This window comes from Pseudoxanthomonas suwonensis (assembly GCF_010093235.1).
Classification (GTDB): Bacteria; Pseudomonadota; Gammaproteobacteria; order Xanthomonadales; family Xanthomonadaceae; genus Pseudoxanthomonas; species Pseudoxanthomonas suwonensis.
Genome location: NZ_PDWP01000009.1, coordinates 57,445 through 112,099, shown reverse-complemented (window position 1 = coordinate 112,099; position 54,655 = coordinate 57,445). Strand labels below are relative to the sequence as shown.

Genomic DNA, 54,655 nt, shown 5'->3' with positions numbered 1-54,655 from the left:
CCGTTGCCACCAGCGACAGAGCACAGCTCATAGGTCATCAGTTCACGCATAGATCCTCCTTGATCAGATCGGGGCAGATCCATTCCACCCCGCGAAAAGACTTGCCTATGAAGGTCGCAAAATCAACGCCAGCATCCTGAAAGAAGGATGAGACTTTCCTGACAAACGCAACCGCCCAACTCACCTTGGCGGCTCTCGCGCCTCAGGCAAAGAATCCGTAGCCGCGTGTTACGTACCAGAGCGATATCAACAGATTCACCAGTCCATGCACGACTGCCCTCTGCATGGTGCTGAAGTTCCACTTCAGTGCCAGGAAGCAGAGCACCATCGAGAAGATGAATGCCCAGAGGAAACCGTCGTGGACTAGTGCGAACGCTACCGACACGAATACGGATGCCAGCACCGGATTGAGCGTCTTGGACAGACCACGCAGAAGCAGCTCACGTACGACCTTCTCTTCGTAAATCGGCGCAGTAACCAACACGGTCGACAGAGTGACGACGATGGCTGCACGGTCAACTTTCGCCAGATCGAGGAAGCGGGTATTGCCCCAGGCAAAGACACCAACCCAGATGGCCACCAGACCCGCTGCGCAGAGGACGAGAACCACTCCCAGGACCGGTGTCCATGGACGGCCATATCGGTCGGGATAGAACCAGAGAAGCATGGCCGCGACGAGCGCCTCTGCGATGGGCTTGGCCCCCACGACGCCGAGCCGCTCTCCTGCCCACCACAGCCCTCCCCCGGCGAGAGTGGCGAGAACACCTGCCACCAGATAGTCCTGGGCGGAATTGCGATATCCGGCCACGCGTCGCTCCCAGGAGTGCGGTGAAGAGCATGGGGCCCTTCACCGCGAAGATCGGCCTAGAACTGGAAGTAGGCCCTGGCCCGCTCGATGATGCCGGGCACAGTGAACGGACTGGCCGCAAGGAACGCATACGTCGCCCTCGCCGCCGTTCCCCACGTCGAGGTGTAGCCACCGCAGGTAACCGAGGCGCCATTCGTTCCTACCGTGGCAGAGCAATACAGCTCTTTCGGCTCACCTCCTGAAACGCGGAAGCAGTCCTGCATCGATAGCGTGTGCATTGGTGTCACTCCTTTGACTGGTGGGATGGAGCTGCCTGCCCCATCCGCCGGCGACGCCGGCAAGTGGGATATCGCACCTTACTGGCAGATACGCAATCAGCACACATCCTTCGTGCTCCTCAGAAACGACTGACATCGCCACTGAGTGGCAGCCGATACAACAGCATCAGAGAAGCCCCTAAGTCGCCAACTGGGCTTGCCTTCAGCTGGGAAGACAATGCGGCTCTATTGCAGGTCACGAACTGCCGCGCAGAGAAAGAGCAGACGCCCGTTGACCACCACCTCGCACTTACTGCCCACATGCCCTGGAAAGCTCGGCATTGGTCTCGTAAGCCGTCTTGGCAATCGCGATGAAGCTTGCTCGGTTGTGCCAGGAGTAGAGGAATGCGCCAACCAGGATCAGTGCCCACCAGTGGCTGTTCTTCATTTTCATGCTTCTGCTCCATCCGGATGGTCCGGCCCCTGGTGGGGGCCGGACCGGTTACTTCAGTGAAGCTGGCGACGGTAATGGTAGAACGCGCCATAGATCGCCCCGGGCGGTCCAAAGATCACCCTGCCGATACGGGACTCGGCAGAGGTCAGGCCGTGGTAGATCCGGGCCAATGCCTTGCCGACATCCTCGTCCGCTTCGGCATCCGCCGAACCACCCGAGACCAGGGTCAGCTCCTGGAGGGACAAGGTCCGAAGACTCATGACTGCCGCCTCCTAGTGTTGCTGGTGTGCGGCATTGAGCCGCGCGTTCTCGGCCCTGGCGGCCTTCCAGATCGTGTGCAGCGAGCCCCTGTTGGCATGCGCCCACGCGAGTACCGCGCCGACGGCGGCAAGCGCCCGCACACCACCCTGCACCTCACGCAGCTCGGATGGATTGAGTTCCCTCATGACATTCCTCCTTGAAGTCAGATGCGCCCTCATGGCGCATCCGGGAAGATGCCTCAACGCCTGGAGAGTTCTATATCCAAAAGGCGCCCGTGGGTGTCGGAAATTTCCGACACCCGTGCGACGTTTTCCGTGGGGATCCGTACCCGCCCGTCGGGGCAGGAGGAGAGGATCAGCTCCTCCCCTCCTCCAGCTGCTGGCGGATCTGCGCATCGACAGCGGCGATGGCGGTCATGTTGAGGATGCGGCGCGGGGTAGCGCTGGTGGTGAGGATGTGCACCGGCTTGCTGATGCCCATCAGGATCGGGCCGATGGCGACGCCGTCGGTGAACACGCGCACCAGGTTGTAGGCGATGTTCGCCGCTTCCAGGTTCGGCATCACGAACAGGTTGGCGCGGCCCTTGAGGGTGCTGTTGGGCATGATCTTGCCGCGCAGCACCTCGTCCCAGGCGGTGTCGCCCTGCATCTCGCCGTCCATGTTCAGGCGCGGGCTGCGCCTGCGCAGCAGTTCGCGCACCTGGCGCATCTTCTGCGCGTCCTTGGACTCGTGGCTGCCGAAGTTGGAGTGCGACAGCAGGGCCACGTTCGGCTCGATGCCGAACAGGCGCATGCGGAACGCGGCCTGCAGGGTGGCCTCGGCGATCTGCTCGGCGGTCGGGTCGTCCTGGACGTGGGTGTCGACGAAGAAGAACACGCCCTGCTGGTTGATCACGCCGGTCATGGCCGAGGTGGACTGCACCTTCGGCTCCAGCGGGATCACGCTGCGCACGTAGCCGAGCTTCTTGTGGAAGCGGCCGACGATGCCGGTCAGCAGCGCATCGGCCTCGCCACGGGCGACCATTACCGCGCCGATCAGGGTGGTGCGCGAACGCATCAGGGTCTTGGCCGCGGCCACGGTCACGCCGCGACGCTCGGTCAGGGCGTGGTAGTGCTGCCAGTACTCGTTGAAGCGCGGGTCGTCGTCCTGGTTGGTGATCTCGAAGTCCACGCCGGCCTGCATGCGCAGGCCCAGGCGCTTGATCCGGGTCTCGATCACCTCGGGGCGGCCGATCAGGATCGGGAACGCCACCTTCTCGTCGATGACGGTCTGCACGGCGCGCAGCACCACTTCCTCCTCGCCCTCGGCGTAGGCCACGCGCTTGAGGTCGGAGCGGGCGCGGTCGTAGACCGGCTTCATCATCAGGCTGGAGCGGTAGACGAACTGGCCGAGCTTCTCGCGGTAGGCGGCCATGTCCTCGATCGGACGCTGGGCGATGCCCGAATCCATCGCCGCCTGGGCCACCGCCGAGGACAGCTCGACCAGCAGGCGCGGGTCGAACGGGCGCGGGATCAGGTAGTCCGGGCCGAAGCTGGGGATCTCGTCGCCGTAGGCGCTGCCGAGGTCGGAGGCCTCCTTGCGCGCCAGCGCCGCAATGGCGTGCACGCAGGCGATCTTCATCTCCTCGTTGATGCCGGTGGCGCCCACGTCCAGCGCGCCGCGGAAGAGGTACGGGAAGCACAGCGCGTTGTTGACCTGGTTCGGGTAGTCCGAACGGCCGGTGGCGATGATCGCGTCCGGGCGCACGCGGCGCGCGTCCTCGGGCAGGATCTCCGGATACGGGTTGGCCAGCGCCAGGATGACCGGGCGGTCGGCCATGGTGGCGACCATCTCCGGCTTGAGGATGCCGCCGGCCGACAGGCCCAGGAAGATGTCCGCGCCCTTGATGATGTCCTCGAGCGTGCGCGCGTCGGTGTCGCGCGCGTAGCGCAGCTTGTCCGGGTCCAGGTCGGTGCGGCCGGTGTGGATCACGCCGCCGCGGTCGAAGGCCAGGATGTTCTCCGGGCGCAGGCCCAGCTTGACCAGCATGTCCACGCAGGAGACGCCGGCGGCGCCCATGCCGGTGGTCGCCAGCTTCACGTCCCCGATCTTCTTGCCGACCACGTGCAGGGCGTTGACCACCGCCGCGCCGACGATGATCGCCGTGCCGTGCTGGTCGTCGTGGAACACCGGGATGTTCATCCGCTCGCGCAGCTTGCGCTCGACGATGAAGCACTCCGGCGCCTTGATGTCCTCGAGGTTGATGCCGCCGAAGGTCGGCTCCAGCGAGGCGATGATGTCGACCAGCTTGTCCGGGTCGTTCTCGTCGATCTCGATGTCGAACACGTCGATGCCGGCGAACTTCTTGAACAGGACGCCCTTGCCTTCCATCACCGGCTTGCCGGCCAGCGGGCCGATGTTGCCCAGGCCCAGCACCGCGGTGCCGTTGGAGACCACCGCCACCAGGTTGCCGCGCGCGGTCAGCTCGCTGGCCTGCTTCGGGTCGGCGACGATCGCCTCGCAGGCGTGGGCCACGCCCGGCGAATAGGCCAGGGCCAGGTCGCGCTGCGTGAGCATGGCCTTGGTCGGCGAGACCTTGATCTTTCCGGGCCGCGGGAAGCGGTGGTAGTCGAGGGCAGCCTGCTTGAAATCTTCCTGTTCGGACATCGATCGGGTTCGGCGCGGCGCAAGGGGGCTCGATTCTAAGCGTTCCGGCGCGCGCGCGGCCCCTTGCATTCAGCGCGGAGGTGGCAACCGGCCGACCGGCGGGGCTTCGATGCAGTGCAGCAAAAGCCGGCATGCATGCGCCACGGGGCCTGACAGCGCTCGCCAGCGGTCGTCGCGCCCTCGCCGGCCCGCTCAGCGCGCCGCGCCGTCGCCGATGCGGTCCATCCGGATGCGGTTTGCGAACAGCGAGAAGGCCAGCAGCCCGGCCAGGCCGCCGGCGCGCTCGATCCAAGGGGGCAGCCAACGCGGCGGGACCAGGGTGCCGTCGGCGAACAGCGGTTCGAAGCGGGCCACGTCGTCCAGGGTCATCTTGCCGGCCAGCAGCCAGCGGCACAGGTGCAGGCGGTCGCGCTGCAGCGCGCCGCGGAAGAAGGTGTGCACGCCCAGCAGGCCGCGCAGGTACACCGTGTCCTTGGTGAAGGCGCAGCCGCCGGACAGCGGAACGCCGCGGAACACGCGCTGGGCCGAGGCAAAGCTCTCCTCCTCGCCCTGGCCGGCGCCGAGGAAGTAGCCGAACACCTGCAGGAAGTCGGCGCCGTCCAGCGCCATCGCCACGGCCTCGGTGCGCAGGCTGATGCGCTTCATGCGGCCGATGTCGATGCTGCCGGTGATCTGCTCGGCGAAGGTGGCCAGGCCCTCCTGGGTGGCGGTGACGCGCGGCGAAGCCAGGGCCAGGCTGGGCAGCACCTGCTGGTTGCGGCCGTTGAGCGCGGTCAGGGAATGGACCAGCGCCTCGTGGTGGAACAGCTGGCGCCGGTCGTAGTCGCGGAAGGCGGCGCCGGCGCGCAGGCGGATACGGGTCGCTCCGGCGGCGGCCTTGGCGATCAGGTCCGGGTCCAGCTCGACCTGGACCACCCGGCCGCCGAAGAACTCGTCGAGGTCGCCCTGCAGCTGCAGGGCCAGGGCGGTCGCCGAGACCGGCACCTGTTCGGCCGGAGAGAACAGCTCGTGGTCCAGCTCGCTGGCGATCTGGATGAAGTGGTGGGCCGCTTCGCGGGTGGTCGGGCCGTCGCCGGGCAGCGGATCGTCGGGCCGGCCGAACAGGGCGATGGCCTCGGCGCCGGCCTGGGCCGTGCCGAGGTTCTCCAGCAGGCGGGCGGCGCGGTCCCAGCTGGCGGCCGAATCCCGCAGGTAGGCGCCCAGCGGATGACCGGGGTCGGCGGCGTCGGCCACGGCCTGCAGTTCGGCGCGGGCCTCGGCGAAGTCCAGCTTCGGGTACGCGACCTGCGGCAGGGTCGCCCTGCCCTGGCGCCAGTTGGCCAGGAACCCGTGCTGCACGCTGGCCGGCCAGCTGGCCAGGCCCAGCAGACGGATGCCGCGCGCGGCCCGGACCAGGCGCTTGTCCAGGGCGGCGTGGCGGGCGATGGCGTCGGTCATCGGCGGTTCCGCGGTGCGGCGACACCGCCGCACCGTACCGCAATGGTCAGCGTCGCGGACGCGGGGCCGGGCGGCGGCCGCGCCCGGGCCCCCGGGTGTCGGCCTTCTGCGCCAGGCGCTGGGCCAGGCGTTCGGCGGCGCCGGCCACTTCCTCGCGCAGCTTGAGGTAGTTGGCGACCCGGCCCGGATCGAGGCAGCCGTCCTCGACCGCCGCGCGCACCGCGCAGCCGGGCTCACTGTGGTGGGCGCAGTCGTTGAAACGGCACTGCGTGGCCAGTTCCTCGATGTCGCCGAAGCCGCCGTCGGCCAGCTCCTCCTCGCCGGTGGGCTTGAGCTCGCGCATGCCGGGGGTGTCGACCAGGCAGGCGCCGGAGGGCAGCGGGACCAGGGCGCGATGGGTGGTGGTATGGCGGCCACGCGAGTCGCTGGCGCGGACCTCGCCGGTCTTCATCCGCTCCCGGCCCAGCAGGCTGTTGGTGAGGGTGGACTTGCCGGCACCGGAGGAACCGACCAGGACCGCGGTGCAGCCGGGTGCCAGCCACGGCGACAGCGCGGCGGCCGCCTGCGGGTCCTTCGCGTTCAGTGCCAGCACCGGCACGCCCAGGGCACGCAGGTCTTCCAGCGCCTCCAGCGCAAGCCCGGGGGCCTCGCCGTTGAGGTCGGCCTTGGTCAGCACCACCACCGGCTGCACCCCGCCACCGCCGACCAGCAGCAGGTAGCGCTCGATGCGGCGCGGATTGAAGTCGGCGTCCAGGCCGCAGACCACGAAGGCGGTATCGACGTTGGCCGCGATCACCTGCTGCTGGTAATGCTCGCCGGCGGCGGCGCGCTTGATCGCGGTGCGCCGCGGCAGCATGGCGAGGATGCGACGGCCGTCGTGCAGCACCCAGTCGCCGACCGCGGCGCGCTCGTGCAGGGGCACGCCATCGGCGGTGAACACCGGGCGGCGCTGCCATTCGGGGGGCGATTCGACCCGGAACCCGGTGTCCGGCGCGTCGGCCAGCACGTAGCCGGTGCGGTGCTGCTCGCTGACCCGGGCCGGACGGCCTTCGGGGTGGCGTTCGAACAGGGCCTGCCAGGCCGGGTCCTCGGGCGGGCCGGCCCAGGGCCAGCCGATCCTTTGCAGCGCGGTGTAGTCGGGTGCGGGGAGATCCATCGCGCGCATTGTAGTGCCCGCCCTGGCCGCGACAGCGTGGGCCCGGTGTGCATCCGGTCACGGGTAACCGTTTGCACCCGGCAGGCCCCGTCCCGCTTGGTTTCCGGGGAAACGGCAGGCCCCGTGCCGCTGGCGCCGCAGGCGGATATTTCCGATACCATGCAAGACCCTGACCCGCCCCCTTGGGCCCTGCCATGCCGTCCACCGAAAAAACGCTTGCCGTGCGCGAGCGCCTGTCGGAAGTCCGCTACGAGATCCGCGGCGAGCTCAACCGGCGAGCCCATGCGCTCGAGGCGGCGGGACGCAAGCTGATCAAGCTCAACATCGGCAACCCGGGCGCGTTCGGTTTCCGGGCGCCGGCGCACCTGCAGCAGGCGATCATCCGGGACATCGACAACACCGATCCGTACACCCACCAGCTCGGCCTGCCGGCCGCGCGCGAGGCGCTGGCTTCGGCCTACCGCAAGCGCGGCGCACCGCACGTGGATACCGACCGGGTGTTCGTGGGCAACGGCGTGTCCGAGCTGATCGACATGACCCTGCGCGCCCTGCTCAACCCGGGCGACGAGGTGCTGGTGCCGTCGCCGGACTACCCGCTGTGGTCGGCGGCGACCATCCTCAACGACGGCCGCCCGGTGTACTACCGCTGCCCGCCGGAGAACGGCTTCATGCCGGACCCGGTGGAAGTGGAGGCCCTGGTTTCCGCGCGCACCCGCGCGATCGTGCTGATCAACCCGAACAACCCCACCGGCGCGGTCTACCCGAAGGAACTGCTGGAGCGCCTGGTGGCGGTCGCGCAGCGCCACAACCTGTTGCTGCTGGTGGACGAGATCTACGACCAGGTGCTGTACGACAGCGCCGCGTTCGAGCCGACCGCGCCGATCGCCGGCGACCACCCGTGCATCACCTTCTCCGGCCTGAGCAAGGTGCACCGCGCCTGCGGCTGGCGCGTGGGCTGGGCGATCCTCACCGGCTCCCCGGCGCGCACCGCCGACTACCGCAACGCCCTGGACCTGCTGTCCGGCCTGCGCCTGTGCGCCAACGTCGGCGGCCAGTACGCGATCGAGGCGGCGGTCAACGGCCCGGACACCATCAGCGCGCTGTGCGCGCCGGGCGGTCGCCTCTACGAGACCCGCCGCGCCGTGGTCGAGGCCTGCGCCGCCAGCGAGCACCTGCACCTGATCGAGCCGCGCGGGGCGCTGTATGCGTTCCCGTCGGTGGTCGGCGCCGCCGCGCGCGGCTTCGACGACCACCAGTTCGCCCTGGAGCTGCTGGAGACCGAGGACGTGCTGATCGTTCCGGGCAGCAGCTTCAACGTGCCCTACCGCGACCACTTCCGCGTGACCCTGCTGCCGGAGACCGGACTGATGCGCGAGGTGTTCGCGCGCATCGACCGCGCCCTTACCCGTCGCGCGGAGCTGAACACCAAGGTCGTGCCGATCAAGGCGCGGAACGCGGCGGCATAAGGTGGCGCAAGGTTTCCTTGCCCTCGGCGACTCCTACACGATCGGAGAGGGCATCGCGGAGGACGGGCGCTGGCCGGTGCAACTGGCCGCCGCATTGCGCGACGAAGGCCTGGACGTGGCCGCGCCGCGGATCATCGCCACCACCGGCTGGACCACGGCCGAGCTGGACGCGGGCATCGATGCCGCGCACGCGCAATCACCGATCCGCACGGACCACGCCCTGGTCAGCCTGCTGGCCGGCGTGAACGACCAGTACCGCGGCCTGGACACGGACGGCTTCCGCAACCGCTTCGCCGCCCTGCTGCGCCGCGCGGCCGGTTTCGCCGGCGGCGACATGGCGCGGGTGGTGGTGCTGGCGATCCCGGACTGGGGCGTGACCCCGTTCGCCTTCGCCCAGGGCCGCGACCGCGCCCTGGTGGGCGCGCAGATCGACGCCTTCAACGCGGTCTGCCGCGACGAAGCCGCACGCGCCGGCGCACACTGGGTCGATATCGGCCCGATCAGCCGCCAGCGTGGCGGCGAAACGGACATGCTGGCCGACGACGGACTGCATCCGTCGGCGGCCATGTACGCACTTTGGACCGCGCTTGCCCTGCCGGCGGCGCGGTTGGCCCTGGAAGGCAGGAGAACCCCTTGAACGCGATGCCCCGACCCCAGCCGCGACCGCTGTCGCGGGACACCGCTGCGCGCATTGCCAGCGCGTTCCTGCCCGGCACGCTGCTGGGCAACCGTTACCACTACTTCTACGCGCGGGCCAAGCTGCGCAGCGACCCGCTGTACCCGGGCGTGTGCGAGGCACTGCGCGATGCGGCCGGCCCGCTGCTGGACCTGGGCTGCGGCCTGGGCCTGCTGGCCCACGCGCTGAAGCACGAAGGCATCGCCCTGCGCTACTTCGGCGTGGACAATGACCACCGCAAGATCGCCTCGGCGCGTCGCGCCGCCGCGCGCGCCGGGCTGGTGGACACCGGCTTCGAGACCACCGACCTGTCCACGACCCTGCCGCCGCACCGCGGCAGCGTGGCGATCCTGGACGTGATGCAGTTCCTGCAACCGCAGCGCCAGGTCGAGGTCGTCGACACCATGATCGGCATGCTCGAGCCGGGCTCGAAGCTGGTGATCCGCACGGGCCTGGACGACGGCAGCCGCAGCGCCCGCATCACCCGCACCACCGACGTGTTCGCGCGCCTGGTGGGCTGGATGAACGCCGCGCCGATCCACTACCCGGAAGCGGACATGCTGAAGGCGCGCTTCGACGCCGCCGGCCTGCGCAGCGAATTCTCGCCGCTGGCGGGCGATACGCCGTTCAACAACTGGCTGGTGGTCGCCACGAAGGACTGACCTGGGGCGAAAGGGGAGCGTTTGCGGTCCGCTGGCCCGCGCTCCTGGGCGTGCCACGCGCAGGAGCCCCGACGCGTTGCCATCTGCGTCGGCATCGGTACCCGACCCTCTCCCCCAGGGAGAGGCGGGCAAACGCTCCTCAGTCCGGAATGACCGCGGCGTAGCCCTGCTCGCGCAGCAGGCATAGCGCGGCCTCGACGATCTCCACGCTGCGGCCATGCGGCGCGCCCTCGTGCAGCAGCACGATCGCACCCGGTGCCAGGCCGCGCTGGATCCGCTGCAACACCCGCACCACGTCGCCATCGACCGCGTCGTAGCCGCGCACGCTCCACGCCGCCCGCGCCAGGCCCAGGCGCTGCAGCGGCGCAGCGAGGAACGGATTGGTGTGGCCGGCCACGGCGCGGAACCAGCGCGGCGGCTGGCCGGCCAAGGCGGTGAGCGCGGCCTGCGCCTGCCCGACCTCGGCGGCCATGGCGCGCGGGCCGAGCGCCCAGAACCGGGCCTGGGGATGGCTCCAGGTGTGGTTGGCGACCTCGTGGCCGCGGCGCACGATCTCACGCACCAGTTCCGGCCGCGCCCGGGCGCGTTCGCCCACCAGGAAGAAGGTGGCGCGGATGCCGTGCCGGTCCAGCGCCTCGAGGACGGCCGGGGTGTCGTCGGATGGACCGTCGTCGATGGTGACCCAGACCGCGCGCTCGTCGCCCGGCAGGCGCGACAGCGCCGGCGCGTACAGCGTGGCCCGCGGCAGGAACACCGGCACGATGAAGGCCGCATGCGACAGCAGCAGCGCCGGCAGGCCCCAGCGCCACCCGGCGGCGATCCACAGCACGGCCACCGCCAGCTGCGAGGCGGCCAGCCACGCCAGCCAGGCGTGCGTACGGCGGGGGATGCGATGCAGTGTTGCCGGTCGGGTCATCGCCGCATCATGCCATGGGGCGTAGAATGCGAGCCCCTGAAAAACCAGCCGTGAGCCCCGCATGTCCCTGGATCCCGCCCTGCGTTCGCGCATCGAATCGCTGCTGCAAGCCAACCGCGTCGTGCTGTTCATGAAGGGCCAGCCCGGCATGCCGCAGTGCGGCTTCTCGGCCAAGGCCAGCGGCGTGCTGGAGGACCTGGGCGTCGAATACGCCCACGTCAACGTGCTGGCCGACCAGGAGATCCGCGAGGGCATCAAGGTCTACGGCAACTGGCCGACCATCCCGCAGCTGTACATCGACGGCGAGCTGGTCGGCGGTTCCGACATCATCGAGCAGCTGGCCTCCAGCGGCGAGCTGTCGCAGATGCTGGGCCTGCCCGCGCCGGACCGCACCCCGCCGCAGGTCACCGTGACCGAGGCCGCCGCCGAGCAGCTGCGCGGCGCCCTGGCCAGCGCGCCGGGCGCGGCGCTGGCGCTGTCGATCGACGCGCGCTTCCAGCCGCGCTTCCAGATCGTGCCGCGCAACGACAGCGCCATCGCGGTGGAGACCGGCGGCCTGCGCATCCAGTTCGACCTGGCCAGCGCCCGCCGCGCCAACGGCATCACCATCGACTGGGTGGACGATTTCCGCGGCCAGGGCCTGGCGATCGACAACCCCAACGCGCCCAAGCCGGTGCAGGGGATCACCCCGGCCGAGGCCGAGCGCCAGGTCGGCACCGGCGAGCTGGTGCTGGTCGACGTGCGCCCGCCGGAAGAGCGCGCGATTGCCTCGCTCTCCATTCCCCACCGCACCTTCGACGGCAACGGCCGCGCCGAGCTGGAAGCGCTGCCCAAGGACACCCGCCTGGCCTTCATGTGCCACCACGGCGGCCGCAGCGCACAGGCCGCCGAGGAATTCCGCGGCAAGGGCTTTGCCGCGGTGTTCAACGTCGAGGGCGGCATCGACCGCTGGGCGCAGGACGTGGACGGCAGCATCCCGCGCTACTGAGCAGCGATGCGTCGCCCGGCCCGCCGGGTCTTGCAGGAGAGGGCGGCGAAAGCCGCCCTTTTCCGTTTGGCGCACAGCGAATTCCCACTGCGTCCCGGTCGACTCAGAACCCGCCGCCGGCGTCGAGCCAGGCCTGCTCCTCCGCCGTACTCACCCGCCCGAGCGCCTGGTTGCGGTGCGGGAAGCGGCCGAAGCGCGCGATCACGTCGCGGTGGGCGATGGCGTAGTCCAGGTAGGTCCTGTCGCCCAGCGCGGTGAACAGCTCGACCGCATACTCCTGGTCGGCCATGTCCTCGGCGTGTTCCAGCGGCAGGTAGAAGAACGCGCGCAGGGCCGGCTCGACCGCCTGGTCGTGCCCGGCCTCGATCGCCCGCAGCGCGTAGCGGCGCGCCAGGCCATCGGTGGCGAAGGCATGGCCGGTGCCGCGGTAGATGTTCCGCGGGATCTGGTCCAGCAGGACCATCAGCGCCAGCGCGCCTTCGCTGGACTGCAGCCAGTCCTCGTGCCCGCCGCGCGCCGCTTCCATGTGCGCCTGCTCCAGGCGCGCGCACTCGCGGTCGAAGGCGGCATCGCCGGCGAACCACGCGTCCGCGCCGGCCTGGCGCCAGAAACCCACCACTTCACGTGCCGTCGCCATCGCATCCTCCGTCCTGGTCGATGCCACAAGCATGGACCATCGCGCATGACCGCGGCGCCATGACCGGCGGCCGGATGGCAACGATGCGTGCATCCGCGCATGATCAGGGGCCGGCACAACGACGGAGGAGGACTGGATGAAGCCGCGCTGGTACTTCGATTTCGTCTCGCCGTTCTCGTACCTGCACTGGCAGAAGATGCGCCCGCTGGTCGAGGCCGGGCGGGTGGAAGCGGTGCCGATCCTGCTCGGCGCGGTGCTCGACGCGCTCGGCACGCTGGGGCCGGCGGAGATCCCGGCCAAGCGCGAATTCATCTATCGCCAGGCCCTGTGGCAGGCCCGTCGCGAGGGCGTGCCGCTGGTGTTCCCGCCGGCGCATCCGTTCAATCCCTTGCCCGCATTGCGCTTGTGCATCGCAGCAGGAATTGGCGTCCAGGCCATCGACGCGATCTTCAATGCGATCTGGCGCGACGGCCTGGATGGCAGCACGGCGACCCTCGCGCCGGTCGCCCGCGGGCTCGGCATCGAGGGCGACCTGGACGCGGCCATCGCCGCCCCGGAGGTGAAGCAGCGGCTGCGAGGGATGACCGAATCCGCGCTTTCCGCAGGGGTTTTTGGCGTTCCCACCCTGCAGGTGGAGGGAGGGCTGTTCTGGGGCAACGACAGCCACGACCTGATGATGGCGGTGCTGGAGGATCCCGGGCTGCTGCGCGAGGGCCCCCTGGCCACGGTCGGAAGCCTGCCGGTCGGCATACGCCGCAAGGGGTGACCCCTCCCAATTGACAGTCGCGGCACGGCCTGAACTGCGCTACGTTTCGCGCGCTCCACGTGGGCAGCCTAGGGAGGGCATATGCGCATAGGGATCGTCGTCGACTCGGCCTGCGACCTGCCGGCCTCGTTCATCCAGGAACACGGGATCGTGGTCATGCCGATCACCGTCCGCATCGGCAATGCAGTACTGGACGACCACCGCGACGAGGAAGCCACCCTGGCCTTCCTGCACGCGCACGTGGCCGAACGCGGCCACGAGGCCGAGACCACGCCGCTGGGCGTGGAGCAGATCCGCGACCTGTTCCTGCAGCGGCTGGTGATCGACTACGACCACGTCTTCTGCCTGACCATCTCGCGCCAGCGCAGCCAGATCCACGAAAACGCGATGCAGGCCAGCTTCGCGATCCTCAACGACTACAAGCCGGTGCGCCAGGCAGCCGGGCACAACTCGCCGTTCGCGCTGCGGGTGATCGACACCCTCAACCTGTTCTGCGGGCAGGCGATCACCGCGGTGGACGCGGTGCGCATGCGCGCGGCCGGCGTCGGCGTGGCGCAGATGCGCGCGCGTCTGGAGGAGCTGGCCGTGAACACCTGCGGCTTCATGATCCCGCGCGACCTGTACTACCTGCGCAACCGCGCCCGCACCAAGGGCGACCGCAGCGTCGGCCTGCTCAGCGCGGCGCTGGGCAGCGCCCTGGACATCAAGCCGGTGATCCGCGCCTGGAACGGCGGTACCGAACCGGTGGCGCGGGTAAGGGGCTTCGAGGCCGCCACCGAGAAGATGTTCGAGGTGGCCTGCGACCGCGTACGCGCCGGGCTGATGACGCCCACGATGGCCGTCTGCTATGGCGGCGACCTGGCCGAACTGCAGGGCCTTCCGGGCTATGCGCGCCTGCTCGACACCTGCCTCGCCCATGGGGTGGAAGTGTTCGAGAGCGTGATGAGCCTGACCGGCATGGTGAACGTCGGCAAGGGCGCGGTGGCGGTGGGCTTCGCCTCGACCGAGCACGGCTTCGGCTGACCAGGGCCCACAGCCGCTTCGCGCGGGCGCTGCTAGATTTGCGTTCCCGCCACGCAGGAGCCCGTCGATGTCCGTCCGCTACGTGATCCGCCTGCCCGATCCGGCCGCCGCGCGCGGCAGCGAGCCGTCGCTGTCGTTCACCGCCAATGGCTACGAGGCCTTCGCCGAACAGCTGCAGGACGCATTGCGCTCGCCGGCGCTGTTCGAGCGCTGGCGGCAGATGCAGCCGGACCCGGACGAGGTGGATCCGGACCTTGGCGCGACCGATCCGCAGGCCACGGTCGAAGGCCGGCGCGAGGACATGTCGGTCTACCTCACCGCCACCACCTCCCTGCCCGGCGAGATCGTGCGCCACCGCCTGCGCCTGCTGGCCGGATCGCGCTGGGAACTGCGCGACGTGCGCTGAGCCGGGCCACGCGCCGATGGCATCACGCATTCCGGTCCTGCTGGCCTGGAGCGGCGGCAAGGACGCAGCCTGGACGCTGCACATGCTGCGGCAGTCGGCCACCCATGCGGTGGTCGGCCTGCTGACCACGGTCAGCGACGGCCGGGCCTCGCTGCAGGGCGTGCGCGTGGAGGTGCTGCGCGCCCAGGCCAGCGCCGCCGGACTGCCCCTGATGGAAGTACCGATCCCGCCGAAGTGCGACAACGCCACCTACGGGGCGGCGATGGCCTCTGCGCTGGACGAGGCCGGGCAGCGCTGGCCGGAGCTGCGCACCATGGCCTTCGGCGACCTGTTCCTGGAAGACATCCGCGCCTGGCGCCAGCAGCAGCTGGAAAGCTACGGCTGGAACCTGGTCACGCCGCTGTTCCGGTTCGACACCGCCCTGCTGGCGCGGCGCATGCTCGACTCCGGCCTGCGCGCGCACGTGTGCTGCGTGGACACGCAGCAGCTGGATGCGCGCTTCGCCGGCCGGCCGTTCAACCTAGCCTTGCTGGAGGAACTGCCCCCCGGGGTGGATCCCTGCGGCGAGAACGGCGAATACCACACCTGCGTGTGGGACGGACCCATGTTCGCCGCGCCGATCAGGCTGGCCCATGCCGGCGACAGCCTCGAAGCCGGGCGCTTCGCGCGCACCGATTTCGCGTTGGGGGAGTGAAGGCAAGAAAGAAAAACCGGGGTCAGAGTGCAATTTCTCTTCCTGTGCACCGGTAGCCGCGAGCGGCGTCGGGGAGGAATTGCACTCTGCCCCCGGTTTTCTGTCAGAAGCCGGTCGCCGCCGCCGGATCGCACTGCCTGCGCAGGAAATCCAGCGCCGCGTACACCCGGGATGCGATCTCGCTGCCTTCCAGGTGCAGCTCCGCGTCGTGCTGCTCGCCGGCAAAGCGCAGGTAGACACGCGAGCCGTCCTGGCGCAGGGCGCGGATGGAGCCGAAGTGCATGCCATCCCGGCTGCCGACATGGTCGTCGCCGGCCATCGCCGCGAACTCCGCCTCGGTGACCTCGCCGGTGGCCGGGTCGCGTACCGTCAGCCAGGTGTTGGCGATTTCGCCGATCAGGTAGGAGCGGCAGGGCGCGATCGGGTCGGCATCGACGATCGGCGGCAGCGGATCGAACTGCGCACGCAGGCCGTCGCGGCGGGCCTTGGCCAGGACCTCGACCATCATGGTCGACAGATAGCGGTTGCCCGGCAGTACCTGGCGCAGGAACTCCTGCGCCCCTTCCACCGTGCGTTGCGGCGTGGTCGCGCCCTCTGCGGCGACCGCGCCCGGGGCCATGGCCATCAGCGCCACGGCCAGTGCATATCCGTACTTGCCCCTGCCACGCATGCATTCCCCCTGGTCGGCATCCACGTGGCGCCAAACATGCCACAGCCCCGCAGCGGGGGTCATGCTGCGCCGCTCAGTGGCCGCCGCAGCAGCCGCCGGCGGCGTCCGTTCCGCACTGCCCGCCCGCACAGCCCTGCAGCGCCGCGGCATGGTGCGCCACGTGCTCGCCGATGAAGCTGGCGATGAAGTAGTAGCTGTGGTCATAGCCGGGCTGCATGCGCAGGGTCAGCGGATGGCCCGCCGCGTCGGCCGCGGCCTGCAGCAGCTGCGGGCGCAACTGGCCCTCGAGGAACTCGTCGTCGCTGCCCTGGTCCACCAGCAGCGGCAGCTTCTCGCCGGCCTCGCGCAGCAGCTCGCAGGCGTCCCACTGGCGCCACGCCGCGCGGTCCTCGCCCAGGTAGGCGGAAAAGGCCTTCTCGCCCCACGGCACCTGGCTGGGCGCGACGATCGGCGAGAACGCCGAGACGCTGCGGTAGCGGCCGGGGTTGCGCAGGGCGCAGACCAGGGCGCCGTGGCCGCCCATCGAGTGGCCGCTGATGGCGCGCTCGGCGGTGACCGGGAAGTTCGCCTCGACCAGCGCCGGCAGCTCGTGCACCACGTAGTCGTGCATGTGGTAGTGCCGCGCCCAGGGCTCGCGGGTGGCGTTGAGGTAGAAGCCGGCGCCCTTGCCCAGGTCGTAGCCCTCGGCGTCGGCCACGTCCTCGCCGCGCGGACTGGTGTCCGGGCAGACGATGGCGATGCCGTGCTCGGCCGCGTAGCGCTGTGCGCCGGCCTTGGTGATGAAGTTCTGCTCGGTGCAGGTCAGGCCGGAGAGCCAGTACAGCACCGGCACGCTGCGCCCGGCCGCCTGCGGCGGCAGGTAGATGGCGAAGGTCATCGTGCAGCCCAGCACCTTCGATGCGTGGCGGTAGACATCCTGCCAGCCGCCGAAGCAGGCGCGGTGTTCGATGCGTTCCATGGTTGCTTCTCCTTATGCGTTCCGGTGCGGCGCGGCGGATGCGCCCTGCATGCGCGCCGATTCGAGGATGGTGGGACCGCTCGCGCGCGGCACTTCCCAGGCCAGCGCGGCGGCGACGTCGTCGGCGGCGATGGCACGCAGCCGCGCAGGCAGCAGCGGCCGCAGCCAGCGGTCCAGGCGCGCGGCCAGGTGCTCGCCGCGGCGGTGCGGCTGGCCAAGGGCGCCGCGGTCGCCCAGCAGCAGCGCCGGCCGCGCGACCACCAGTGCATCCAGCGGCAGGGTCGACAGCGCCTGCTCCAGCTCGCCCTTGGTGCGGCTGTAGAACACCCGCGAGCGCGGGTCGGCGCCCATCGCGCTGACCAGGCCGATCCGGCGCACCCCGGCCGCGAGGGCCGCACGCGCCACCGCGAGGCTGGCGTCGAAGTCCACCGCGCGGAAGGCCTCGCGCGAACCGGCCACGGCTATCGTGGTGCCCAGCGCCAGGTAGGCCTCACCGGCCGCCGGCAGGGCCGGCAGCGCGGCGAAGTCGACCACGTGCAGCTGCAGCTTCGGATGCCGCAGCTCCAGCGGTCGCCGCACCAGCGCGTGCACCGCGGCCACGCCGGGGTCGGCGCACAAGCGCGCGACCAGCGCGCGCCCGACCAGGCCGCTGGCCCCGGCCACCAGCGCGATCCGCGCGCCGGTGGTCGTGTTGCTGCTGCTGGCGTCGGCCGCGTGCATCGCTCAGTAGTGGATGACGGTGCGGATCGACTTGCCTTCGTGCATCAGGTCGAAGGCCTCGTTGATGCGCTCCAGCGGCAAGGTGTGGGTCACGAACGGCGCCAGCTCGATCCTGCCGGCCATCGCGTCCTCGACCATGCCCGGCAGCTGGGTGCGGCCCTTCACGCCACCGAAGGCGGTGCCCATCCACTTGCGGCCGGTCACCAGCTGGAACGGACGGGTGCTGATCTCCTTGCCCGCGCCGGCCACGCCGATGATCACGCTCTGGCCCCAGCCGCGGTGCGCGCATTCCAGGGCCGCGCGCATCACGTCCACGTTGCCGATGCACTCGAAGCTGTGGTCCACGCCCCAGCCGGTCATCTCGACGATCACCTGTTGGATCGGCTTGTCGTGGTCCTTCGGATTGACGCAGTCGGTGGCGCCCATCTGCCGCGCCAGCTCGAACTTGGCCGGGTTGGTGTCGATGGCGATGATGCGGCCGGCCTTGGCCTGCTTCGCGCCCTGGATCACCGCCAGGCCGATCGCGCCGAGGCCGAACACGGCCACCGAGTCGCCTTCCTGCACCTTCGCGGTGTTGTGCACCGCTCCAATACCGGTGGTCACGCCGCAGCCCAGCAGGCAGGTGTGTTCCGGGTTGGCCTCCGGATTGACCTTGGCCAGCGAGACCTCGGCGACCACGGTGTACTCGGAGAAGGTCGAGCAGCCCATGTAGTGGTAGATCGGCTGGCCGTTGTAGGAGAAGCGGGTGGTGCCGTCGGGCATCACGCCCTTGCCCTGGGTCGCGCGCACGGCCACGCACAGGTTGGTCTTGCCGCTCTTGCAGAACAGGCACTGGCCGCACTCGGCGGTGTACAGCGGGATGACGTGGTCACCCGGCTTGACCGAGGTCACGCCCTCGCCCACCTCGACCACGATGCCGGCGCCCTCGTGGCCCAGCACCGCCGGGAACACGCCTTCCGGATCCTCGCCGGAGAGGGTGAAGGCGTCGGTATGGCACAGCGCGGTGTGGGTGATCTTCACCAGAACCTCGCCGGCCTTGGGCGGGGCGACATCGATCTCGACGATCTGCAGCGGCTGGCCAGCGGCGAAGGCGACGGCGGCACGGGACTTCATGGGAGCACTCCTGGGACGACTACGAACGGGGACGCCGGCAAGGCCGGCGGGGAATCACTTCAGATAGGAACGCAGCAGCGCGGTCACCTCCGCGACCCGCGCCTGGCGCTGGTCGGCGGAGGCCGCGGCCTGGCCGAAGGTCTCGCGGATATGCGCTTCCATGACCTCGGACATCAGCCCGTTGACCGCGCCACGGATGGCAGCGATCTGCTGCAGCACCGGCGCGCAGTCGGCACCGGCTTCCAGCGCGCGCTCCAGCGCCTCGGCCTGGCCGCGGATGCGGCGCACCCGGGCCAGCACGCGCCGCTTTTCTTCCGGACTGTGAGGCATGCCACGGACCTCGCCTTGGATACTGGGGGATAGTATCAGGCCGGCCCAGCCAAGGCGAAGCCGCGCCATCCGCTAAAGCCCCGTGACGTATGGCCGATACCCCCCCGGCTCCCTGCCGGTCATCCGCCTTTCCCCGAATATGTACGTCACCATCCCCATCGACGAGCTGCGCCCGGGCATGTACGTGCAGCGGGTCAATGGCGCATGGCTGAAGCATCCGTTCTGGCGGACCTCCTTCCTGGCCACCGAACACCACGTCCAGCGCCTGCGCAACAGCGGGGTGGCGTCGGTGGACATCGATCCGTCGCGCAGCCAGGAAACCGACGAGCCTCCGCCGGCGGCGGAACCGGACGCTGCGGCCGCGACCGCGGCGCAGGCCGCTGCGGCGCTGGAGCCTGCACCGGAGCCAGCGGCCGCGACCGTATCACCGCGCCGCGCCCCGGTGCCGCAGGCGGACCTGGCCGCGGAACTGACCCGCGCCCGCCGCATCTGCCAGGAAGGCCGCGAGGCGGTGGAGGCGATGTTCCAGGAAGTACGCCTGGGCCGGATCGTCGACACGGCCGCGATGGTGCCGCTGGCGCAGGAGATCAACGCCTCGGTCGGCCGCCATCCCGGCGCCCTGATCGGCATCGCCCGGATCAAGACCGTCGACGACTACACCTACCTGCACTCGGTGGCGGTCGGCGCGCTGATGTCCAACCTTGCCCGGCGCATGGGCATGGACGAGCAGGCCTGCCAGGAAGCCACCCTTGGCGGCCTGCTGCATGACCTGGGCAAGGCCTGCGTGCCGCTGGAGATCCTCAACAAGCCCGGCCGGCTGGAGGACGCCGAGATGGAGCTGATGCGCGCCCATCCCGCGCACGGCGCCCGCCTGCTCGGCGAGAGCGGGGTGGAGAACGAGGCCATCCTGCACATGGTCCTGCACCACCACGAGCGCATGGACGGCACCGGCTATCCCGCGCGCCTGGCCGAGGACGAGCTGCCGCTGCTGACGCGCATGAGCTCGGTCTGCGACGTGTACGACGCGGTGACCTCCACCCGCGCCTACAAGGAACCGTGGGACCCGGCCGAGGCCCTGCGGCGCATGGCCTCATGGAAGGGCCACTTCGATCCGGTGGTGCTCAAGGCGCTGATCGCCAGCCTCGGCATCTACCCGGCCGGCAGCCTGGTGAAGCTGTCCAGCGAACGGCTGGCGGTGGTGCTGGAGCAGCGCCCGGACCTGACCCGCCCGCTGGTGCGGGGGTTCTACTCGGCGCGCCTGCGCAGCCACGTGCTGCACGTGGACCTGGACCTGTCGGCTCCCGGCTGCAACGAGCGCATCACCGGCATCGAGTCGCCGCGCGAATGGGGCTTCCGCGACCTGCACAAGCTCTGGGCGCCCTGAGCGCCGGAATGCATCCGCCGCCCCGGGCAAACGCCGCGATGCCTCAGTAGGCGAAGGCGGAGAACACCCGGTCGATGTCGCCCTGCCACGGGCCGTGGAACAGCTCGAGCTTGCGCTCGGCCGGGGACTGCCCGGCCTCGGCGATCTCGACCAGGGTATCGAGGAAGCGCGACTCGTCGATGCCGTCGGCATTGAGCGCGGCCCGCCGGCGCAGGCCGGCCGCGGAGATCTTCAGCGCCTCGATCGCCAGCTCGCGCACGGTCGCGCCGCGGAACGGCAGCTTCAGTGCGTGCCTGGGCACGCCGTCGCGCAGGGCGTGGCGCTCGGCGTTGCTGAAGTCCTTGACCAGGTCCCAGGCCGCGTCCAGCGCCGCGTCGTCGTACAGGAGGCCGACCCAGAACGCCGGCAGCGCGCACAGCCGCGCCCACGGGCCGCTGTCGGCGCCGCGCATCTCCAGGTACTTCTTCAGCCGCACCTCGGGGAAGGCGGTGGTCATGTGGTCGGACCAGTCGCGCAGGGTCGGCAGCTTGCCCGGCAGCGCCGGCAGGCGGCCATCCATGAAGTCGCGGAAGCTCTGCCCGCTGGCGTCGACGTACTGGCCGTCGCGGTAGCTGAAGTACATCGGCACGTCGAGCAGGTAGTCGACGTAGCGCTCGTAGCCGAAGCCGTCCTCGAACACGAAGTCGAGCATGCCGGTGCGGTCCGGATCGGTATCGGTCCAGATGTGCGATCGGTAGCTGAGGAAGCCGTTGGGCCGGCCCTCGGTGAACGGCGAATCGGCGAACAGCGCGGTGGCCACCGGCTGCAGCGCCAGCGACACCCGGAACTTCTTCACCATGTCCGCCTCGGAGGCGAAATCCAGGTTGACCTGCACGGTGCAGGTGCGGGTCATCATGTCCAGGCCGAGGCCGCCGACCTTCGGCATGTAGGCGCGCATGATCCGGTAGCGGCCCTTGGGCATCCACGGCATGTCCTCGCGCCGCCACTTCGGCTGGAAGCCCATGCCGAGGAAACCCAGCTGCAGTTCGTCGGCGACCTGGCGCACCTCGTCCAGGTGGGTGCCGACCTCGACGCAGGTCTGGTGGATGCTCTCCAGCGGCGCACCGGACAGCTCCAGCTGCCCGGCCGGCTCCAGGGTCACCGAGGCGCCATCGCACAGCAGCGCGATCACCCGCTCGGGCTGGCCGTCCACGCTCTCGCGCACCGGGGTCCAGCCGAAGCGGGCCAGCCCGGCCAGCAGCGCCTCGATGCCGCGCTCGCCATCGAACGCCGGCGGCCGCAGGTCGTCCAGGCGGAAGCCGAACTTCTCGTGCTCGGTACCGATGCGCCAGGCCTCACGGGGCTTCTCGCCCGCGGCCAGGTATTCCACCAGCTGGCGGCGTCCGGTGACCGGGGTATCGGCGACGTGGCTGGGACTCGACAAGGGCAGGATCTCGGGCGGCGCTGGAATGGACTCCGGCGCTGGCCGGCAGGGTGCGAACTATAGCCTGACCACCGTCGTCCGGACGTGCCAGGCGGTGGCCTTCAGCATCCCACCGCGCCGTTGCCGCCCTGCCCCGGCCGTACACTGGGCGCACCCACCCGCAGGCCCACACGGACAGTGCCCATGCCCCGACGCCACGTCGAATCCCACCGCAGCGATCGCGCCGGCTGGCTGCGCGCGGCGGTACTGGGCGCCAACGACGGCATCGTGTCGGTCGCCGGCCTGGTGGTCGGCGTCGCCGCCGGCGGCGGCACTCCCGGGGCGATCCTCTCGGCCGGCATCGCCGGCACCGTGGCCGGCGCCATGTCGATGGCCGCCGGCGAATACGTGTCGGTGCGCTCGCAGGCCGACATCGAGGAGGCGGACCTGGAAACCGAGCGCCGCGAACTGCGCGAGCTGCCGGATGCGGAGCTGGCGGAACTGGCGGGCCTGTTCGAGAAGCGGGGCCTGTCGCCGGAGCTGGCCCGCCAGGTCGCGGTGCAGCTGACCGCCCACGATGCGCTGGCCGCGCACGCGCGCGAGGAGCTGGGCATCAACGAGGTGGCCAGGGCCCGTCCGCTGCAGGCGGCGTCCGCCTCCGCGGCGGCGTTCTGTGCCGGCGCGTCCCTGCCCATCGCGGTGACCCTGCGGGCCCCGCCGCAGGGCGTGGCCTGGGCGGTCACCGGCACCACCATCGCCGGCCTGTTCGGCTCCGGCGCGCTGGCCGCCTGGGCCGGCGGCGCCAACCTGTGGCGCGGTGCGCTGCGGGTCGGCGGATGGGGCGCGGCGGCCATGGCGGCCGCCCACCTCATCGGGCGGCTGTTCGACGTCGCCGTCTGACCCGGCTCAGGCCTGGGCCGGGTCCTGGGCCGGAGGCAGCAGGTCCAGCCAGCCGGCCACCACCGCGCAGGCCTCGTCCACGCCCTGCTTGTTCTCGCTGGAGAACGCCTGCACCCCGACCCCGCTGGCACCGGCGGCGGCCAGCTCGCGCCGCACCGCCTGCACCGCCTGGGCCTGCTGGCCGCGGCCGAGCTTGTCGGCCTTGGTCAGCAGCGCGTGCGCCGGCAGCCCGCGGCTGACCGCGTAGCCGATCATCTGCCGGTCGTAGTTCTTGAGCGGATGGCGGATGTCCATCACCACCACCAGCCCGCGCAGGGCCTGCCGGCTGCGGAACCAGTTGTCGAGGAAGCGCTCCCAGTGCGCCTTCAGGTCCATCGGCACCTTGGCGTAGCCGTAGCCGGGCAGGTCCACCAGGTAGCGCTGGGGCGCGACCTCGAAATACACCAGCTGCTGGGTGCGGCCGGGGGTCTTGGACACCCGTGCCAGGGAGTTCTGCCGGGTCAGGGCGTTGAGCGCGCTGGACTTGCCGGCATTGGAGCGGCCGGCGAAGGCCACTTCGAAGCCGCCATCCGGCGGCAGCTGCGCGGGCGTGTGCGCCGAGCCCAGGTAGCGGGCCTTTTCGAGGGGATTGGACATGGGCATAGGATCGCATGCCCGGGGGCGCTGGCGGGGCCGGGGCGGGTCCGGCGACGGGTTTCGTTGACCGTCGCCGCCCGGCGCGGGGATAATCCCGACGTTTCGCGGCTGTTCACGGCCGCGCCGATTCGGGTTCCCGGAGCTCTAGCATGCGCCACGCTCGCGTTATCGCCCTTGCCGGACTGGCCGCCGCGGCCACCGCCGTTGTCGCCTACGCTGCACAGACCACGGTGGTCCCGATCCCGGACAACGATCCGGTGCAGGAGCAGCCGCTGGAAGTGGACCTGAGCAAGACCCACTGGGGCGATGCCGAGGCCGGCGCGACCGCCGCCACGACCTGCGCGGCCTGCCACGGCGCCGACGGCAATCCGTCCGACCCCATGTACCCGCGCCTGGCCGGCCAGAGCGAGCGCTACATCGCCCGCCAGCTGGCCCTGTTCGCCAGCGGCGAGCGCCACAGCGGCCTGGCCGCGGTGATGGTGCCGTTCGCCCAGGCCCTGACCCCGCAGGAGATGCGCGACGTCGGCGCCTACTTCGCCAAGCAGAAGTCCGGCGCGGGCGTGGCCGACGACACCGAGGTCACCTCCGGCCCCTACGCCGGCATGAAGTTCTACGAGGTGGGCCAGAAGCTGTTCCGCAACGGCGACGCCGAGCGCGGCATCCCGGCCTGCATGGCCTGCCACGGCCCGACCGGCGCCGGCAACCCGGGCCCGGCCTACCCGCACGTGGGCGGCCAGATGTCCGAGTACACCGCCCGCCGCCTGGAGGAGTACCGCGCCGGCGTGACCAGCGAGCGCGATCCGGCCCTGTTCAACATCATGGCCAAGGTGGCCTCGAAGCTGACCGACGAGGAGATCGGCAGCCTCTCCAGCTACCTGCAGGGCCTGCACGACCGCGCCGACGACGTGGCCGCCGCGGAAGCCGCCGGCCGCCAGTGAACTTCCGCCACCGGCTGCGGTCGGAGAGCACGTGGTCCCTCCCTGATGATCTTGCGCCGGCCCCCCGTGGCCGGCGTCGTTTTTTCCGGAACCCGTTCCGCGCCGTTTCAAGGAAGCCCGCGATGAAGTCCCTGCTTGCCGGAATGCTGGTGCTGCTGCTGGCCTGGGTGCCCGGTGCCGCGGCGGCGACCCAGCCGCAGGAAGGCACCGACTACGTGCGCATCGAGGCGGCGCCCTGGGCGCCGCACCAGGGCCGGATCGAGGTGGCCGAGGTGTTCGCCTATACCTGCCCGCACTGCGCCCACTTCGAACCGATGCTGCGCGAATGGAAGCGCCGCCAGGGCAAGGACGTGGACCTGGTGCCGGTGCCCGCGGCCTGGAACGGCCCGACCGAGGCCTGGGCCCGGACCTATTACGCCCTGCTGGAGCTGGGCCTGTCCGAGCGCGCGCATCCGGCCCTGTTCCAGGCCCTGCACGAGACCGGCAGCCTGCCGCGCAACCCCACGCCGCAGGAGCTGGGCGACTTCCTGGGACGCTTCGGCGTCGACCAGGAGCGGCTGCGCGAGGCACTGGCCGACCCCGGGGTCGCCGCGCAGGTGCGCAGGGCCGGCGAGTGGATCCGGGACATCGGCCTGGAAGGCACCCCGACCCTGGTGGTCAACGGCCGCTACCGCGTGCGCGGGCGCGACTTCGAGGACTCTCTGCGCATCGCCGACGCCCTTATCGCCCGCGAGCGCGCCGCCGCCCGCGCACCCCAGACTTCCCGTTGACGGCCACTGGCCGATCCTCTTCCTCACTGGAGACATGAAATGAACATGCGCCCCATCCTGTCCCTGCTCCTGCTGGCCGCCCTGGCCGGCTGCTCCGGCCAGGACGCCGCCCCGCAGGACAGCCAGACGGCCCCCGCCACCGAAGCGCCGGCGACCGATGCCGCGCAGCCGGCGACCGAGGGCGACGCGGGCGCGGCCCCGGCCGCCCCCGAACAGGCGGCCGGGGCGACGCCACCCCGGCGGCCCCGGCGCCCAACGCGCCGGGCGGCCCGGCGCCGGTGGCGGGCGTGGACTACACCGTCATCGAGAACGGCCAGGCCTTCCAGCCGATGGCCGGCAAGATCGAGGTGGCCGAGGTGTTCGGCTACACCTGCCCGCACTGCGCCGCCTTCGACCCGATCCTCGAGGCCTGGATCAAGCGCCAGCCGGGCGACGTGAACGTGATCCTGGTGCCGGGCGCGTTCGGCGGCTACTGGACCCCGTATGCGCGCGCCTACTACTCGGCCGAGGCGCTGGGCGTGCTGCCGCAGACCCATGCGGCCATGTTCCGCGCCATCCACGTCGAGCGCAGCCTGCCGGTCAACGCCAACGTCGGCGCCAAGGAGCTCGCCCCGTTCTATGCCAAGTACGGCGTGGACCCCAAGCGCTTCGCCGACACCTTCGGCAGCTTCGGCGTCGACGCCAAGGTCAACCGCGCCCGCCAGTTCGCCGCCCGCGCCAAGATCGAGGGCACCCCGTCGCTGGTGGTGGCCGGCAAGTACACCATTTCGGTCGACCAGCGCGGCTTCGAGCAGATGCTGGCCACCGCCGAGTGGCTGATCGCGCAGGAGCGCGCCGGCGCGCGCTGAGCGCCGCCGGACCGCACGCATGGATACCCCACCCGTGACCGAGCAGCAGTCCGGCGAACCGGGCGGAACCATGCTGGAGGCCGGCGCGCCGCCCACGCGCCGGCTGCGGGTGCTGTCGGCCAACATCCAGGCCGGCTCCAGCACCCGCCGCTACAGCGACTACGTGACCCGCAGCTGGTCGCACGCGCTGCCGGCCGGCCGCAAGCGCACCAGCCTGGACGCGATCGCTCAGCTGGCCAGCCAGCACGACATCGTCGGGCTGCAGGAGGCCGACCCGGGCAGCCTGCGTTCGGGCTTCACCAACCAGACCCATTACCTGGCCCAGCGCGCCGGCTTCCACTACTGGACCCACCAGCCCAACCGCAGCGTCGGCGGCGTGGCCTCCAGCGCCAACGGCCTGCTGAGCCGGCTGGAACCGGTGCGCATCAGCGACCACGCCCTGCCCGGCCGCATCCGCGGCCGCGGCGTGCTGCTGGGCCACTTCGGCGACGGCCGCGAGGGCCTGACCGTGGCCGTGGCGCACCTGTCGCTGGGCGCGAAGTCGCGCCTGTCGCAGCTTTCGTTCATCGCCGAACTGCTGCAGGACCATCCCAACGCGGTGCTGATGGGCGACTTCAACTGCCTGCCCGACGTGCCGGAGATGGAAGTCCTCTACCGCAACACCAGCCTGCGCCCGCCCGAGTGCATCGTGCCGACCTTCCCCAGCTGGAAGCCGCAGCGCGCGATCGACCACATCCTGGTCAGCGGCGACCTGCACTGCGCCGATGCGAAGGCGCTGCCGGCGGCCTTCTCCGACCACCTGGCGCTGGCGATGGAGATCGAGGTGCCGGAGCGCAGCCTGCGCACCTGAGGCGCGTGGACGACGCTCAGAAGCCGTAGCGCAGGAAGCCGCCGTCCACGGCGATGCATTCGCCGGTCACGTACGAGGACGCCGGCAGGCACAGGAACGCCACCGCCGCGGCCACTTCATCCGGCTCGCCGATGCGGCGCATCGGCGTGCGGTCCAGCACCTGGTCGTAGTAGTCCGGATCCGACAGCGGACCGGAAGTGCGGCGGGTGCGGATGTACCACGGCGCCACCGCGTTGACCCGGATCCCGTCGGCGGCCCATTCGCAGGCCAGGTTGCGGGTCATCTGGTGCATCGCGGCCTTGGTCATGCCGTAGACCACGCCGCTGCGCACGTGGGTCAGGCCGGACACGCTGCCGACGTTGACGATCGCCGTCGACGCATGCCGCGCCAGCAGCGGGTGTGCGTAGCGCGACAGCTCGAAGGCGGAGAACAGGTTGGTCTCGAAGATCGAGCGCCACTCGTCCTCGGTGTAGTCCACCGCCGGGCGGGTGACGTTGCCGCCGGCATTGTTGACCAGGATGTGCAGGCCGTCGCCATGGTCCTCGGCCCAGTCCAGGATCGCCTGGCGGTCCTCGTCGTCGGCCACGTCGGCGGCCATGGCGTGGAAGGACTGCTGCGGATGGCGGGCTTCCAGCTCCTCCACCGCGTCCTGCAGCGGGTCCTCGTTGCGCGCCACCAGCAGCAGGTCCGCGCCCAGCGCGGCCAGCTCGTGCGCGATCGCCAGGCCGATGCCGGCGCTCGCGCCGGTCACCAGGGCCAGCTGTCCATCCAGTCGCCAGCGGTTCGTAGCCATGGGCGTAGGATACCCGGCGGACCTTGCGAGGAGTGCAGCATGGACCGATGCCCGCGTACCGCGATTCCGCGCGCCCGGCTCGCATTGGCGGCGCTTGCGGCGCTGCTCGTGCTGGCCGCCTGCCGGCGCGAAGCACCACCCACCGAACGGCCGCCCGAGCCGCAGGCGACGGCCACGGCCGAGGCGCCCGGCGGCTGAACCAGGCGCCCCGAACGCAGACGGCCCCGCCATGGGCGGGGCCGTCGCGGGCGGAGCCGGCCGCGGACTACAGGCCGCAGAAGCAGTAGGCCAGCGCCTTGACCGGCGCGCCGTCGCGTTCGCGCACGGCGTTCTCGACGAAGCGCAGCTGCGCCTCGGTCTCGGGCATGGTGCGGGCCAGCAGCGCGCGGGCGAAGCCGGTGTCGTCCAGCAGCGCGCCGCCGAGGCGGCTGCCCGCAAGGCCGGCCATGAACTGCGCGAACGGCGAGGCTTCCTTCTCCACGTAGCGCACGCGGTACTTGCCTTCCTGCAACTCCACGCGCGAGGCGGCGTCGGCGATGGCGTCCGACAGCCCGCCCATCGCATCGACCAGGCCGCGCTCCAGCGCCTGCGCGCCGCTCCACACGCGGCCCCGGGCCACCGCGTCGATCTCCTCGGCGCTGCGCCCGCGCGCATTGGCGACCTTGCCGATGAAGTCGGCGTAACCCTTGTCGATCACCGACTGGATCACGCGGCCCACGTCGGGGTCCAGCGGGCGGGTGATGTCGAACGCGCCGGCGTAGCGGGTGGTGCCCACGCCGTCGGTGTGCACGCCGATCTTGTCCAGGGTGCGGGTGAAGTTGGGCACCAGGCCGAAGATGCCGATCGAACCGGTGATGGTCGACGGATCGGCGTAGATGCGGTCGGCGTCCATGCTGATCCAGTAGCCGCCGGACGCGGCCAGGTCGCCCATCGACACCACCACCGGCTTGCCGGCTTCCTTCAGCAGCGCGACCTCGCGGCGGATCTGCTCGGAGGCGAACACCTCGCCGCCGGGCGAATCCACGCGCAGGACCACCGCCTTGATGTCGTCGTCATCGCGCGCCTGGCGCAGCAGGGCGGCGGTGGACTCGCCACCGATGCGGCCGGCCGGCTGGTCGCCGCCGGTGATCTCGCCCTCGGCCACCACCACCGCCACCTGCGGGCGCTTGTCCAGCGGCAGGGCCTTGCGGTCCAGGTGCTGCAGGTAGGCCGACAGGCCGATGTTGCGGAAGCCCAGGTCCTCGTCCTCGTCGGCGACGCCGCGCTCGGCCAGCAGGTCCAGTACTTCCTCGCGGGTCTTCAGGCCGTCGACCAGCTTCAGCTCCAGCGCGTGCCGGGCCACGTCGCCGCCGGCCGCCTCGATGCCCGCGGCCAGCTGGTCGACCTGCGCGGCCAGTTCGGCCTTATCCAGCCTGCGGGCCCTGGCCACGTCGTCCAGGTAGCGGCCCCAGATGTCGTTCATCCAGTACAGGTCGGCTTCCTTGGACTCGGGCGACGCCGCGTCGAGGATGTACGGCTCGGCGGCGGACTTGTACTCGCCGACGCGGAACAGGTGCACGTCCACGCCCAGCTTTTCCTGCAGGCCCTGGCGGTAGTACTGGCGGTAGCGGCCGATGCCCTGCAGCAGGAGGCTGCCCATCGGGGCCCGGTAGACCTCGTCGGCCAGCGCCGCCAGCAGGTACTGGGCCTGGCCCATGCCCTCGGAGAAGGCGATCACCTGCTTGCCGGACTCGCGCAGGCGGGCCAGCGCCGCCGCCAGCTCGCGCAGCGAGGCGTAGCCGGACGGCTGCAGGCCGTCGACCCGCAGCAGGACGCGCTCGACGTTCCTGTCCTCGCGCGCGGCCTCGATCACCCGCAGCAGGTCGCGCAGCTGCACCTCGCCCGCGTCCTGCGCTCCCATCGCCCTGGCCAGCGCGCGGCTGACCGGATCGGCCGTGAACTGCTCCACCAGCCGCCCTTCCGGCGCCAGCACCAGGGTGGTGCGGTCGCGTATCGGCTGGGTGCCGCTGCCGCGGCCCAGGGCCACGACGAAGCTGACCAGGACCAGGAACAGCAGCCCGAAGAACAGCAGGTTGAGGATCAACCGCCGGGTGAAGTTCATCACGTCCCACAGCCCGACGAAGAAGGCTGCGATCGGGTTGCGTTGGCGGGGCAGCGGAGGAGGAATCATCAAGGGCTCCAGCGGGCGGCTACGGTCTTGCGGTGTTGGCCTGCAGCATAGCCGGGCGGCCGCGCGGATTCATACGCCTTAAGTAACCGTGCCGGAGGTCGTCCCGGGCGTGGCCACCGGTGGCGGCAGCCGGCGCAGGCTGTAGGCCAGGCGCCAGCCCATCAGCACGGCGGCGGCGCTCAGGCCCAGGATCAGGCCGGTCCACATGCCCTGCGGGCCGCGGCCCAGTCCCAGGCCCAGCCACGCGCCCAGCGGCATGCCGATGCCCCAGTACGACACCATTGCAAGGAACATTGGCACCCGGGTATCGCGCAGGCCGCGCAGGGCGCCGGCGGACATCACTTGGACCCCGTCCGGGAACTGGAAGGTGGCCGCGTACAGCAGCAGCACCGAGGCGGTGGCGGCGACCGCGGCATCGCGGGGGTAGATGGCGACGATGGCGTCGTGGCCCAGCAGCATCACCAGGGCCGAGCAGGCCTGGGTGGCCAGCACGATGGTGTAGCCGGCGCGCGCGGCGCGGCGCACGCCCAGCGGATCGCCGGCGCCCAGGGCGCGGCCCACGCGCACCGTGGTCGCCTCGGCCAGGCCCATCGGCACCATGAAGCACAGCGCCGAGACGTTGATCGCGATCTGGTGCGCGGCCGCCGGCACCTCGCCCAGGCGCGCGATCAGCAGCGCCGTGGCGATGAACAGCCCGCCCTCCATCAGCACGGTCACGCCGATCGGCAGGCCGGTGGCGAGCAGGCCGCGGATGTCGTCCCAGCATGGCGGATCGAAACGCGCGAACAGGCCCAGCGGGGCGAACCGGCGCGAGCGCGCCAGGTAGGCCGCGAAGCAAAGCGCCTGCAGCCACATCACCACCGCCGAGGCCGTACCCAGGCCGGCGGGTCCCAGCTCCGGCAGCGGCCCGACGCCAAAGGTCAGCGCATAGCCCAGCGGTGCCAGCACGCCCAGTCCGGCGAAGCCCAGGACCATGGTCGGCAGGGTCCAGTGCAGGCCTTCGCTGAGGTAGCGCATGCAGAAGAACAGGATCAGCGCCGGCACGCCCCAGCGGATCGCGTGGGCGAAGGCGATCGCGCCGGGCACGATCTCCGGGGCGATGCCGAACCGGGCCAGGCCCAGCGGCGCCAGGCTCAGGAACGCGAACATCAGCACGCCCAGGCCCAGCGCCAGCCACAGGGCCTGGCGGAACAGCCGCGCGATCGCGTCGCGGCGGCCGCTGCCGTCCAGCTGCGAGACCGACGCGGGCAACGCGGTGAGCGTGCCGATCGGCACCATCATCGGCAGCCACAGCAGGGCGGTGCCGACGGTGACCGAGGCCAGGGTCTGGGTGCCGTGGCGCCCGGCGATGACGTTGTCGACGAGGCCGATCAGGCCGGTGGACACGTGGCCCAGCACCAGCGGCAGGGCGAGCGTGGCGGTGGCGAGCAGCTCCTGGCCGAAGCGGCGCTCCGGCTGGGAAGAAGAAGACATGGGAATGCGCAGGGAAGCTGCGGTCGTGCCGGGGGCACTGGCACCGGGCTCCGCGGGCTGGCTATGTTCCCCGCACCCCGCCGCTGCGACCACGCCGTGTCCGAAAGCCATCCGCGCGACTGCGCCAACTGCTCGACCCCCCTGCACGGCGAGTACTGCCATCTCTGCGGCCAGCATGCGCACAACCCGGTGCGCAGCTTCGCCCATGCCGTGGAGGAGGTGTTCGAGTCGTTCTGGCACCTGGACGGGCGCATCTTCCGCACCGTGCGCCGGCTGCTGGCGCCGGGACGCCTGGCCGAGGACTACCTGCACGGCAGGCGCGCGCCGTACGTGGCGCCGATGCGCCTGTTCGTGGTGCTGTGCGTGCTGACCTTCTTCGTCGGACGCGGCGTGATCCACTTCGGCGACGACGGCAGCGGCGACGCGGCGGTGAAGGTGCAGATGGTCGACCAGGGCGTGGCGCAGGCGACCACGGCCGAGGAAGTCGAGCGCGTGCGCGGGAAGCGCGTGGCTGAGCTGGCCGAGGCGCGCGACCAGCTGCCGCCCCTGATGGCTCCGATGCGCGGCGGCTTCGACCGCACCATCGAAGAGCTCCACGCCCAGGCCGACGCGCGGGTGCGGGAACTGGGCGGCACCCCGGCGCCGCGGCCGGTGGCGGACGCCGGGCCGGAACCCACCACCTGGCTGGAAGCCCAGGACCAGCGCATGCGCCGCAACATCGCCCGCCTGCAGGACGATCCGGAACTGCTCAAGCACGCCTTCCTTGGCAGCATGCCCAGCGCGCTGTTCCTGCTGGTGCCGGTGTTCGCCCTGCTGCTGAAGCTGGCCTACCTCGGCAGCGGCCGCCTGTACCTGGAACACCTGGTGGTGGCGCTGTACAGCCACGCCTTCCTGTGCCTGGCGCTGCTGGGGCAGATGCTGCTGGCGCTGCTGTCGCGCTGGACCGGCGAGGTCCTGCCGCTGGCCGCCGCCGGCGTCGGGCTGGTCTCGCTTGCGCTGTGGCTGTGGATGCCGGTCTACCTGCTGCTGATGCAGAAGCGGGTCTATGCCCAGGGCTGGGGATGGACCGTGCTGCGGTACGTCGCGGTCGGCTCGGTGTACTCGCTGCTGGTGGGCATGGTGGTGGCGGCGGTGTTCGTGCTGAGCCTGGCGCGGCTGTAGCCGGCGCGTTCAGCGCACGGCGGCGACCTCGTCCAGCCAGTCCGCGCGCCGCGCGGCCGGTAGCGCCAGGAGTTCCTGGCGCAGTTCCACCCGGCCAACCGGCGACTGCCGGCGCAGCACCTCGGCCAGCTGCCTGCGCTGCCCTGCCTCCATCGCACGCAGGATCGCCAGCAGCCGCGACCTTTCCGCCTCCGGCACGTAGCCCAGCCAGGGCTGCAGGCGCGGCCAGTCGTCGCCCACGGCGGGACCGAGCAGCCAGCCGCGCCGCTCCATCCTGTCCAGGGTGGCGAAGCGGCGGCGCAGCTGCTCCTGCTCGGCCACCGGCAGCGCGGAATAGCGCGCGAAGGCCTCGCGCAGGATCGCCCTGTCGCCGGCATCGAGCTCCGCCCAGGCCTGCTCCGCCAGCCGGCCCGCGTCCTCCTCCGGCGGCGGCACCAGCGGCTCCGCCGCGTCGCCGGCCTCGCGCTCCATCCTCGATGCCGGGGCACCGGCGGCGTACCAGGACAGGAAGTCCACCGCCGCGACCACCGGGTCCAGCGGCGGCTCGTCGAGGGCGGGGGGAACGGGGTCGGCCGGCACCGCCGGGGGAGCCGGATCGGGCAGCGGCTCCACCAGGATCGGACCACGGTCGTGGACCCGCAGGTCGTCCGCTCCGGCCACGTCGTCCGCGGGAGGCGGCAACGGCAGCGCGGCCGACCGCTGCTGCCCCCACCCCCAGGCGCCGGCGCCCGCCAGGGCCGCCACGGCCAGCAGCAGGAGCGCGACCCACAGCGTGCGCCGGCCGCGGCCCGGGCCCTTCCCCACGGCATGGGCCCGGGGGGATGGTGCTTCCGGCGTCCCGTGCCCGGCCAGGGCGGTCTCGCGCAGCGCGGCGATGCGCTCCAGGCGGCTCTCGGGCAGGTCGCGGGCCGCCTGCTGGATGGCCTGGGCCAGGCCATGCCAGGCCGCCACGTCCACCTGCCCGGTGGCGTCGCGCGGGCAGGCCGCGGCCAGCCGTTCGCGGTAGACCCCGAGCGCCACGCCCATTGCCTCGGCCGCCGGCTGTTCGTCCAGGCCACCGGCAAGCCGCAGCAGCAGGGCCCGGCGGTCGGCCGGCGCCGGCGTGGCCAGCAGGTCCAGGCCGGGCGGCCATTGCCCGCCCTGCGCGTCCAGCGGACAGGCTGCCAGCAGGCGCCAGTAACGACCCGGCCATTCGGCCATCGGCAGCTGCGCGGCCTCGACCCGGAACGCGCGGACCGTCGCCGCGAACGCCTGGTCGGCCGCATCCGCGTCCCCGGCCTGCAGCCAGAGGAACACCCAGGCGCGGCGTTCGCTGCCGCGCAGGAAGGCGGCCAGCGCCGGTGGTACTTCGTTGGCAGGGGGCAAGATGCGTCCCATGTGCGATTACAGGCCCGCGATGATATGCGCCCGGCTTGCCGCTCCGCGCCTTGACGGAACGCACAAAAGGCGCTCCCCCCAGTGTTTACGCGGCCTGCGCCGGATCAGGTTGTGCACAGCGCCGCGGGAAGCCCGGATTGCTGGCCTGCAAGAGGCCCTGATCCCTGCCTTCACCCGTGTTCCACGCACAAGTTATTGTTTTTTCGAAATTTTCCCTTGTGGCGTTTTTTTGACCAACCTGAGCGATGGCTCGATCTGGCCGCATTTGCGGCGTGAAGCCACAGCGTCATGCACAAACTTATCCACAGTTCGTGTGGATAAAGGCGAATCCACAGCGGCGGCGGGCAGTTACGTGCGCTTTAGAAAGGTAACGCTAGCAATGCGGTGCAGGGCAGCATCGGCGGGCGGCCGGTGCCGGCCTTAGACTTCCGCCATGTCCCTGCCCGTTCCGACCGCGGCCTGCCTCCGGGTGCCCCTGCCGGTCCCCCTGCCCCGCCTGTTCGACTACCTGCCCCCGGCCGGCACCGCCCCGGCGGAAGCGGACGTGGGCCGGCGGGTACGGGTGCCGTTCGGCTCGCGCGAACTGGTCGGGGTGGTGGCAGGGGTCGGGCCGGCCGAGGTCGGCGACGGCCTGCGCCAGGCCCTGGCCCTGCTCGACCCCGAGCCGTTGCTGCAGGGCGAGCTGCTCGACTCCCTGCGCTGGCTGGCGCGCTACACCCACGCGCCGCTGGGGGAGGTCCTGGCGACCGCCCTGCCCGCCGCCCTGCGCGCCGGTGACCCGCTCCCGGACACCCACGCCTGGGCCTGGCAGCTGACCGAAGCCGGCCGCACCGCCATCGCCGGCCTGCGCCGTGGCACCCGTCCGCACCGGCTGGCCACCCTGCTGCAGGACGGTCCGGCCGACGAGGACCGGCTGGCGCTGGAGCTGGACGAGTGGCGCGAGGCTGCCCGCGCCCTGCTCAAGCGCGACCTGGTGGAACGGGTCGCGATCCCGGCCAGCGCCATGGCCCCGGCCCCGCAAGCCGGCCCGGAGCCCAATCCCGAGCAGGCCGAGGCGATCGCCACCCTGCGCGCCGCCCGAGGTTTCAGCCCGGCGCTGCTGGAAGGCGTGACCGGCAGCGGCAAGACCGAGGTCTACCTGCACGCCATCGCCGAGTGCCTGGCCCGCGGCCGCCAGGCCTTGGTGCTGGTGCCCGAGATCGGCCTGACCCCGCAGACCCTGGCCCGCTTCCGCGCCCGCCTGGGCGTGCCGGTGCACGCGCTGCACTCCGGCCTGGCCGACGGCGAGCGCGCCCGGGTCTGGGCCGCAGCCTGGCGCGGCGAGGCACGGGTGATCGTCGGCACCCGCTCGGCGGTGTTCACCCCGCTGCCGGAGGCCGGGCTGATCGTGGTCGACGAGGAGCACGACGGCAGCTACAAGCAGCAGGACGGCATCCGCTACCACGCCCGCGACTTCGCCCTGGTGCGCGGCAAGGCGCTGGACGTGCCCGTGCTGCTGGGCAGCGCCACGCCTTCGCTGGAAACCCTGCACAACGCCTGCGCCGGCCGCTACGGCTACCTGCGCCTGCGCCGCCGTGCCGGCGACGCGCGCCCGCCGAGCGTGCGCATCCTCGACGTGCGCAAGCGCCCGCTGCAGGCCGGGCTGGCGCCGGAGACCCTGCAGATGGTCGAGGCCGCGCTCAAGGACGGCGGCCAGGTGCTGGTGTTCAAGAACCGGCGCGGCTACGCGCCGGTGTTGCTGTGCCACGACTGCGGCTGGAGCGCGCACTGCCCGCGCTGCAGTACCGAGGTGCAGTCCACGCCAATGCCCGTGCATGCCGGTGGCGGACGCCTGGTCTGCCACCACGGCGGCCACCGCCAGTCGCGCCCGCTGGCCTGCCCGGACTGCGCCAGCCTGGCGCTGCAGCCGCAGGGCGTGGGCACCGAGCGCCTGGAGGAACTGCTGGCCGAGCGCTTCGCCGGCTGGCCGGTGCTGCGCATCGACCGCGGCACCACCGCGCGCCGCGACGGCCTGCAGAAGCTGCTGGCCGAACTCGGCGACAAGCCCGGCATCCTGGTCGGCACCCAGATCCTGGCCAAGGGCCACGACCTGCCCAACCTCACCCGGGTGGTGGTGGTCGGCGTGGACGAAGGCCTGTTCTCCTCGGACTTCCGTGGCGGCGAGAAGCTGGCCCAGCTGCTGGTGCAGGTCGCCGGCCGCGCCGGGCGCGCGCGCAAGCCGGGCGAAGTGTGGTGGCAGACCCACCATCCGGACCATCCGCTGCTGCATGCGCTGATCAACGGCGGCTACGAATCCTTCGCCGAGGCCGAGCTGGTCCAGCGCGAAGCCGCGGCGTTCCCGCCCTACACATACATGGCGATCCTGCGCGCCGAGGCCGGCCAGGTCGAGGCGGCCGCCGCCTTCCTGCGCGCCGCGCGGCACGTGCTCGAGGACGTGGCCTTCGCCGGCGGCAAGGCGCCGGAGGTGGAGCTGCATGGCCCGATCACGGCGCCGATGGCGCGGCGTGCCGGCCACTACCGCATGCAGCTGCTGGTGTCCTCGGCGCGGCGCGGCGCCCTCCATGCCTGCCTCGATGCGGCCGTCCCGGCGCTGTATTCCCTGCCCGAGGCGCGGCGCGCACGCTGGTCGCTGGACGTGGATCCGGTGGACCTGTACTGAGCAGCAGCTACATCGGGCACTTCCAGCGCTTCATGCTGGCGACGATCGCCTCGGTGCTCTCTGTTTTCGCCCTCAATGCGCCGCGGAGGTCCCCGCACATCCTGCGCCTGGCCGCCTCCTGCAAGCGGCCACCGAACGAGCTGTCCTGCATCCGCAGTCCGGGAAGATGGCTGGGCGGCCCCAACGGATCCGCCTCGCCATGCTCGAACAGGTCGCGACGGAAGTTGCCGTCGCCGCCACTGCCGCTGTTCTGGCGAGTGAGCCATCCCACGGGCAGGTCGAGGCTCAAGGTTGGTACCGGAGACGGCTCCGGGGATGCAATGACCGTTTGCCCCGGGGGGCGTTGCAACAGCCGGGGCAGGCGAAGGCCCGGAGGCGGCTTCTGCTTCCATTTGCGGGGCCGCCGCCGCCGGCCGCGGCCGCTCCGACCAGCTGATCCGCATCCGTTCCAGCCCTTCGCGCGGCCTACTGCCTTCGCCTTCCCCGCTACTGGAAAGCAGCAGCACGATCGGGCCATGCACCGCCACCGCCAGCACCATCGCCAGCCAGCACCACTGCGGCGGGTTGTCGCCGCGGCCGTCCGGGGCGTATCGGGGGCTTCCCTGCGTGGCTTCCATGGATGTCCGTCTCCAGTGCCCTGCACCGGCATGACTGACCGCCGCGGCCGGCCATGGTTCCCGCGCACCCGGCGACCCTGCCGGGTCAGCCGGCCTTCTTCTTCGCCGGGGCGCGGCGGCGCGGTTTGTCGCGCACCCACAGGGTCTTGCCTTCCTCGCGCATCTCGAACAGGCCGGTGGCCTTCACCAGGTCGCTGAGCTTGCGGTAGCCGTAGTTGCGCGGATCGAACGAGGCCTGGTTGCCGATCTGGCTGCCGACCATGTCGAGCCGGGTCCAGCCGTCGTCGCCGCTGCCGGCGTCCACCGCGCTGCGCAGCATCTGCACCAGGCGCGCGTCGTTGCGCAGCTCCTGCGCGTCCTTGGGCGCGGTGCTGCTGGCCTGGTCGCTGTCGCTCGCCGGCCGGCCCAGCGCCTCGACGTAGGTGAACTTGGAGCAGGCATTGACGAAGGGCGACGGCGTCTTCTTCTCGCCGAAGCCGTAGACCTTCATGCCGTCGGTCAGCAGGCGCATCACCAGCGGGGTGAAGTCCGCGTCGCTGGAGACGATGGCGAAGCCGTCGAGGTTGCGCGCGTACAGCAGGTCCATGGCGTCGATCACCATAGCCATGTCCGAGGCGTTCTTGCCGCTGGAATAGGCGAACTGCTGGATCGGGCGGATCGCGTATTCGTGCAGCACCGCTTCCCAGCCCTTGAGGTTGGGGCTCTTCCAGTTGCCGTAGGCGCGGCGGACGTTGGCCACGCCGTGGCGGGCGACCTCGGCCAGCACCAGGTCGATCTTCGACGCCGGCGCGTTGTCGGCGTCGATCAGCAGGGCGATGCGCTTTTCGGGTTCGGCCATGGCGGTACCCCTGGATGGATGCCGGGAGTCTGGCACACGACCCGGCGCCGCGGCGCCGACACCGGGCCGCGGCCCATGCCATCATCGGCCCATGGCCGTGACCCGTGAACTCACCCCCGCCCGGCGCCTGCGCAGCATCTTCAGCGGCTCGGGCGGCAACCTGGTGGAGTGGTACGACTGGTACGTCTACGCGGCGTTCTCGCTGTACTTCGCCGAGGTGTTCTTCCCCGGCGGCGACCGCACCAGCCAGCTGCTGAAGACCGCGGCCATCTTCGCCGTCGGCTTCCTGATGCGCCCGCTGGGCGGGTGGCTGCTGGGACGCTATGCCGACCGCCACGGGCGCAAGGCGGCGCTGCTGCTTTCGGTATGGATGATGTGCAGCGGCTCGCTGCTGATCGCGCTCACCCCGGGCTACGCGAGCATCGGCATCGCCGCGCCTGTGCTGCTGGTGCTGGCGCGGCTGCTGCAGGGCCTGTCGGTCGGCGGCGAGTACGGCACCTCGGCGACCTATCTCAGCGAGATGGCCAGCCGCGAACACCGCGGCTTCTGGTCCAGTTTCCAGTACGTGACCCTGGTGATGGGCCACCTGCTGGCGCTTGGCGTGCTGCTGACGCTGCAGGCGCTGCTCGATGCCGGACAGCTGCGCGCCTGGGGCTGGCGCATTCCGTTCGCGATCGGTGCCCTGGCCGCGCTGGCGGCGCTATGGCTGCGGCGGACCATGCTGGAGACCGAGTCGTTCGTGCGCAGCGAGGCCGACGGCTCGCCGGCGCACCAGCGCCGCCAGGGCACGTTGCGCCTGCTGCTACGGCACCCGCGTGCGCTGCTGAGCGTGGTCGGCCTGACCATGGGCGGCACCCTGGCCTTCTATACGTACACGACCTACGTGCACAAGTTCCTGGTCAACAGCGCCGGCCTTCCCAGCGAGAGCGCGGCGCGGGTCAATGCCGGCACGCTGTTCGTGTACATGTTGCTGCAGCCGCTGGTGGGCGCGCTGTCCGACCGCGTCGGCCGGCGACCGGTGCTGATCGCCTTCGGCGTGCTCGGCGCCCTGCTCACCGTTCCGATCCTCGACCGCCTGCAGGATGTGCAGACCGCCGGCGAGGCGTTCTGGCTGGTGCTGCTGGCGCTGGTCGTGGTCAGCGGCTACACCGCGATCAATGCGGTGGTGAAGGCCGAGCTGTTCCCGGTGGAGATCCGCGCCCTGGGCGTGGGCCTGCCCTACGCGCTGACGGTGGCGATCTTCGGCGGCAGCGCCGAATACATCGCCCTGTGGTTCAAGCAGCACGGCATCGAGCGCGGCTTCTACTGGTACGTCACCGCCTGCATTGCATGCTCGCTGCTGGTCTACCTGTGGATGCCCGATACCCGGCGGCATTCGCGCATCGACGAAGACCCCGCCTGACCAACCCGACCGACTGGAGTCCCCGATGAGCGCAGCCCGTCCCGATCGCCCGCACCTGGTCGTGATCGGAGGCGGCTTCGCCGGGCTCTGGGCCACCCGCGCGCTGGCCTGGGCGCCGCCGCGCATCACCCTCGTCGACCGCAGCAACCACCACCTGTTCCAGCCCCTGCTCTACCAGGTGGCGACGGCCGGGCTTTCCGCGCCGGATATCGCGGCCCCGCTGCGCCATATCCTGCGCCGGCAGCGCAATGTCGAGATCCGCCTGGGCGAAGTGGAGGCGATCGATCCGCAGGCGCGCACGGCCACGCTGGCCGACGGCAAGGCTTTGCATTACGACTACCTGCTGCTGGCCACCGGCGCCACCCATGCCTACTTCGGCAACGAACAGTGGGCCGCACACGCGCCCGGGCTGAAGTCGCTGGACGACGCGCTGGAACTGCGGCGCAAGCTGCTGCTGGCGTTCGAGCGCGCCGAGGCCTGCGACGATCCGGCCGAGCGCGCGGCCTGGCTGGAGTTCGCCATCGTCGGCGGCGGACCGACCGGCGTGGAGCTGGCCGGCACCCTGGCCGAAATCGCGCGCCACACCCTGCGCGACCAGTTCCGCAACATCGACCCGGCCAGCGCGCGGGTGCGCCTGATCGAGGCCGGACCGCGCGTGCTCGCCTCTTTCCCCGAGGCGCTTTCGCAGAAGGCGCGGCGCCAACTGGAGAAGCTGGGCGTGGAAGTCAGCACCGGCGTGCCGGTCACCGATATCGACGCCGGCGGCTACCGGCTGGGCGACGCCTACGTGCGTTCGCGCACCATCGTCTGGGCCGCCGGGGTGGCCGCTTCGCCGCTGGCGCGCTCGCTGGGCGTGCCGCTGGATCGCGCCGGGCGCGTGCCGGTGGAGCCGGACCTGTCGGTGCCCGGACACCCGGAGATCTTCGTGGCCGGCGACCTGGCCGCGGTGAAACAGGCCGACGGTTCGCCGGTGCCGGGCGTGGCGCCGGCGGCCAAGCAGATGGGCCGGCATGTCGCCCGTGCGATCCAGGCGCGGCTGCAGGGCGCGCCGGCGCGGCCGTTCCGCTACCGCGACTTCGGCAACCTGGCCACGATCGGGCGCATGGCCGCGGTGGTCGACATCCACGGCATCCGGCTCTCGGGCGTCCTGGCCTGGTGGTTCTGGCTGGCCGCGCACGTGTTCTTCCTGATCGGCTTCCGCAACCGCCTGGTGGTACTGCTCAACTGGGCCTGGGCCTACTGGAGCTACCAGCGCGCGGCGCGCATCATCCTCGGCCGCGACCGCGACCCGTCCGCGCCCCGCTGATCGCCGCGCGTCCGCGCGCCGGCGTGGCAACCGCGGCGCGGGCCTGCGATCCTTGCGATCCCTCCAGACCAGGCCGCGCCGTGTCCCTGCTCCTGCTGCTGTTCGACCTGCTGGGTACCTTCGTGTTCGCGCTCAGCGGCGGCACGGTGGCGGTGCGGCACCGGCTGGACCTGTTCGGCGTGCTGGTGCTGTCCTGCGCCGCGGCGGTATCCGGCGGCATCGCCCGCGACGTACTGATTGGCGCGCAGCCGCCGGCGGCGCTTGCCGACTGGCGCTACCTGGCGGTGGCCATGCTCGCCGGCGTGGTGACCTTCTACCGCCACGAGGCGATCGAGCGCATGCGCAACCCGGTGCAGCTGTTCGACGCGGCCGGGTTGGCACTGTTCGCGGTGCTGGGCACGGGCAAGGCGCTGGACTTCGGCGTGCCTCCCTTTGCCGCGACCCTGCTGGGCATGCTCAGCGGCATCGGCGGCGGCATCGCCCGCGACCTGCTGGTTGCGCGCACGCCGGTGGTGCTGCAGGCCGAGCTGTACGCGGTGGCGGCGCTGGCCGGCGCGGGCCTGGTCGCGCTGGCGCATATCGGTGGATTCCCCAGGGTGCCGGCGATGGCCGCCGGAGCGCTGGTCTGCTTCGGCCTGCGCTTCATGGCCATCCGCTACGGCTGGCACCTGCCGGTGGCGCGTCCGCCCGGCGAGTGACGCCGCTCAGCCGTGGTTGAGCTCGGCAGCGTAGGCCATCACCAGGTAGGCCACCGCCGGCTCGTCCCCGGGGTTGTGGTAGGCATGGGCCTGGTCGGCGCGGAAGTGGATGGCGTCCCCGGGGCCCAGTGCATGGCGGTGTCCGTCCACCTCGATCTCCATGCGCCCGCTGCCGACCACCAGGTTCTCGACGGTGCCGGCGGCATGGGCCTCGGCGTGTTCGGATGCGCCGGCGGCCAGGCGGATCTCGTAGAACTCCACCGAATGGCTGCCGTTGAACGGGAACAGCGCGCGGGTGACGTAGGCGCCATCCGGCGAGACCAGCTGCTTGCAGCGGTCGGCGCGCAGCACGGCGACCGCGTGGTGGCCGCCGGGATCCTGCAACAGGTCGGCAACGGGCACGTCGAGCGAGGCGGCGATCCTGTCCAGCACCTTGAGGGTCGGTGCGCTGCGCCCCTGTTCGATCTGCCACAGCATCGCCCGGCTCACGCCCGAACTGCGGGCCAGCGCCTCCAGCGACAGATGGCGCTGCCGGCGCAGTTCCGCCAGCCGGCGCGCAACGCGCGCGGCAAGGTCATCGCCGTGCATGGGACTGGCCATTCCGTCGGCCATGGCGGCGCGGCTTCAGCCGGCGCGTCGGCCCGCCATGCGCAGGGCCGCCGACGCCGTGGGCGTCGAGGGGCGGAACACGGCCACCGAGGTGGTTCCGCTGCGGGGGTCCACCCACAGGAAGCGCTGGCTGCGGCTGCCCCGCCCGCAGTCGCGCAGCGCCTTGCGGCGGCGGTATTCGGCGACGTCGTAGATGAGGGCGGTGGCGGCTTGGGCTTGCATCGCGGTCCGGGCAACTGGAACTGGCAGCCACTGTGCCGTCCGCCAGGCCGATGGGGAAACAACGCATGGGCATAGCCATATAACCCCCGTCTGGGAAAACGGACGCGCGTTCAATATCGCGGATATTTTTCCTTTCGGATCAATCTGTTGTAAAGCCCATTCTGCGGGGACATGATGACATTGCCGATGGGAATCAGCCCCGACACCCCCGCACGGAGACGCCGATGAACACCGCGATGAACATGATGCCGATGGGAAGCATGCCGGCTTCGATGCCGTCCATGCCGATGGCGACGATGATGCCGATGATGTGCCACATGGACTGCTCCATGACGGCCGACGGCATGATGTGCGTGATGAAGCCGGCCGAAGGCACGACCATGGAGATGCTCCAGGCCTGCTGCGACATGATGACGTCGATGATGGCCTGCGGCACGCCCTGCGGGATGATGTGCGGCAACATGCCGATGATGGCCTGCTGCGGCATGCCGATGATGCCGATGATGACCTGCACCATGGAATCCGGCGGCATGGTCTGCATGATGAAGCCCACCGGCATGATGAGCATGGACATGATGAAGATGTGCTGCGAGACCATGGACCGGATGATGGCCTGCGGCATGCCGATGACCATGACCTGCGGCGGCATGCCGATGATGGTGTGCATGCACTGATAGCCGCGCATCCGCCGCAAAAGCAAAACGGCCCCGGAAGGGGCCGTTTGCTTTTTACCGCCTCGCTGCGGCTCAGGCCGCCAGCAGCGCGCGCATCTTCTTCATCGCGTTGGCTTCGATCTGGCGGATGCGCTCGGCGGAGACGCCGTACTCGTCGGCCAGCTCCTGCAGCGTCACCTTGCTGTCCTCGTCCAGCCAGCGGCGGGCGATGATGTCGCGCGAACGCGCATCGAGGCTGGCCAGGCCGTCGCGCAGCAGGTCGAGCTTGTGGCCTTCGCTGTCCTGGCGCTCGTAGGCCTGCGACGGATCCTCGTCGTGCGCGACCAGGTACGCGGCCGGCGACGGCGGCGCATGCTCGTCATCCTCGTCGGACGGCGCATCGAAGCCGATGTCGCGGCCGGACAGGCGCGCTTCCATCTCCAGCACCTCGCGCTCGGAGACATTGAGGTCCTTCGCCACGGCGCTGACCTCGGCGGCATTCATCCAGCCCAGGCGGGTCTTGGCCTTGCGCAGGTTGAAGAACAGCTTGCGCTGCGCCTTGGTCGTGGCGACCTTCACGATGCGCCAGTTCTTGAGGATGAACTCGTGGATCTCCGCGCGGATCCAGTGCACCGCGAAGCTGACCAGGCGCACGCCCAGGTCGGGGTCGAAGCGCTTGACCGCCTTCATCAGGCCGATGTTGCCTTCCTGGATGAGGTCACCCAGCTGCAGGCCATAGCCGTTGTAGCCGCGGGCCACGTGCACGACGAAGCGCAGGTGCGAATGCACCAGTTCGCGCGCGGCATCCAGGTCGTTCTGGTCGCGGTAGCGGCGGGCGAGCGCCTGTTCCTCGTCGACGCTCAGCACCGGGATCTGGTGCACGGCGCCGATATAGGCCTCCAGCGAGCCGAGGGGGCTGGGGACCGGCAGGTTGTTGGCGACGAGCTCGGTGGAACGGATGGTCTGGGTCATGGCTGGCATCTTAGCAATCGGGAGGTTGGACTGCTAACGCCGGGACTGGTTCCCCAGCATTGCGGTAATGGAACAGGTTTCGTTCAGGAAAATCCAAGGAAAAACAGTTGCTTGGGATCCGGCGGAGCCTGCTGGAGGGCAGTCTCCCGCAGGCCCCGCGACAGCGCTGTGACCCTGGTCAACGCGCGGGGTTCCCCGGTCACTGGGCCGGCAGCGCGGGCAGGTCGAACACCAGAACCTCGGCGTCTTCGCCGGCCCCGATCGCGACCTCGGCCTCGTCCTGGTAGCGCAGGGCGTCGCCGGCACCCAGGCGCCGGCCATTGACCGTCGCCGCGCCGCGGACCAGGTGCACGTAGGCCAGCCGGCCGGGGGCCAGGGCCAGGCGCGCCTGCTCGGCCCCGTCGAACAGGCCGGCATACAGGCGCGCGTCCTGGTGCATCCGCAGCGAGCCCTCGGCCCCGTCGGGGGAGACCACCAGGCGCAGGCGGCCACGCTTCTCCGCCGGATCGAAGCGCTTCTGCTCGTAACCGGGGGTGATGCCGGCGCGCTCGGGCAGGATCCAGATCTGCAGGAAATGGGTGGCCCGCTCCGGGTCCGGGTTGAACTCCGAGTGGGTCACGCCGGTGCCGGCGCTCATGCGCTGGACCTCGCCGGGCAGGATCCGCTCGACGTTGCCCATCGAGTCGCGGTGGGCCAGGGCGCCGTCCAGCACGTAGCTGATGATCTCCATGTCGCGGTGGCCATGGGTACCGAAACCCTGGCCGCCGGCGACGCGGTCCTCGTTGATCACCCGCAGCGGGCCCCAGTGCACGTGCCCGGGATCGAAGTAGTCGGCGAAGGAGAAGCTGTGCCAGGAATCCAGCCAGCCATGGTTGGCGTGGCCACGCTCGGCGGCCGGTCGCAGTGTGATCACAGGGCACCTCCGGGGTTCATGTGCGGGTCGTTGGAGCCGCCGGTGCGGCCGCGCCGCCAGGCATCGAGGCTGAAGTCGCCGGGGCCGTAGGCGGCCAGCAGCGCCAGGGCGCCGCCCAGCAGCAGGCTGCGGGCCAGGTCGATCGCCTGCTGGGGATCGCCGGCGGCGGGCAGCGCCAGGCCGGGCAGCACCTTCAGCACGCCGATGGCCAGTGCCGCGGTACGGGTCCATGTCCCGCCCAGCAGGGCCAGCGCCGCGACCAGTTGGAGTGCCGGCGGCAGCGACGCCGGGCCGGCTTCGGGCGCGACCAGTCGCGTCCACGCATCGCCGGCCAGCGGTACGGCCAGGGCGATCCGGGCGAGCAGTGCATATAGATGGTGCATGGCGGCCTCCTGGGGAATCCGCACGGGGCGGTTCCGGATGGCCGACAGCATGGTTGAATACACCTGCGGGATAAAGGTGCGCAGGAACTACTTATTGTTCTATCTATGCCGCAGCTTCGGCCAGCATGGCCTCGACCTCCGCCCGAGGCGGCAGCGACCAGTCCACTGGCGCCTGCCCACGGCGGACCAGGTATTCGTTGGCCGCGGTGAAGTGGCCGCAGCCGAAGAAGCCCCGGTAGGCCGACAGCGGCGAGGGATGCGGCGCCTTCAGCACCCGGTGCCGGCGCGAGTCGATGATCCGGCCCTTGGCCTGGGCGTAGCTGCCCCAGAGCATGAACACCAGGCCCTCGCGCTCGCGCGCCAGGGTCTCGATGGCGTGGTCGGTGAAGCCTTCCCAGCCCTTGCCCTGGTGGGCGCCGGCCCTGCCCTGCTCCACCGACAGCACGGCGTTGAGCAGCAGCACCCCGCGCCGGGCCCAGGGCAGCAGGCAGCCGTGGTCCGGCCTCGGCAGGCCCAGCTCCTGGCCGATCTCCTTGAAGATGTTCTCCAGCGACGGCGGCACCGGCACGCCCGGCAGCACCGAGAAGCACAGGCCGTGGGCCTGGCCGGGCCCGTGGTACGGGTCCTGGCCCAGGATCACCACCTTGACCTGGTCGAAGGGCGTGGCGTCGAACGCGGCGAACAGGCGCGGCCCCGGCGGATACACCTGCACCCCGGCGGCCTTGCGCTGGCGCAGGAACACCGACAGCTCGCGCATCTCCGGGCGCAGCAGCCAGTCGCCGATGCGCGCCTTCCAGGACGGCTCGAGGCGGATGACGGGTTCGTCGGCCATGCCCGGCTCCATCGCTCCGGCCACGGTACGCGGCCTAGCGCTCCTCCAGCCGCGCCAGGCGCAGCTGGAACAGCACCTTGGTGACCAGCAGGCGTTCCTCGATCGGCTTCTGCACCAGGTCGTTGGCGCCGGCGCGCAGCAGCCCGGACTGGTTGTGGCGGTTGGCGTCGCCGGTCATCACCAGCACCGGCAGGCGGCGCTTGCCGTAGTCGAAGTCGATGCGGATCCGCTCGACCACGTCGCGCCCGCTCAGCTCGCCCTTGAGGGTCACGTCGGTGAGCACCAGGTCGATGCGCGGGACGCGGCCCAGCGACTCGGCGGTCAGCAGGGCGAACGCCTCCTCGGCGGTGAGCACGTGCACGACTTCCAGCTTCTGCCGCTCGAGCATGCGCTTGGTGGCCTCGGCCACGACGCGGCTGTCCTCGATGTACAGCACGCGCGCGCCGGGGATCGGCTGCGGCTGCACGTAGCCGCGGATGAACTCGGCCAGCGCCTCGTGCCCCAGCGACTTGTCGAAGTAGTCGGTGACGTATTCGGTGAAGCGGCGCTCGACCAGGTGCTGCTGGGCGTCGCCGGAGACCACGATGATCGGCACGTAGGCCTGGGCGGCGGCGCGCACGCTGCGCGCCAGCTCCATGCCGTCGCCGTCCGGCAGCGACAGCGCCGTGGTCACGAGGTTGACCGAACCGGCCTCCAGCGCCTGCCGCGCCTCCTCGATGCTCGAGCAGCCCACCACTTCCACGCCCGGGAGCTCGCGCACCAGGACGTCGGCGATCAGTTTGCGTACAAGCTTGGATCCATCAGCGACCATCACCCGGGGGTTGTCGCTGATCAGGTACTTCAGGTCGTGCGAGGCCATCAGGTCTCCGTGGGACGGGTCTGCCGCAGGAAATGGCCGGTAACCGCCCAGGCCCCCAGCCACCCCATCAGGACGGTGCCCACCAATACCATCGACGAGTGCAGGGCATCCAGTCCCTTGAGTGCGAAGCGGCTGCCGTAGCTCTCGCTGAGCGCCGCCAGCGGGCCGCCCAGGGCGGCGCCGGCCCCGCCGATCAGCAGCAGCGCCAGCACGCCGGCGCCCAGGCCGTACCAGGCGCCGAGGTACAGGAAGGGCCGGCGGATGAAGCCGTCGCTGGCACCCAGCAGCTGCAGCACCCCGATCTCCTCGCGCCGCGACTGGATGTCCAGGCGCACGGTGTTGCCCACCACCAGCAGCGCGCCCAGGCCCAGCAGCACCGACAGCACCTGGACCACGCGCTGGCCGAAGCGCAGCCAGGCGTCCAGGCGCTGGCGCCAGAGCGCATCGTGCTGGACCAGGTCGGCCTGCGGCAGCGCCTCCAGCTCGGCCGCCAGCCGCGCCTCGTCGCCGGCGGTGGCCGGGGTCACCACCAGCAGCGCCGGCAGCGGGTTGTCGCCCAGCGCGTCGATCGCCTCGCCGAGCCCGGCCTCGCGCAGTTCGGCCAGGCCCTGCCCGGGGGTGCGCACCTCGACTGCGGCCACGCCGGCGCGGCCACGCAGCTGCCCGGCCAGCATGGACGCCGCCGGCATGGCCACGTCCTGCTTCAGGAACACGCTGATCTCGCGCGACTGCTGCACGCTGCCGGCGAAATGGCGCAGGTTGTCCATCACGATCGACAGGCCCAGCGGAAGCGCCAGGGCCAGGCCCATCACCGCCACGGTCAGCAGGGTCGCCCAGGGCTTGCCCGCGGCGCGGCCGGCGCTGAAGGCCAGGCTGTGCAGGTGCTGGTCGAACCACACGCGCAGGCGCGAGGGCGCGGAGGGGGCGGTCGCCTTCTTCGCGGTGCTCATTCGGCCAGGTCCTTCGGCGAGATGTCGTCGACCAGGCGGCCGTGGTCCAGCACCAGCACCCGCTTGCGCATGCGCTTGAGCAGGGCCAGGTCGTGGCTGACCACCAGCACGCTGGTGCCGCGCTCGGGCAGCCCGGCGAACAGGGCCATGATCTCCGCGGCGAGGGTCGGGTCGAGGTTGCCGGTCGGTTCGTCGGCCACCAGCAGCGGCGGCTCGGCGATGATCGCCCGGGCGATGCCCACGCGCTGCTGCTCGCCGGCCGACAGCTGGGTCGGCAGCGCCTTCTCGCGGTGGCCCAGGCCCATGCGTTCGAGCACCGAGCGCACCCGCTTGCCGATCTCGGCGCGGCGGGTGCCGCGCAGGATCAGCGGCAGGGCCACGTTCTCGCCGACGGTGCGGTCGGTCAGCAGGCGGTGGTCCTGGTAGACCACGCCGACCTGGCGCCGGTGCAGGGCGACCTTGCCGCCGCGCACGCGCTGCAGGTTGCGCTCGCCCAGCAGCACCGCGCCGCGGGTGGGGCGTTCGGACAGGTGGATGAGCTTGAGCAGGGTGCTCTTGCCGGCGCCGGAATGGCCGGTGACGAACAGCATCTCGCCCTCGTCCACGCCGAAGCTGACATCGACCAGCGCCTGGTGCCCCCCGGGGTACTGCTTGCTGACGTTTTCGAATCGCAGGACGGTCATGCCGCGATTATGCGGGGGCGCGCACGGCGAAGCGACCGCGGCGGCGACGGCCGGCAGGAATCGTGGCTCCAGACGCACGTATCCCCGGACGTGGCGGCCACGACCGGGGATACGGGATGCAGCGAAGCGTCGCCCGCGCGGGGCGACGGATCAGCCGCCGACCAGCGAACGCAGCTTGCGGCCGATGCGGCCCAGCAGGGACTCGCGCTTGGGCTCCTGGGCCGGCGCGGGACCACGTACCGACGGGGCCGACTGGCGGATCGCCGGCACCGCGGACGGATTGGCCTGGTCGCCGGCCTGCACCGCACCTTCGACCGGCTTGCCGCGACGGCGGCGACGGCGCTTGCGCGGGGCGCGCTCGCCCTCGCCGGCCGCGGCCGGGGCCTCGTTGCCCTCGACCGGCGGCTGCTGGCGCGGCGCGCGCTCCGGCGCGGCCGCCTGGGCCTCGCCAGCGGCGGCGGGAGCAGCGCCCTCGCCCTGCGGCTTGCGCCGCGGACGACGCTCGCCGCCCTCGCGGCGCTCGCCACCGCTGCGGCCAGCGCCGGCGCCGCCACGGCCGCCGCGCGAACGGCCGCCACCGCGGCGCTCCTCGTCGGCGGCGCGCTGCTCGCGCGCCTCGCGGAAGATCTGGCCGATGCTCTCCTCCTCGCCCTCTTCCGCGGACTCGCCTTCCGGGCGCGCGCGCTCCGGGCGCGGCAGCGGGGTCAGCAGCTCCGGGGTGACCGGCTCGGACGGGATCTTCTGCTCGATGTAGGCCTCGATGTCCGGCAGGCTCATCGCGTAGCGCTCGCAGGCGAAGCTGATCGCGTCGCCCTCCTCGCCCAGGCGCGCGGTGCGGCCAATGCGATGGACGTAGTCCTCGGCGTCGAACGGCAGGTCGTAGTTGTAGACGTACTTGATGCCGTCGATGTGCAGGCCGCGGGCGGCCACGTCGGTGGCGACCAGGATCTCCAGCTGGCCCTTCTGGAAGCGGTTGAGCAGGGTCTCGCGCTTCTTCTGCGGCACGTCGCCGGACAGCACGCCGACGCGGTAGCCGGCCTTCTCCAGGGCGCGGGCGACGCGCTCGACGAACACCTTGGTATTGACGAACACCATGGTGCGGGCGCCCTCGCTGCGCGACAGCAGGCCCAGCAGCAGCGGCAGCTTCTCCTCGTCGGCCGGGTAGTAGAGCTTCTGGCGCACGCGCGCGGCGGTGACGGTCTCGGCCTCCACCACCAGCTTCTCCGGCTCGTTCATGTGCTCGTAGGCCAGCTCCAGCACGCGGTGGCTGAGGGTGGCCGAGAACAGCAGGGTCTGGCGCTCGGTGCGCACCGGCATGCGCCGCAGCAGGAAGCGGATGTCCTTGATGAAGCCGAGGTCGAACATGCGGTCGGCCTCGTCCAGCACGCAGATCTCGCAGGCGTGCAGGGACACCACCTTGTGCTGCTTGACGTAGTCGATCAGGCGGCCGGGCGTGGCGATGATCACGTCCACGCCCTGCTGCAGCAGCTCGCGCTGCTTGTCGTAGTCCACGCCGCCGTAGACCAGGGCGAAGCGCAGGCCCAGGTGGGAGCCGAACTTGACCGCGTCCTTGTGGATCTGGATCGCCAGCTCGCGGGTCGGGGCCAGGATCAGCGCGCGCGGGTCTTCCGGCTTGCGCTCGGCCAGCGCCGGGCGGGTCAGCAGGCGGTTCATCACCGCGACCAGGAAGGCCAGGGTCTTGCCGGTGCCGGTCTGGGCCTGGCCGGCGACATCGCCGCCGCGCAGGGCCACCGGCAGGGTCAGCGCCTGGATGGGGGTGCATCGGGTGAAGCCTGCCGACTCGAGCCCGGCGAGCAGCTCCGGATGCAGGTCGAAGGAGGAAAACGTTACATCGGTCAGCGGCTTGTCGCTCATCATCCAGTCTTCTTGTGGCCCGGTCCGGCGTTGCCCGGTGGGCGGCCCTTGGCGGCCTTGCAAATACGTTCCCGGCCGCCGCACACTGCGCCGGCGCCGGGCCGCGCGGCCGTCGGTGGGACGGTGTAGCCCACTTGACATCTCCGCGGAACGCCCCAGTTTACCCTAAGCTGCCCCCCTGCCCCGCGGAGGGCGGCCCGCAATCCCACGGAGACGCAAGTGAACGAGAAGGTGATGCATATCGGCGATGCCGATTTCGACAGCGCCGTGCTGCAATCCCAGGAGCCGGTCCTGGTCGACTTCTGGGCCGAGTGGTGCGGTCCGTGCAAGATGATCTCGCCGATCATCGACGAGCTGGCCGACGCCTACGAAGGCCGCATGAAGGTGGCCAAGGTCAACATCGACCAGAACCGCGCCACGGCGATCAAGTACCACGTGCGCTCGATCCCGATGCTGCTGCTGTTCAAGGACGGCCAGGTCCAGGCGACCCAGGTCGGCGCGGTCGGCAAGGGCCAGCTGACCCAGATGATCGACAAGACCCTGGCGGCCTGAAGCCGCCCGCCGGACGGGCCACGCCCGTCCGGCCCCGGGGCCTGAACCCAGGCCCCACCAGCCTGCGGCGGCGCTTGCCGCCGCCAGGAACCTGGTGCTAGTGTCATCGCGTCCGGTCGCTCCACGCGACCGCCGTCCCGCCGGAAGCGACCCCGCCGCAAGGCCCCGCGACGCCGGCGCACCCCACCCAACCAGTCTCCGCCCGCTTCCGGGCGCTCGCATCTGCCAGCGAGGAATTCCAGTCTTGTCCGAGAACACCCAGCCTGAAGCGCCCGGGAGCGACGACGCACCCGCCGAGAAGCGCGCCCGCAAGCGTGTAGCCAAGCCGGCCGACGCCGCTTCCAACGCCCCCGAATCCACCCCCGCGACCCCGCCGGTCCAGGCCGCGCTGCCGATGCCTTCGGCGCCGGCCGGCGAGTCCGCGCCCGCCAGCAGCGCTCCTGCCGCCCCCCAGGGTGGCCAGGACGCCGCGCCGGCCCAGCCTGCCCCGCAGGGCGGCGGCCAGCAGAACCAGAATGGCCAGGGCGGCCAGAATGGCGACGGCGGCGACCGCGACCAGCGCGAGGGCGGCGGCCGCAACCGCCGCGACCGCTTCCGCAACCGCCGCGACCGCCAGCGCGAGCGCTTCCGCGAGGAAGGCGGCATGCAGGACGACGGCGGCAACAACGGCCAGCAGAACCCGCCGCGACCGCACCCGAGCGTGCCGGAGGGCTTCCCGCAGTACTCGCTGGGCGACCTCAAGCGCATGCCGGCGCACAAGCTGCTGGAGATCGCCGAGCAGCTGAACATCCACGAGGGCGTGGCCCGTGCCCGCAAGCAGGACGTGATCTTCGCCCTGCTGAAGGTGCTGACCCGCCACGGCGAGGGCGTCCAGGCCGACGGCGTGCTGGAGATCCTGCCGGACGGCTTCGGCTTCCTGCGCGCCGCCGAGGCCAGCTACCTGGCCGGCCCGGACGACACCTACATCTCGCCCAGCCAGATCCGCCGCTTCAACCTGCGCACCGGCGACCACCTGTCCGGCCGCATCCGCTGGCCCAAGGACGGCGAGCGCTACTTCGCCCTGTCGGTGGTGGACACCATCAACGGCGAGCCGCTGGAGGCGAGCAAGAACAAGACCCTGTTCGAGAACCTGACCCCGCTGTTCCCGCGCAGGCGCTTCCGCCTGGAGCGCGGTGACGGGTCCACCGAGGACATCACCGGCCGGATCCTCGACCTGATGGCCCCGCAGGGCAAGGGCCAGCGCTCGCTGATCGTCTCCCAGCCGAAGGCGGGCAAGACGATGATGATGCAGCAGATCGCCACCGCGATCACGACCAACCACCCGGACGTGCACCTGATCGTGCTGCTGATCGATGAGCGCCCCGAGGAAGTGACCGAGATGCAGCGCACCGTGCGCGGCGAGGTCATCTCCTCGACCTTCGACGAGCCGGCCGCGCGCCACGTGCAGGTCGCCGAGATGGTGATCGAGCGCGCCAAGCGCCTGGTCGAGCACAAGAAGGACGTGGTGATCCTGCTCGACTCGATCCCCCGCCTGGCCCGCGCCTACAACAACGTGGTGCCGTCCTCGGGCAAGGTCCTGACCGGCGGCGTGGACGCCAACGCCCTGCATCGCCCGAAGCGCTTCTTCGGCGCCGCGCGCAACGTGGAGGAAGGCGGTTCGCTGACCATCATCGCCACCGCGCTGATCGACACCGGCAGCAAGATGGACGAGGTGATCTACGAGGAGTTCAAGGGCACCGGCAACTCCGAGGTGCACCTGAGCCGCCGCATCGCCGAGAAGCGCGTGTTCCCGGCCATCGACATCAACCGCTCCGGCACCCGCCGCGAGGACCTGCTGATCGAGCCGGAACTGCTGCAGAAGATCTGGATCCTGCGCAAGCTCCTGCACCCGATGGACGAGATCGGCGCAATGGAGTTCATGCTCGACAAGATGAAGAACACCAAGTCCAACGACGAGTTCTTCTCCTCGATGAAGCGCTGAGGGACGCCGCCCCGCGCGGCAGTCCCACGAAGAAGCCCCGCCCAGGCGGGGCTTCTTCGTGGGCGCTCCCGAGGCGCCGCCCGCTCAGGGCGCGCGCAGGCGCTCGATCATCGGCGCCAGCCACTGCGCGTAGGGGGCCCATTTGGGCCGGTCGCGCGCCTGGATGCCGCCACGCACCTGCACCGCGCTGGCGGTGACCACGCCGCGCGCCGCGTCTGGACTGAGCATGCCCGGCCGGAAATCCAGGCCGCAGAACGCGGCGACCCTGCGCATTTCGGTCTCCGGCTCGCGCACCAGGCGCGCGTACTCGACCTGCAGGATCCGCCCGGGGAAGCGCTCCATCCAGCGGGCCATCAGCCGGTCGTGCCAGCGGTGGTAGTCGGCCAGCTCCAGCGGGTCGTAGCTGTAGGGATTGGCCTCGGAGAACAGCTCGCGCAGGTTGGAGAAGCAGGTCTCCACCGGGTCGCGGACCATGTGCAGGATCCTCGCCTGCGGCAGCGCATGGGCGATGAAGCCGATGTTGAGGAAGTTGGAGGGCAGCTTGTCGGTGAACCAGCGCCGCGGGCCCAGTCGCCACGCCACGCTGTCCAGGTAGAGGCGGCCGGCCTCGCCCAGGTCGCGCGCGGCGGCGCGCTCGACGATGGTGGCGTCGACCACGCCGCGGCAGTGGTGGTCGGCGAGGTGGCGCATCGCGCTGGTGAAGTCGTACAGCTCGCCCAGCCCCTGGACCTCGCCGTGCCCGTGCAGCAGCTGCTCCAGCAGGGTGGTGCCGGAGCGGTGCATGCCGACGATGAAGACGGGCACCCTGCCCGGATCGGCCTGCACCGTGGGCGCCACGCCCGGCTCGAACCGCTCCAGGGCCGCGAACAGGGACTGCATCCGCGCCGGCTCGTAGGCCAGGCGCGAACGCTTGGCGCTGCAGCCGATGCGCAGGGCCTCCCAGGCCTCGTCGTAACGCCCCAGGTCGTCCAGCTCCTTGTGCAGGGCGAAGCCGAGCAGGGCCACGTCCTCCGGCCGGCGCCCGGGCCGGGCCAGCTCGCGGCGGATCGCCTGGACGTGGTTGCGCTCCGGCGTCTGCTTTCCCAGCCAGGCCTGCAGCCAGTAACCCTGTGCGATCTCCGGCGCGCGGTGCAGCGCACGGGCCACGTCCGCGGCCGCCTCGTCGAAGCGGCCCAGGTAGGTGAGCACCTGTCCGCGCGCGAGCAGGGTCGGCGGATAGTCCGGGTCCGCGCGCCGCGCCTCGTCGAGGAAACCGATCGCGCGCTCGGGCAGGTTGGCGTAGCTGAGCTGCGCGGCGACCCCCAGCAGCAGCGGGATCGGCATGCGCGACATCGGCAGCAGTCGCTGGATGCACGCCAGCATCGACTGGACCTGGTTGAACGTGCGCAGGCGCGGCAGCAGTTCCAGCAGCAGCGCCGGATCGGAGACGCCGCTGGCGGCGGCCTGCAGCGCACGACGCTGCGCCTGGCGGTAATGGCCGGCCAGCGAATGCACGTAGGACAGCTGCACCAGTGTGTACGCGTCCTGCGGCGCCTGGGCCAGGATCCGTTCGTAGGCGGCGATCGCCGCATCCCAGTCCTGGCCCGCGGCCAGCGCCTCGGCGGCGTCGAGCATCGGCCACAGCTGGCGCGGGGCCGGATAGGTGCCACTCATGCGCCGGCCTCCAGCGCCTGCTGCAGCGGGTGCAGCCACTGCGCGTAACGGCGCCATGCGCCGATGGCGCGCGCATGCACGCCCTCGCGCACCTGGCTGCTGCTGGCGGTGGCCACCGGCGCGTGGTTCCGGGAAACATCCTCCACCCCCGGCTGCGGCGGCAGCCCGAGGAAATTGAGCAGCTCCGCGGCGCTGGCGGCCGGATCGCGGGCCAGGGCCTCGTAGTCGACCACGCGCACCGCCCACGGCGCC

56 protein-coding genes and 2 pseudogenes (2 of these 58 running past the window's edge) are annotated in these 54,655 nt (G+C 71.2%); 22 read left to right on the top strand and 36 right to left on the bottom strand.

The window, feature by feature from the left end; all coding sequences use genetic code 11:
- The 8 genes from CSC68_RS06030 to rsgA all read right to left on the bottom strand — a co-directional run.
- Window positions 1-50: the beginning of a hypothetical protein gene (locus CSC68_RS06030; protein ID WP_162202617.1), read on the bottom strand. It extends 199 nt beyond the left edge of the window; the window shows 50 of its 249 coding nt (coding positions 1-50); it begins with the start codon at window positions 48-50; its stop codon lies beyond the left edge, outside the window.
- Between the two features lie 152 nt (window positions 51-202).
- A complete protein-coding gene (locus CSC68_RS06025) occupies window positions 203-808 on the bottom strand; it encodes a CPBP family intramembrane glutamic endopeptidase (protein WP_162202616.1) in 606 nt (201 codons plus the stop codon).
- Window positions 809-1,375: 567 nt separating this feature from the next.
- Window positions 1,376-1,519, bottom strand: coding sequence for a hypothetical protein (locus CSC68_RS06020; RefSeq protein WP_162202615.1), 144 nt, complete (start codon window positions 1,517-1,519; stop codon window positions 1,376-1,378).
- 53 nt (window positions 1,520-1,572) lie between these two features.
- Complete coding sequence (locus tag CSC68_RS06015) at window positions 1,573-1,779, bottom strand: hypothetical protein (RefSeq protein WP_162202614.1); 207 nt, start codon at window positions 1,777-1,779, stop codon at window positions 1,573-1,575.
- Between the two features lie 12 nt (window positions 1,780-1,791).
- Window positions 1,792-1,965, bottom strand: coding sequence for a hypothetical protein (locus tag CSC68_RS06010; RefSeq protein WP_162202613.1), 174 nt, complete (start codon window positions 1,963-1,965; stop codon window positions 1,792-1,794).
- Window positions 1,966-2,134: 169 nt separating this feature from the next.
- On the bottom strand, window positions 2,135-4,426 hold the full coding sequence (locus CSC68_RS06005) for an NADP-dependent malic enzyme (protein ID WP_162202612.1): 2,292 nt from the start codon (window positions 4,424-4,426) through the stop codon (window positions 2,135-2,137).
- 192 nt (window positions 4,427-4,618) lie between these two features.
- Window positions 4,619-5,863 (bottom strand): flavohemoglobin expression-modulating QEGLA motif protein, encoded by a 1,245-nt coding sequence (locus CSC68_RS06000; protein WP_162202611.1) that lies wholly within the window; start codon window positions 5,861-5,863, stop codon window positions 4,619-4,621.
- A 46-nt stretch (window positions 5,864-5,909) separates the two neighbouring features.
- Window positions 5,910-7,019, bottom strand: a complete 1,110-nt coding sequence (rsgA, locus tag CSC68_RS05995; RefSeq protein ID WP_162202610.1) for a ribosome small subunit-dependent GTPase A — start codon at window positions 7,017-7,019, stop codon at window positions 5,910-5,912.
- A gap of 194 nt (window positions 7,020-7,213) precedes the next feature.
- On the opposite strand from rsgA, the gene CSC68_RS05990 reads away from it, so the two are divergent.
- Genes CSC68_RS05990 through CSC68_RS05980 form a run of 3 tightly spaced genes read left to right on the top strand, consistent with a single transcriptional unit; the run spans window position 7,214 to window position 9,823 of the window.
- Entirely contained in the window at window positions 7,214-8,485 is a 1,272-nt protein-coding gene (locus CSC68_RS05990; protein ID WP_162202609.1) for a pyridoxal phosphate-dependent aminotransferase, read from the top strand.
- 1 nt (window position 8,486) lies between these two features.
- Complete coding sequence (locus tag CSC68_RS05985) at window positions 8,487-9,122, top strand: SGNH/GDSL hydrolase family protein (RefSeq protein ID WP_162202608.1); 636 nt, start codon at window positions 8,487-8,489, stop codon at window positions 9,120-9,122.
- Window positions 9,123-9,151: 29 nt separating this feature from the next.
- A complete protein-coding gene (locus tag CSC68_RS05980; RefSeq protein WP_162202633.1) occupies window positions 9,152-9,823 on the top strand; it encodes a methyltransferase domain-containing protein in 672 nt (223 codons plus the stop codon).
- 139 nt (window positions 9,824-9,962) lie between these two features.
- On the opposite strand, the gene CSC68_RS05975 is transcribed toward CSC68_RS05980, so the two are convergent.
- Window positions 9,963-10,739: a polysaccharide deacetylase family protein gene (locus CSC68_RS05975; protein WP_162202607.1), complete on the bottom strand. Its 777-nt coding sequence runs from the start codon at window positions 10,737-10,739 to the stop codon at window positions 9,963-9,965.
- 61 nt (window positions 10,740-10,800) lie between these two features.
- Here CSC68_RS05975 and grxD point away from each other — a divergent pair, with 61 nt between their 5' ends.
- Complete coding sequence (gene grxD, locus CSC68_RS05970) at window positions 10,801-11,727, top strand: Grx4 family monothiol glutaredoxin (RefSeq protein ID WP_162202606.1); 927 nt, start codon at window positions 10,801-10,803, stop codon at window positions 11,725-11,727.
- 103 nt (window positions 11,728-11,830) lie between these two features.
- Here the strand turns inward: grxD and CSC68_RS05965 are convergent, their stop codons facing one another.
- Complete coding sequence (locus CSC68_RS05965; protein WP_162202605.1) at window positions 11,831-12,364, bottom strand: DUF924 family protein; 534 nt, start codon at window positions 12,362-12,364, stop codon at window positions 11,831-11,833.
- Window positions 12,365-12,500: 136 nt separating this feature from the next.
- Here CSC68_RS05965 and CSC68_RS05960 point away from each other — a divergent pair, with 136 nt between their 5' ends.
- The 4 genes from CSC68_RS05960 (at window position 12,501) to CSC68_RS05945 (ending at window position 15,253) form a co-directional block, all read left to right on the top strand.
- A complete protein-coding gene (locus tag CSC68_RS05960; RefSeq protein WP_162202604.1) occupies window positions 12,501-13,130 on the top strand; it encodes a 2-hydroxychromene-2-carboxylate isomerase in 630 nt (209 codons plus the stop codon).
- A gap of 81 nt (window positions 13,131-13,211) precedes the next feature.
- Window positions 13,212-14,153 carry a DegV family protein gene (locus CSC68_RS05955; protein ID WP_162202603.1) on the top strand — a complete coding sequence of 314 codons (942 nt, stop codon included), beginning with the start codon at window positions 13,212-13,214 and terminating at the stop codon, window positions 14,151-14,153.
- 67 nt (window positions 14,154-14,220) lie between these two features.
- Window positions 14,221-14,559: a hypothetical protein gene (locus CSC68_RS05950; RefSeq protein ID WP_162202602.1), complete on the top strand. Its 339-nt coding sequence runs from the start codon at window positions 14,221-14,223 to the stop codon at window positions 14,557-14,559.
- Window positions 14,560-14,575: 16 nt separating this feature from the next.
- Window positions 14,576-15,253: a Dph6-related ATP pyrophosphatase gene (locus tag CSC68_RS05945; protein WP_162202601.1), complete on the top strand. Its 678-nt coding sequence runs from the start codon at window positions 14,576-14,578 to the stop codon at window positions 15,251-15,253.
- 103 nt (window positions 15,254-15,356) lie between these two features.
- Here CSC68_RS05945 and CSC68_RS05940 read toward each other — a convergent pair whose 3' ends face one another.
- The 5 genes from CSC68_RS05940 to frmR form a co-directional block, all read right to left on the bottom strand.
- A complete protein-coding gene (locus tag CSC68_RS05940; RefSeq protein ID WP_246193460.1) occupies window positions 15,357-15,923 on the bottom strand; it encodes a hypothetical protein in 567 nt (188 codons plus the stop codon).
- Window positions 15,924-15,996: 73 nt separating this feature from the next.
- Window positions 15,997-16,881, bottom strand: coding sequence for an S-formylglutathione hydrolase (fghA, locus tag CSC68_RS05935; protein ID WP_162202600.1), 885 nt, complete (start codon window positions 16,879-16,881; stop codon window positions 15,997-15,999).
- Window positions 16,882-16,893: 12 nt separating this feature from the next.
- Window positions 16,894-17,601 (bottom strand): NAD(P)H-binding protein, encoded by a 708-nt coding sequence (locus CSC68_RS05930; RefSeq protein WP_162202599.1) that lies wholly within the window; start codon window positions 17,599-17,601, stop codon window positions 16,894-16,896.
- Window positions 17,602-17,604: 3 nt separating this feature from the next.
- A complete protein-coding gene (locus tag CSC68_RS05925; RefSeq protein ID WP_162202598.1) occupies window positions 17,605-18,714 on the bottom strand; it encodes an S-(hydroxymethyl)glutathione dehydrogenase/class III alcohol dehydrogenase in 1,110 nt (369 codons plus the stop codon).
- A 54-nt stretch (window positions 18,715-18,768) separates the two neighbouring features.
- Window positions 18,769-19,044 carry a formaldehyde-responsive transcriptional repressor FrmR gene (frmR, locus tag CSC68_RS05920; RefSeq protein WP_162202597.1) on the bottom strand — a complete coding sequence of 92 codons (276 nt, stop codon included), beginning with the start codon at window positions 19,042-19,044 and terminating at the stop codon, window positions 18,769-18,771.
- 139 nt (window positions 19,045-19,183) lie between these two features.
- On the opposite strand from frmR, the gene CSC68_RS05915 reads away from it, so the two are divergent.
- Window positions 19,184-20,428, top strand: a complete 1,245-nt coding sequence (locus CSC68_RS05915) for a cyclic di-GMP phosphodiesterase (RefSeq protein WP_162202596.1) — start codon at window positions 19,184-19,186, stop codon at window positions 20,426-20,428.
- A 43-nt stretch (window positions 20,429-20,471) separates the two neighbouring features.
- On the opposite strand, the gene CSC68_RS05910 is transcribed toward CSC68_RS05915, so the two are convergent.
- Window positions 20,472-21,857, bottom strand: coding sequence for a glutamate--cysteine ligase (locus CSC68_RS05910; RefSeq protein WP_343039869.1), 1,386 nt, complete (start codon window positions 21,855-21,857; stop codon window positions 20,472-20,474).
- Window positions 21,858-22,034: 177 nt separating this feature from the next.
- Here CSC68_RS05910 and CSC68_RS05905 point away from each other — a divergent pair, with 177 nt between their 5' ends.
- A complete protein-coding gene (locus tag CSC68_RS05905; protein WP_162202594.1) occupies window positions 22,035-22,730 on the top strand; it encodes a VIT1/CCC1 transporter family protein in 696 nt (231 codons plus the stop codon).
- Between the two features lie 6 nt (window positions 22,731-22,736).
- Here the strand turns inward: CSC68_RS05905 and yihA are convergent, their stop codons facing one another.
- Complete coding sequence (yihA, locus tag CSC68_RS05900) at window positions 22,737-23,366, bottom strand: ribosome biogenesis GTP-binding protein YihA/YsxC (protein WP_162202593.1); 630 nt, start codon at window positions 23,364-23,366, stop codon at window positions 22,737-22,739.
- Window positions 23,367-23,515: 149 nt separating this feature from the next.
- Here yihA and CSC68_RS05895 point away from each other — a divergent pair, with 149 nt between their 5' ends.
- From CSC68_RS05895 to CSC68_RS05880, 4 genes and pseudogenes are all read left to right on the top strand, one after another.
- Window positions 23,516-24,304 (top strand): c-type cytochrome, encoded by a 789-nt coding sequence (locus tag CSC68_RS05895; RefSeq protein WP_162202592.1) that lies wholly within the window; start codon window positions 23,516-23,518, stop codon window positions 24,302-24,304.
- Window positions 24,305-24,426: 122 nt separating this feature from the next.
- Window positions 24,427-25,074, top strand: a complete 648-nt coding sequence (locus CSC68_RS05890) for a thiol:disulfide interchange protein DsbA/DsbL (RefSeq protein ID WP_162202591.1) — start codon at window positions 24,427-24,429, stop codon at window positions 25,072-25,074.
- Window positions 25,075-25,113: 39 nt separating this feature from the next.
- Window positions 25,114-25,922 (top strand): annotated as a pseudogene (locus CSC68_RS05885) (thiol:disulfide interchange protein DsbA/DsbL).
- A 70-nt stretch (window positions 25,923-25,992) separates the two neighbouring features.
- Complete coding sequence (locus CSC68_RS05880; RefSeq protein WP_162202631.1) at window positions 25,993-26,772, top strand: endonuclease/exonuclease/phosphatase family protein; 780 nt, start codon at window positions 25,993-25,995, stop codon at window positions 26,770-26,772.
- A 16-nt stretch (window positions 26,773-26,788) separates the two neighbouring features.
- Here the strand turns inward: CSC68_RS05880 and CSC68_RS05875 are convergent, their stop codons facing one another.
- The gene (locus CSC68_RS05875; RefSeq protein WP_162202590.1) at window positions 26,789-27,565 is read right to left on the bottom strand and encodes an SDR family oxidoreductase; all 777 of its coding nucleotides are present in this window, start codon (window positions 27,563-27,565) and stop codon (window positions 26,789-26,791) included.
- Window positions 27,566-27,604: 39 nt separating this feature from the next.
- On the opposite strand from CSC68_RS05875, the gene CSC68_RS05870 reads away from it, so the two are divergent.
- The gene (locus tag CSC68_RS05870) at window positions 27,605-27,763 is read left to right on the top strand and encodes a hypothetical protein (protein WP_162202589.1); all 159 of its coding nucleotides are present in this window, start codon (window positions 27,605-27,607) and stop codon (window positions 27,761-27,763) included.
- Between the two features lie 67 nt (window positions 27,764-27,830).
- Here CSC68_RS05870 and sppA read toward each other — a convergent pair whose 3' ends face one another.
- Both sppA and CSC68_RS05860 read right to left on the bottom strand, forming a co-directional pair.
- The gene (gene sppA, locus CSC68_RS05865) at window positions 27,831-29,735 is read right to left on the bottom strand and encodes a signal peptide peptidase SppA (RefSeq protein WP_162202588.1); all 1,905 of its coding nucleotides are present in this window, start codon (window positions 29,733-29,735) and stop codon (window positions 27,831-27,833) included.
- A 78-nt stretch (window positions 29,736-29,813) separates the two neighbouring features.
- Entirely contained in the window at window positions 29,814-31,220 is a 1,407-nt protein-coding gene (locus CSC68_RS05860; RefSeq protein WP_425501209.1) for an MATE family efflux transporter, read from the bottom strand.
- An 84-nt stretch (window positions 31,221-31,304) separates the two neighbouring features.
- On the opposite strand from CSC68_RS05860, the gene CSC68_RS05855 reads away from it, so the two are divergent.
- Window positions 31,305-32,369, top strand: a complete 1,065-nt coding sequence (locus CSC68_RS05855) for a DUF3667 domain-containing protein (RefSeq protein WP_162202586.1) — start codon at window positions 31,305-31,307, stop codon at window positions 32,367-32,369.
- A 9-nt stretch (window positions 32,370-32,378) separates the two neighbouring features.
- On the opposite strand, the gene CSC68_RS05850 is transcribed toward CSC68_RS05855, so the two are convergent.
- The gene (locus CSC68_RS05850) at window positions 32,379-33,746 is read right to left on the bottom strand and encodes a hypothetical protein (RefSeq protein WP_162202585.1); all 1,368 of its coding nucleotides are present in this window, start codon (window positions 33,744-33,746) and stop codon (window positions 32,379-32,381) included.
- Window positions 33,747-34,179: 433 nt separating this feature from the next.
- Between CSC68_RS05850 and CSC68_RS05845 the strand changes: the two genes are divergently transcribed.
- Window positions 34,180-36,405, top strand: a complete 2,226-nt coding sequence (locus tag CSC68_RS05845; protein WP_162202584.1) for a primosomal protein N' — start codon at window positions 34,180-34,182, stop codon at window positions 36,403-36,405.
- Between the two features lie 7 nt (window positions 36,406-36,412).
- Here the strand turns inward: CSC68_RS05845 and CSC68_RS05840 are convergent, their stop codons facing one another.
- Together CSC68_RS05840 and CSC68_RS05835 are read right to left on the bottom strand one after the other, a co-directional pair.
- Window positions 36,413-36,694, bottom strand: coding sequence for a hypothetical protein (locus CSC68_RS05840; protein WP_162202583.1), 282 nt, complete (start codon window positions 36,692-36,694; stop codon window positions 36,413-36,415).
- A gap of 413 nt (window positions 36,695-37,107) precedes the next feature.
- The gene (locus CSC68_RS05835) at window positions 37,108-37,860 is read right to left on the bottom strand and encodes an NYN domain-containing protein (protein WP_162202582.1); all 753 of its coding nucleotides are present in this window, start codon (window positions 37,858-37,860) and stop codon (window positions 37,108-37,110) included.
- Between the two features lie 91 nt (window positions 37,861-37,951).
- On the opposite strand from CSC68_RS05835, the gene CSC68_RS05830 reads away from it, so the two are divergent.
- The 3 genes from CSC68_RS05830 (at window position 37,952) to CSC68_RS05820 (ending at window position 41,266) form a co-directional block, all read left to right on the top strand.
- Complete coding sequence (locus CSC68_RS05830; protein ID WP_162202581.1) at window positions 37,952-39,262, top strand: MFS transporter; 1,311 nt, start codon at window positions 37,952-37,954, stop codon at window positions 39,260-39,262.
- Window positions 39,263-39,287: 25 nt separating this feature from the next.
- Window positions 39,288-40,568 carry an NAD(P)/FAD-dependent oxidoreductase gene (locus CSC68_RS05825; RefSeq protein ID WP_162202580.1) on the top strand — a complete coding sequence of 427 codons (1,281 nt, stop codon included), beginning with the start codon at window positions 39,288-39,290 and terminating at the stop codon, window positions 40,566-40,568.
- Between the two features lie 80 nt (window positions 40,569-40,648).
- On the top strand, window positions 40,649-41,266 hold the full coding sequence (locus CSC68_RS05820) for a trimeric intracellular cation channel family protein (protein ID WP_162202579.1): 618 nt from the start codon (window positions 40,649-40,651) through the stop codon (window positions 41,264-41,266).
- Between the two features lie 6 nt (window positions 41,267-41,272).
- Here CSC68_RS05820 and CSC68_RS05815 read toward each other — a convergent pair whose 3' ends face one another.
- From CSC68_RS05815 to rhlB, 11 genes are all read right to left on the bottom strand, one after another.
- Window positions 41,273-41,854, bottom strand: coding sequence for a helix-turn-helix domain-containing protein (locus CSC68_RS05815; protein WP_162202578.1), 582 nt, complete (start codon window positions 41,852-41,854; stop codon window positions 41,273-41,275).
- Between the two features lie 36 nt (window positions 41,855-41,890).
- On the bottom strand, window positions 41,891-42,097 hold the full coding sequence (locus tag CSC68_RS05810; RefSeq protein ID WP_162202577.1) for a hypothetical protein: 207 nt from the start codon (window positions 42,095-42,097) through the stop codon (window positions 41,891-41,893).
- A gap of 193 nt (window positions 42,098-42,290) precedes the next feature.
- Window positions 42,291-42,791 (bottom strand): hypothetical protein, encoded by a 501-nt coding sequence (locus tag CSC68_RS05805; RefSeq protein WP_211365691.1) that lies wholly within the window; start codon window positions 42,789-42,791, stop codon window positions 42,291-42,293.
- Window positions 42,792-42,843: 52 nt separating this feature from the next.
- A complete protein-coding gene (rpoH, locus tag CSC68_RS05800; RefSeq protein ID WP_162202576.1) occupies window positions 42,844-43,722 on the bottom strand; it encodes an RNA polymerase sigma factor RpoH in 879 nt (292 codons plus the stop codon).
- 199 nt (window positions 43,723-43,921) lie between these two features.
- Window positions 43,922-44,635 carry a pirin family protein gene (locus CSC68_RS05795; RefSeq protein ID WP_162202575.1) on the bottom strand — a complete coding sequence of 238 codons (714 nt, stop codon included), beginning with the start codon at window positions 44,633-44,635 and terminating at the stop codon, window positions 43,922-43,924.
- A complete protein-coding gene (locus CSC68_RS05790) occupies window positions 44,632-45,018 on the bottom strand; it encodes a DoxX family protein (protein WP_162202574.1) in 387 nt (128 codons plus the stop codon). The genes CSC68_RS05795 and CSC68_RS05790 overlap by 4 nt, the downstream gene beginning before the upstream one ends.
- Before the next feature lie 103 nt (window positions 45,019-45,121).
- A complete protein-coding gene (gene ung / locus CSC68_RS05785) occupies window positions 45,122-45,850 on the bottom strand; it encodes a uracil-DNA glycosylase (RefSeq protein ID WP_246193458.1) in 729 nt (242 codons plus the stop codon).
- A gap of 34 nt (window positions 45,851-45,884) precedes the next feature.
- The gene (locus CSC68_RS05780; protein ID WP_162202573.1) at window positions 45,885-46,709 is read right to left on the bottom strand and encodes a response regulator; all 825 of its coding nucleotides are present in this window, start codon (window positions 46,707-46,709) and stop codon (window positions 45,885-45,887) included.
- Window positions 46,709-47,659, bottom strand: coding sequence for a permease-like cell division protein FtsX (gene ftsX, locus CSC68_RS05775; protein WP_162202572.1), 951 nt, complete (start codon window positions 47,657-47,659; stop codon window positions 46,709-46,711). Before ftsX ends, CSC68_RS05780 begins: the two co-directional genes overlap by 1 nt.
- On the bottom strand, window positions 47,656-48,342 hold the full coding sequence (ftsE, locus tag CSC68_RS05770; RefSeq protein WP_028915177.1) for a cell division ATP-binding protein FtsE: 687 nt from the start codon (window positions 48,340-48,342) through the stop codon (window positions 47,656-47,658). Before ftsE ends, ftsX begins: the two co-directional genes overlap by 4 nt.
- A gap of 150 nt (window positions 48,343-48,492) precedes the next feature.
- Complete coding sequence (rhlB, locus tag CSC68_RS05765) at window positions 48,493-50,217, bottom strand: ATP-dependent RNA helicase RhlB (protein WP_162202571.1); 1,725 nt, start codon at window positions 50,215-50,217, stop codon at window positions 48,493-48,495.
- A 204-nt stretch (window positions 50,218-50,421) separates the two neighbouring features.
- Between rhlB and trxA the strand changes: the two are divergent.
- Together trxA and rho are read left to right on the top strand one after the other, a co-directional pair.
- Window positions 50,422-50,769: pseudogene (trxA, locus tag CSC68_RS05760) on the top strand (thioredoxin TrxA); the annotation flags it as partial.
- 244 nt (window positions 50,770-51,013) lie between these two features.
- Entirely contained in the window at window positions 51,014-52,750 is a 1,737-nt protein-coding gene (gene rho, locus CSC68_RS05755) for a transcription termination factor Rho (protein ID WP_162202569.1), read from the top strand.
- 84 nt (window positions 52,751-52,834) lie between these two features.
- Here rho and CSC68_RS05750 read toward each other — a convergent pair whose 3' ends face one another.
- Together CSC68_RS05750 and CSC68_RS05745 are read right to left on the bottom strand one after the other, a co-directional pair.
- Window positions 52,835-54,403, bottom strand: a complete 1,569-nt coding sequence (locus CSC68_RS05750) for a tetratricopeptide repeat-containing sulfotransferase family protein (protein WP_162202568.1) — start codon at window positions 54,401-54,403, stop codon at window positions 52,835-52,837.
- Window positions 54,400-54,655 carry the final stretch of a tetratricopeptide repeat-containing sulfotransferase family protein gene (locus CSC68_RS05745; protein ID WP_162202567.1) on the bottom strand. The gene runs 1,298 nt beyond the window's last position, so 256 of the gene's 1,554 nt are visible here — the last part of the coding sequence; the start codon falls outside the window, past its right edge; its stop codon occupies window positions 54,400-54,402. Before CSC68_RS05745 ends, CSC68_RS05750 begins: the two co-directional genes overlap by 4 nt.

What these genes read in the sequence shown, in the direction of transcription:
- CSC68_RS05905 (WP_162202594.1), top strand. Translation starts at nt 22,035, where the DNA reads ATGCCCCGACGCCACGTCGAATCCCACCGCAGCGATCGCGCCGGCTGG.
- ftsX (WP_162202572.1), bottom strand. Translation starts at nt 47,659, where the DNA reads ATGAGCACCGCGAAGAAGGCGACCGCCCCCTCCGCGCCCTCGCGCCTG.
- CSC68_RS06015 (WP_162202614.1), bottom strand. Translation starts at nt 1,779, where the DNA reads ATGAGTCTTCGGACCTTGTCCCTCCAGGAGCTGACCCTGGTCTCGGGT.
- rpoH (WP_162202576.1), bottom strand. Translation starts at nt 43,722, where the DNA reads ATGACCCAGACCATCCGTTCCACCGAGCTCGTCGCCAACAACCTGCCG.
- CSC68_RS05945 (WP_162202601.1), top strand. Translation starts at nt 14,576, where the DNA reads ATGGCATCACGCATTCCGGTCCTGCTGGCCTGGAGCGGCGGCAAGGAC.
- CSC68_RS05875 (WP_162202590.1), bottom strand. Translation starts at nt 27,565, where the DNA reads ATGGCTACGAACCGCTGGCGACTGGATGGACAGCTGGCCCTGGTGACC.
- CSC68_RS05955 (WP_162202603.1), top strand. Translation starts at nt 13,212, where the DNA reads ATGCGCATAGGGATCGTCGTCGACTCGGCCTGCGACCTGCCGGCCTCG.
- CSC68_RS05815 (WP_162202578.1), bottom strand. Translation starts at nt 41,854, where the DNA reads ATGCACGGCGATGACCTTGCCGCGCGCGTTGCGCGCCGGCTGGCGGAA.
- CSC68_RS05930 (WP_162202599.1), bottom strand. Translation starts at nt 17,601, where the DNA reads ATGCACGCGGCCGACGCCAGCAGCAGCAACACGACCACCGGCGCGCGG.
- CSC68_RS05950 (WP_162202602.1), top strand. Translation starts at nt 14,221, where the DNA reads ATGTCCGTCCGCTACGTGATCCGCCTGCCCGATCCGGCCGCCGCGCGC.
- CSC68_RS05960 (WP_162202604.1), top strand. Translation starts at nt 12,501, where the DNA reads ATGAAGCCGCGCTGGTACTTCGATTTCGTCTCGCCGTTCTCGTACCTG.
- CSC68_RS05975 (WP_162202607.1), bottom strand. Translation starts at nt 10,739, where the DNA reads ATGACCCGACCGGCAACACTGCATCGCATCCCCCGCCGTACGCACGCC.
- CSC68_RS06010 (WP_162202613.1), bottom strand. Translation starts at nt 1,965, where the DNA reads ATGAGGGAACTCAATCCATCCGAGCTGCGTGAGGTGCAGGGTGGTGTG.
- fghA (WP_162202600.1), bottom strand. Translation starts at nt 16,881, where the DNA reads ATGGAACGCATCGAACACCGCGCCTGCTTCGGCGGCTGGCAGGATGTC.
- CSC68_RS06005 (WP_162202612.1), bottom strand. Translation starts at nt 4,426, where the DNA reads ATGTCCGAACAGGAAGATTTCAAGCAGGCTGCCCTCGACTACCACCGC.
- CSC68_RS05940 (WP_246193460.1), bottom strand. Translation starts at nt 15,923, where the DNA reads ATGCGTGGCAGGGGCAAGTACGGATATGCACTGGCCGTGGCGCTGATG.
- CSC68_RS05925 (WP_162202598.1), bottom strand. Translation starts at nt 18,714, where the DNA reads ATGAAGTCCCGTGCCGCCGTCGCCTTCGCCGCTGGCCAGCCGCTGCAG.
- CSC68_RS06020 (WP_162202615.1), bottom strand. Translation starts at nt 1,519, where the DNA reads ATGAAAATGAAGAACAGCCACTGGTGGGCACTGATCCTGGTTGGCGCA.
- CSC68_RS05750 (WP_162202568.1), bottom strand. Translation starts at nt 54,403, where the DNA reads ATGAGTGGCACCTATCCGGCCCCGCGCCAGCTGTGGCCGATGCTCGAC.
- rsgA (WP_162202610.1), bottom strand. Translation starts at nt 7,019, where the DNA reads ATGGATCTCCCCGCACCCGACTACACCGCGCTGCAAAGGATCGGCTGG.
- CSC68_RS05895 (WP_162202592.1), top strand. Translation starts at nt 23,516, where the DNA reads ATGCGCCACGCTCGCGTTATCGCCCTTGCCGGACTGGCCGCCGCGGCC.
- CSC68_RS05845 (WP_162202584.1), top strand. Translation starts at nt 34,180, where the DNA reads ATGTCCCTGCCCGTTCCGACCGCGGCCTGCCTCCGGGTGCCCCTGCCG.
- frmR (WP_162202597.1), bottom strand. Translation starts at nt 19,044, where the DNA reads ATGCCTCACAGTCCGGAAGAAAAGCGGCGCGTGCTGGCCCGGGTGCGC.
- CSC68_RS05850 (WP_162202585.1), bottom strand. Translation starts at nt 33,746, where the DNA reads ATGGGACGCATCTTGCCCCCTGCCAACGAAGTACCACCGGCGCTGGCC.
- CSC68_RS05990 (WP_162202609.1), top strand. Translation starts at nt 7,214, where the DNA reads ATGCCGTCCACCGAAAAAACGCTTGCCGTGCGCGAGCGCCTGTCGGAA.
- CSC68_RS05965 (WP_162202605.1), bottom strand. Translation starts at nt 12,364, where the DNA reads ATGGCGACGGCACGTGAAGTGGTGGGTTTCTGGCGCCAGGCCGGCGCG.
- CSC68_RS05890 (WP_162202591.1), top strand. Translation starts at nt 24,427, where the DNA reads ATGAAGTCCCTGCTTGCCGGAATGCTGGTGCTGCTGCTGGCCTGGGTG.
- CSC68_RS05830 (WP_162202581.1), top strand. Translation starts at nt 37,952, where the DNA reads ATGGCCGTGACCCGTGAACTCACCCCCGCCCGGCGCCTGCGCAGCATC.
- CSC68_RS05870 (WP_162202589.1), top strand. Translation starts at nt 27,605, where the DNA reads ATGGACCGATGCCCGCGTACCGCGATTCCGCGCGCCCGGCTCGCATTG.
- CSC68_RS05780 (WP_162202573.1), bottom strand. Translation starts at nt 46,709, where the DNA reads ATGGCCTCGCACGACCTGAAGTACCTGATCAGCGACAACCCCCGGGTG.
- ftsE (WP_028915177.1), bottom strand. Translation starts at nt 48,342, where the DNA reads ATGACCGTCCTGCGATTCGAAAACGTCAGCAAGCAGTACCCCGGGGGG.
- CSC68_RS05825 (WP_162202580.1), top strand. Translation starts at nt 39,288, where the DNA reads ATGAGCGCAGCCCGTCCCGATCGCCCGCACCTGGTCGTGATCGGAGGC.
- rhlB (WP_162202571.1), bottom strand. Translation starts at nt 50,217, where the DNA reads ATGAGCGACAAGCCGCTGACCGATGTAACGTTTTCCTCCTTCGACCTG.
- CSC68_RS05810 (WP_162202577.1), bottom strand. Translation starts at nt 42,097, where the DNA reads ATGCAAGCCCAAGCCGCCACCGCCCTCATCTACGACGTCGCCGAATAC.
- grxD (WP_162202606.1), top strand. Translation starts at nt 10,801, where the DNA reads ATGTCCCTGGATCCCGCCCTGCGTTCGCGCATCGAATCGCTGCTGCAA.
- CSC68_RS05915 (WP_162202596.1), top strand. Translation starts at nt 19,184, where the DNA reads ATGTACGTCACCATCCCCATCGACGAGCTGCGCCCGGGCATGTACGTG.
- yihA (WP_162202593.1), bottom strand. Translation starts at nt 23,366, where the DNA reads ATGTCCAATCCCCTCGAAAAGGCCCGCTACCTGGGCTCGGCGCACACG.
- CSC68_RS05835 (WP_162202582.1), bottom strand. Translation starts at nt 37,860, where the DNA reads ATGGCCGAACCCGAAAAGCGCATCGCCCTGCTGATCGACGCCGACAAC.
- sppA (WP_162202588.1), bottom strand. Translation starts at nt 29,735, where the DNA reads ATGATTCCTCCTCCGCTGCCCCGCCAACGCAACCCGATCGCAGCCTTC.
- CSC68_RS06000 (WP_162202611.1), bottom strand. Translation starts at nt 5,863, where the DNA reads ATGACCGACGCCATCGCCCGCCACGCCGCCCTGGACAAGCGCCTGGTC.
- CSC68_RS05880 (WP_162202631.1), top strand. Translation starts at nt 25,993, where the DNA reads ATGCTGGAGGCCGGCGCGCCGCCCACGCGCCGGCTGCGGGTGCTGTCG.
- CSC68_RS05790 (WP_162202574.1), bottom strand. Translation starts at nt 45,018, where the DNA reads ATGCACCATCTATATGCACTGCTCGCCCGGATCGCCCTGGCCGTACCG.
- ung (WP_246193458.1), bottom strand. Translation starts at nt 45,850, where the DNA reads ATGGCCGACGAACCCGTCATCCGCCTCGAGCCGTCCTGGAAGGCGCGC.